Genomic DNA, 57,097 nt, shown 5'->3' with positions numbered 1-57,097 from the left:
CCGGTCCACCTGGGAGGCGTTCGGCGGCACCCGGTACGCGCCGCGTGCCGACCTGGCCACCAAGGACCAGCAGATCGTCGTCGCCGAGCAGGTGCTCGACGGGCAGGGCCCCGGAGCCTGGCCCGTGTGCTCGCAGCGGGCCGGACTGACCCGGGGTGGCGACACACCCGACATCCGGCCGGCCGGGGGAGCGGGACGCGAGAAGACGCGCGAGAAGTCCACCGACAAGCCTGCTGACGGGCCCGCACGCGAGTCCGCGCAGCAGTCCGGCTCGGTGAAGGACGTCCAGCCCCAGACCACACCGCAGTCCCGGGCGGGCAGGGCCCGGATGTACACGGTGGTCACCGGCGACACACTCTCCGGCATCGCCGACGCCCACCGGGTCCGTGGCGGCTGGCAGCGCCTGTACGAGGCCAACCGCGGCGCGATCGGCTCCGACCCCGACCTGATCCTGCCCGGCCAGCACCTGGCTATGCGCGGCGAGGGAGCCACCACGGCGTCCGGCACCGGGTCGAGCACGACCCAGCCGCGGCAGGAGCGACAGAAACAGGACACCCGGCAGAAGGAACCCGAGCAGCACAAGAAGCCGGAGCAGCACAAGAAGCCCGAGCAGCACAAGGAGCAGGAGCGGCAGCACGAGGAGCAGGAGCGGCAGAAGGCGCCGAAGAAGTCGTCCCCCGACAGCGGCAGGGCCAAGGCCGGTGCCAAGTCCGGCAAGGCGACCACCCGCCAAGCCGTCGTGGCCCCCGTCGACGCCGGGACCGGCACGCCGTACCACCAGGCGGGCTCCTCCTGGTCGAAGGGCTACCACACCGGTGTCGACTTCCCCGTCCCCACCGGCACCTCCGTCAAGTCCGTCTCGGCCGGCCGGGTCGTCAGCGCGGGCTGGGGCGGCTCGTACGGCTACCAGGTGGTGGTCCGGCACGGCGACGGCCGCTACTCCCAGTACGCGCACCTCTCGGCGATCTCCGTCAAGGCCGGCCAGCAAGTGGGTGTCGGTCAGCGCCTCGGCCGCTCCGGCTCCACGGGCAACGTCACGGGCCCGCATCTGCACTTCGAGGTGCGGACGGGGCCCGGCTTCGGTTCGGACGTCGACCCGGTGGCGTATCTGCGGGCCGGCGGAGTCAGGATCTGATCCGGACCCGTCGACGGCCGAGCATGGGCGGCGGGACGAACGGACCGCCGTAGAAGGGGCCGTAGGAGAGCGTCGTGTCGTCGCTCTCCGCCGGTGTCCGGGCGTCGTACGCCTCCTCGGCCGGGGCGGGGCCCGGAACCGGCGGCGCCACCGGGGAGGGCACGAAGATTCTGCTGCCGGACAGCCGGCGCACCGGAGCCGCCGCGGCGCCGCGCTGCCCCCGTTTCCCCCCGCCCCGGACCAGCGCCTCCCCGGCCGGCAGGGCCACCGGAGCCGCCCCGACGGGCACCAGCCCGGCCGGCGTCGCGACGGCTGCCTCCTCGGCCGCCCCGGCCGCCGGAAGGGCCACGGCGTCCGCCGCGCGAGGCGTGGCCGCGCCGGTGCCCTCCCGCGCGATCCGCTCCGTCGTCAGGAGGATCAGACCGCCGGCGGCCACCACACCGCAGCTCAGCGCGAGCGCGGTGCCGGTCGTGCCGTGGCGGAACGTCTCGCCGAACATCGTGATGCCGACCACGGCGGCCACCACCGGGTTCACGACCGTCAGTGTGGCCAGCGGCGCCGCGAGACCGGCGCCCCGGTAGGAGGCCTGCGACAGCACCATGCCGGCCGTGGCGAGTACGCCGATCACGGCCAGCGACGGCAGGTCGGCGGCGGACACCCCGCCGGTCCAGTCGACCGCCACCGTCTTGGTGAAGACCGAGGACATGCCGAAGGCTATGCCGGACGCGGTCGCCAGCAGGATGCTGCGGACCGCCGGGTGCCGGTGCGCGGCCCGGCCGGCGATCATCAGTCCCACGATCACACCCCCGGTGACCAGCGCCGCCCCGACCCGCTGCGCCGTGTCCAGGGACTGTGCGTCGGACGCGCCGACCAGGGACAGCAGACCGGCGAGACCGACCGTCGCCATCAGCGCGCCCCGCCAGGCCGTGGCACCGGCCTTGCGGCCCACGAAGAACGCCGCCATGGGCAGCGCGAACACGATGGTGAGCGCTCCCAGCGGCTGCACCAGACTCAGCGGACCGAGGGCCAGGGCGACGACGTGCAGCAGACCGCCGAGGCCGTTGAGCCCGACCGCCGCCCACCAGGCGGGCCGGCGCAGCGGAGCGTACTGAACACCCGGGGACGACGACGCGACCTGCTCCTGCACGATCGCTCCGCCCGCGTACGCCACGGCGGAGACGAGCGACAGCAGCACGGACAACGCGAGGGCGCTCATCGGCTGCTCCTCTGCGTGAGGCGGGGGCTGTGGGCCCGGCGCGGCGAACGGTCGTCATCCATGGACAACACGATGCCGTCTCAGGGTCTTCCCGTCGTCGTCCCTGAGCATTCTTCGAGTCCTACTACCGATGGAGTACGACGGCGCCGCCGTCCTCCCCAGGGTGGGCGATTTCCGGCTCCGACCCCTGGCCCGGCCCCTCAGGGGCCTTGATACTACTGCTCTCCGTGGATCTCGACCCCGCCCTCGCCTCGCTCCGCCCGCTCGGCGGCTTCTTCGTCCTGCACGGCGCGCGGCCGTCGCCGCCCCGGTCGCCCGCCGCCTTCGCACCCCTCGCGCACGCCTACGCGTCCCCGTACGCGCACACGGCGCCGGACGTTCAAGTCCCGGCCGGGCAGGACCCGCTGGGCTTCCGCGTCCGGAAGGTCGCCGCCGCGCTCGGTGCCGCCGAGACCCGCGTCGCCGCCTCAGTGGCCCAGCAGGGGCTCGCGGCCCGTCTGTGGTCGGTGACGCTGGCCTGCGCCGCCCTCTACGGCCGTGTCCCCGACCTCGACCCGGGCCTGCTGCGCTGGGACCCCGACGCCACCGCCCCCGACGACCTGTGGCTCGGCGAGGTGCGCACACTGACGGACGACACCGAGACCGCCGCGGACGTCGTGCTCACCGCCCACCTGGCGCCCCTGACCGCGGCCGTGCACACCCGGTACGGCGTCGCGACCGGCCTGCTGTGGGGCAACGCGGCCTCCGCCCTGGCCGGTGCCGGCCGGGAACTGGACCGCTGGGCCCGCCGCGACGGCCGCGAGGAAACCGCCGCCCGCGTCCGGACGCTGACCGCCTCCCTGCTCGCCCACCCGCTGCTGGCCGGCACCGGTGCCCTCGCCGGCACCTCCTTCCGGCGTCGCAGCTGCTGCCTCTACTACCGGGTACCGGGTGGCGGGGTCTGCGGCGACTGCTGCTTCTCCCGGCCGCCGGGGCCCCCGCGCTCTTCCCCAGGCGCCCCGTGTGGGTGACCATGAGAGAACCAGCCACGGAGACGGGAGGTACCGGGTGCGCGTGGGACTGCTGACCCGTGAGTTCCCGCCGGACGTGTACGGCGGGGCCGGTGTGCACGTCGAGTTCCTCGCCCGGGAGCTCGCCCGCCTCGTCGACCTGGACGTGCACTGCTGGGGCGAGGGCCGTGCCGACGGCGTGCTGCGGCACCGCCCCTGGTCCGCGCTCGACGGAGCCAACGACGCGCTGCGCACCTTCTCCGTGGACCTCGCCATGACCGCCGGCCTGGAGGACCGCGAACTGGTCCACTCCCACACCTGGTACGCCAACCTCGGCGGCCATCTCGCCAAGCTCCTGCACGGCGTCCCGCACGTGCTGACCGCCCACTCCCTGGAGCCCCTGCGCCCCTGGAAGGCCGAACAGCTCGGGGGCGGCTACGCGCTGTCGAGCTGGGCCGAGCGCACCGCGGTCGAGGCGGCCGACGCGGTGATCGCCGTGTCCGGCGCCATGCGCGAGGACATCCTCGGCTGCTACCCGGCCATCGAAGCCTCCCGGGTCCACGTCGTGCACAACGGCATCGACACCGGGCTCTACCGGCCCGACCACGGCACCGGGGCGCTGGACCGGATCGGTCTGGACCGCTCCCGCCCGTACGTCCTGTTCGTCGGCCGCATCACCCGTCAGAAGGGCGTGCCTCACCTGCTGCGCGCCGTACGGGACATCGACCCGGCCGCGCAGGTCGTGCTGTGCGCGGGAGCCCCGGACACGCCCGAGATCGACCGGGAGTTCCGCGCCCTCTTCGCCGAGCTGAGCCGCGCCCGTGAGGGAGTGCACTGGATCCCGCGCATGCTGCCGCGCCCGGAGGTGATCCAGCTCCTGACCCACGCCGCCGTCTTCGTCTGCCCCTCCGTGTACGAGCCCCTCGGCATCGTCAACCTGGAGGCGATGGCCTGCGGCACCCCCGTGGTGGCATCCCGGGTCGGCGGCATCCCCGAGGTCGTGGCCGACGGCGAAACGGGGGTACTCGTGACCAGAGACGGTGGAGGCGGTGACGGGGACGACGAGTTCGAGGCGGGCCTGACGCGCGCACTGGACTCCGTTCTCGGCGACCCGCGGGCCGCCCGGCGGATGGGAGAGGCGGGCCGGGAGCGCGCGGTGGAGGAGTTCGGCTGGGACGCGGTCGCGCGCCGCACGGTCCGGCTCTACGAGGAGATCGTCAAGCAGGCCTGAACGCCGCCCCGCACCGGGGCGGCCGAGGACGAGGGTGAGGGGAGCGGCCATGCGTCGTGGAGGTCCTTCGGTGCTCGGCATCGTGCTGGCGGGCGGAGAGGGCAAACGCCTGATGCCCCTGACCGCGGACCGAGCCAAACCCGCGGTCACCTTCGGCGGCACCTACCGGCTCGTCGACTTCGTGCTGTCCAACCTGGTCAACGGCGACATCCTGCGGATCTGCGTCCTCACCCAGTACAAGTCGCACTCCCTGGACCGGCACATCACCACCACCTGGCGGATGTCCAGCCTGCTCGGCAACTACGTCACGCCCGTCCCCGCCCAGCAGCGTCTCGGCCCGCGCTGGTACCTGGGCAGTGCCGACGCGATCCTGCAGTCCCTGAACCTGGTCTACGACGAACAGCCCGAGTACGTAGCGGTCTTCGGCGCCGACCACGTGTACCGGATGGACCCGCGCCAGATGCTCGCCGAGCACGTCGAGTCCGGCGCGGGCGTCACCGTCGCCGGGATACGCGTCCCGCGCGCCGAGTCGCCGTCCTTCGGTGTGATCACGCCGGGCTCGGACGGGCAGACCGTCACCGGCTTCCTGGAGAAGCCCGCCGACCCTCCCGGTCTCGCCGACGACCCCGGATGCGTCTTCGCCTCGATGGGCAACTACGTCTTCACCACCAAGGCTCTCATCGAGGCCCTGCACCGGGACGCCGAGGACGAGGAGTCCGTGCACGACATGGGCGGCTCGATCCTGCCCCAGCTCACCGACCGGGGCGAGGCAGCGCTGTACGACTTCAGTGCCAACCACGTGCCGGGGGAGACCACCCGGGACCAGGGCTACTGGCGGGACGTGGGCACGCTGGACGCCTACTACGAAGCGCACATGGACCTGATCGCCGAGCGGCCCGCCTTCAACCTCTACAACCGGGACTGGCCGATCTACACCCACACCGCCCAGCTCTCACCCGCCCGCTTCAACGCCGGCGGCATCGCCAGCGAGTCGATCATCAGCGCGGGCTGTCTGATCCGGGGGCAGGTCACCCGGTCCGTGCTCTCGCCGGGCGTGGTGGTCGACCCCGGGGCGGTGGTGCAGGGCTCGGTGCTCCACGACAACGTGCGCATCGGCCGGGGCGCGGTGGTGCGCGGGGCGGTACTGGACAAGAACGTGGACGTGCCGCCGGGCGCGACGATCGGCGTCAACCCGCAGCGGGACGCCGAGTTGTACACCGTCTCCAAGGGAGGCGTGATCGCGCTGGGCAAGGGGCAGCGGGTCCCCTGACGGACAGGCGACGGCCCCGGGCCGCGTGAGGTGCGCGTTGCGCCCGGGGCGTTGTCATGTCCCTGGACGTCAAGCGGAATCCGTGTTGTCATGCCTCTGCACATCCGCCGTTACATCGATGTATGACATCGATGTCCTGAGCCATCAGCCACCACCCGTTCCCGAGGAGAGGGTCAGTGCGCACCAAACGACTCAGAGACAGACTCGCGCTGCTGCTCGCCGCCGCACTCGGCGTCGCGGGACTCGCCGCCGTCCCGGCCGCGAACGCGGCCGACGACAACGACAGCGGGGAGATCCACGGCCTGAAGGGCGAGTACTACACCCAGTCCGCCCCCGGCGCCTTCGACTTCCACGAACTCAAGGCGACCGGCTTCGACCCGCAGGTCGACTTCAACACCCTGGAGCCGCGACTCGCCTTCGCCACCGGACAGTCGGACGACGTGAACGTCCGCTGGACCGGCGAGCTGGTACCGGAGAAGACCGGCGCCCACACCTTCTCGGTCATCGGCGACAACGGCTTCCGCCTCTGGGTCGGAGGACAGCTCGCCATCGACCACTGGGTCGACGACTGGGACCGCGAACAGACCGCCCAGCCCGTCGAGCTGACGGCCGGTCAGTCCTACGACATCAAGCTGGAGTACTTCGAGCACTACGGAGGCTCCAACCTCCACCTGCGCTGGACGGAGCCCGGCGGCAGCAAGGAGGCGATCCCGCAGTCGGCCTTCCGTCTGCCCGACGGCTACGACTACGACGGCGCGACGGCGACCACGGTCCAGCCCAGCGGCCGCACCCTCAGGCTCGACTTCGCGAGCCCCCTCGCCGCGGCCCCGGCCGGCCTCACCGACCACCTCGAAGCGGTGATCGGCGGCGCCAAGTGGCCCCTGGGCGAGACCGAGGTCGACCCCGCCGACCCGAGCGCCCTGCTCGTCGCCCTCGACGAACCCGTCGTCGGCAACAAGAACGGCGACGCGCCCGGCACCGCCGACGTCCGCTACGACGGGCAAGGCGGCCTCACCGACGCCGAAGGCAACGTTGTCAACGCCTTCTGGAGCAGCGGCGGCAACGAGTCCACCTACCAGCTGCGCACCGACTGGGCCGACGAGGTGGGCCCGGACAACGCCCTGCCGGAGTACCCGCGCCCGCAGCTGACGCGTGACGACTGGCTGAACCTCAACGGCCGCTGGCAGTTCGCCGCCGCCGAGGCCGGCGAGCAGCCGCCGGTCGGCAGGAACCTGGGGGAGCGCATCCTGGTCCCGTACCCGGTGGAGTCCCAGCTCTCCGGTCTGCAGCGGCACGAGGACCGCATGTGGTACCGCCGTACCTTCACGGTGCCGCGCGACTGGCACATCGGCTCCGGCAGGCGGCTGAAGCTCAACTTCGGCGCCGTCGACTGGCAGTCCGAGGTGTACGTCAACGGCACGAAGGTCGCCGACCACAAGGGCGGTTACGACAAGTTCGGCGCCGACATCACCGACGCCCTCAAGCCGGGCCGCACCCAGGAGCTGATCGTCGGCGTCTACGACCCGACCGACGCGGCGAACGGCGAGAACCCGCCGCTCGGCAAGCAGCGCCTGGACCCGAGCGGCATCTGGTACACGCCCAGCTCCGGCATCTGGCAGACGGTCTGGATGGAGCCGGTCGCCCGGGACCACGCCGACTCCCTCAAGCTCACCCCGCACGTCGACGGGGCGGCGAGCACCCTGACCGTCGAGCCGAAGGGCGTGCGCGACGGTGTACGGATCAGGGCCACGGCGTACGCCGGGCACCGCAAGGTCGCCACGGTGAGTGGACGCACCGGCGAGCCGCTGACCCTGAAGATCCGCGACCCGCACCTGTGGTCGCCGCACGACCCGTTCCTGTACGACCTGAAGGTCACCGTCGGACACGACCGCGTCGAGAGCTACTTCGGGATGCGCTCCATCGCCGTCGAGAAGGTCGACGGCGTGCCGCGCACCATGCTCAACGGTGCGCCCGTCTTCATGATGGCCACCCTCGACCAGGGCTTCTGGCCGGACGGACTGCACACCGCCCCCACCGACGAGGCCCTCGCGTACGACCTCAGGCTGCACAAGCAGCTCGGCTTCAACTCGGTGCGCAAGCACATCAAGGTCGAGCCCGACCGCTGGTTCTACTGGGCCGACAGGCTGGGCCTGATGGTGTGGCAGGACATGCCCGCGATGACCGCCGGGAAGAACCCGTCCACCGCCGCCCGCGCCGAGTACGAGCGCGAGATGAAGGAGATGATCGACGAACACATCAGCCACCCGTCGATCATCATGTGGGTGACCTTCAACGAGGGCTGGGGCCAGTACGACGTCGGCCGCGTCGCCGCGCAGGCCAAGGCCTGGGACCCGAGCCGCCTGGTCAACAACATGTCCGGCCTGAACCTCGGGGCCGACGGCGGCGCCGGCGACATCATGGACGAGCACGGCTATCCGAGCCCCGCCCTGCCGCCCTCCCCGGACGGCGAACGCGCCCTGGTCACCGGCGAGTACGGCGGCCTCGGCCTCGCGGTGCCCGGCCACGCCTGGTCCGTGCAGCAGTCGTACGTCGACGTCGACCCCCAGACGTACACGGACGGCTACCTCACCAAGCTCGACGAGGTGCGCGCCCTGGTCTGCCGGGGCAGCAACGGCGCGGTCTACACCCAGATCTCGGACGTCGAGGGCGAGCTGAACGGCCTGACGACCTACGACCGCAAGGTCCTCAAGCCGGACGCCGGCCGGGTGAAGGCCGCCCAGGAGGCGCTCATCCACGACGCGTCCCAGCCCACCCCGGCGGGATGCACCGGCTGACCACCCGTACGAGGAACCGCACGACACAGCAGACCTTCCGGAGGTCACCGCACATGAGAGGCACCCGGCGTCTGCGCCTGTGCGTGGCCGGGGTGGTGGCAGCGTCCGCGCTGCTCACCGCCCCGGCGGCGCAGGCCGCCCCGACGACCGCCCAGCACCTGACCGGCTTCGTGAACCCCTTCATCGGGACGGAGAACGAGGGCAACACCTACCCCGGCGCGGCCGTGCCCTTCGGCATGGTGCAGTTCTCGCCGGACACCGGCCACAACACCGGCTACGACCACTCCGACACCCACATCCGCGGCTTCTCCCTGGTCCACCTCTCCGGGGTCGGCTGCGGCCTCGGCGGCGACCTGCCGGTGCTGCCGACCACTGGCGACGTCACCGAGACGGACTACGCGAAGTACGCCGCCTCCTTCAGCCACGACGACGAGGAGGCGAGCCCCGGCTACTACCGGGTCGGCCTCGGCTCCGGCATCGACGCGGAACTGACCGCCACCGCACGCACCGGAGTGCAGCGCTACACCTTCCCGGCCACCGACAAGGCCAACGTCCTGCTCAACGCGGGCCAGTCGCTGCACCGCGGCCTCGGCACCCAGGTCGAGGTCCTCGACAGCCGCACCGTGCGCACCGCGATCACCGGCAGCGGCTTCTGCCAGGACACCGAGCCCTACACCGTCTACACGATCACCCGCTTCGACCGGCCCTTCGCCTCCTACGGCACCTGGGACGACGGCACGGTGACCGCGGGCGCGAAGACCGGCGGCGACGGCGCCTACGTCCGCTTCGACACCACCGAGGACCGCACCGTCGAGGCCACCACCGCCCTGTCCTACGTGGACGCGCGCGGCGCCGCGCTCAACCTCCGCGCAGAGGGCGGGCACTCCTTCGACTCCGTGCGCCACGGCGCACAGCGCACCTGGGAGCGGCGGCTGGACGACATCCGGGTCCGGGGCGGCGACGACACCCTGCGCCGGACCTTCTACTCGTCCCTGTACCGGTCGTTCCTCGCGCCCAACGTCGGCAGCGACGTCGACGGCCGCTACACCGGCTGGGACCAGGAGGTCCACCGGGCCAAGGGCTTCACGTACTACCAGAACTGGTCCCTGTGGGACACCTACCGCACCCAGTCCCAGCTCCTCGCCCTGCTCGCGCCCCGCGAGGCCCGCGACATGGCGATCTCCGTCATCAAGATCGACGAGGAGAGCGGCTGGCTGCCCAAGTGGGGCTACGGCACCGTCGAGACCAACATCATGACGGGTGACCCCGTGACGCCCTTCCTCACCAACGCCTACCAGCAGGGCCTGCTGCACGGCTGGGAGGAGCGGGCCTACCGGGCGCTGCGGAAGAACGCCGACGGGGTTCCGCCCGCCGACTCGCCGGCCGTCGGCCGGGAGGCCAACCGCGAGTACCTCGCCGACGGCTTCGCCCCCTACGTCAAGGGCCGCCCGCACGCCAAGCCCGGCGACTCCGACTACGACCACGGCGCCTCCGCCACCCTGGAGTACGCCCTGTCCGACGCCATGCTCTCCCGCATGGCCCGCGACCTCGGCCACGACCGGGACGCGAAACGGTACGCCGAACGCGCCCAGAGCTACCGCAACGTCTTCGACCCCTCGACCGGCTTCTTCCGCGCCCGCGACGCGGAGGGCGCTTTCACCGGACCGGCCGACCCGGCGCAGAGCGAGGGCTTCCACGAGGGCACGTCCTGGCAGTACCAGTGGCTGGTGCCGCAGGACCTGCCCGGCATGATCGACCTCATCGGCGGCACCGGGGCCGCGAACGACCGGCTGGACTCCTTCTTCGCCTACGACCAGCTCCTGGAGGACCCGGCGAAGACGGCCCGCGAGGTATGGGTGAACGGCCCGTACGACTACTACAACGCCGACAAGTACAACCCGCAGAACGAACCCGACCTCATCGCCCCGTACACCTACCTGTCGACCGGGCAGCCCTGGAAGACGACCGACGTGGTGCACGCGGCGCTCACCCTGTTCACGGACACGCCGACCGGCATGACCGGCAACGACGACCTCGGGACCATGTCCGCCTGGAACGTGCTGTCCTCGATCGGGATCTTCCCGATCCAGCCGGGACACGACACCTGGGGCCTGTCCACGCCGGTCTTCGACCGCGTCGACCTCACCCTCGACCGCCGCTACTACCCGCGCGGCGCACTCACGGTCTCGGCGCCGGGCACCACGGACACCGACCGGTACATCCAGTCGGCCCGTACCGACGGCTCGGCCTACGCCCGCACCTGGCTGACGACCGACGCCCTGCGTTCCGTCCGGTCGCTCACGTTCACGGTCGGCCCGCAGCCGTCCGGGTGGGGTACCGCGGCAGAGGCGGTACCGCCGCCGCTGACGTGAGCTGACGTGAGCACAGACGCCCCATGAGCGACAGCAGTCCCGCCCCTACCGAAAGGGGCGGGACTTCGATCTCTTGTTAACTGTGCGTAGCCTGATCATACTTGACCGTAATCGGCGGAAGGCGATTGACTGCTTGTCCATCCGTCGCCCACGCGTCGTCCCTGCGTCGTCCTTGCGAGGCAAGCCCGTGACTCCCGATCCGCTCGCTCCCCTCGACCTGGCGTTCTGGAACATCGAGTCCCCCGAGCACCCCATGCACCTGGGCGCGCTCGGTGTGTTCGAGGCCGGCTCGCCCACCGCGGGTGCCCACGCGGCGGACCTCCTCGCGGCCCGTGCCCCCGCGGTGCCCGGACTGCGGATGCGGATCCGGGACACCTGGCAGCCGCCGCTGGCCCTGCGCCGGCCGTTCGCGTTCGGGGGCGCCACCCGCGAGCCCGACCCCCGCTTCGACCCGCTCGACCACGTGCGGCTGCACGCCCCGACCACGGACTTCCACGCCCGGGCCGGACGCCTCATGGAACGCCCCCTCGATCGCGGGCGGCCGCCGTGGGAGGCGCACGTGCTGCCGGGCGCGGACGGCGGGTCCTTCGCCGTGCTGTTCAAGTTCCACCACGCCCTGGCCGACGGCCTGCGCGCCCTGACCCTCGCCGCCGGGATCCTCGACCCGATGGACCTGCCCGCGCCCCGGCCCCGCCCCGAGCAGCCGCCACGCGGACTCCTGCCGGACGTACGCACCCTGCCGGACAGGCTGCGCGGTGCCCTCTCCGACGCGGGCCGCGCCCTGGACATCGGGGCCGCCGCGGCGCTGTCCACCCTCGACGTGCGCTCCTCGGCCGCGCTCACCGCCCGGTCCTCCGGGACCCGCCGGATCGCGGGCGTGGCCGTCGACCTCGACGACGTGCACCACGTCCGCAAGACCACCGGCGGCACCGTCAACGACGTACTCATCGCGGTCGTCGCCGGCGCCCTGCGCCGCTGGCTGGACGAGCGCGGCGACGGCAGCGAGGGCGTCGCGCCCCGGGCGCTGATCCCCGTCTCCAAGCGCCGCCCGCGCACCGCCCAGCCACCGGGCAACCGGCTCTCCGGGTACCTGATGAGGCTTCCGGTCGGCGATCCCGACCCGCTCTCCCGCCTCGGCGCCGTCCGCTGCGCCATGGACCGCAACAAGGACGCCGGGCCCGGCCGCGGCGCCGGTGCCGTGGCGCTGCTCGCCGACCACGTGCCGGCGCTGGGCCACCGGCTCGGCGGGCCGCTGGTCTCCGGGGCCGCCCGGCTCTGGTTCGACATCCTGGTCACCAGCGTCCCCCTGCCGAGCCTCGGGCTGCGGCTCGGCGGACACCCGCTCACCCAGGTCTATCCGCTGGCGCCGCTGGCCCGCGGCCACTCCCTGGCGGTGGCCGTCTCGACGTACCGCGGACAGGTCCACTACGGCCTGGTCGCCGACGCGAAGGCGGTGCCGGACCTTGATCGGCTCGCCCTGGCCCTGTCCGACGAGGTGGAGACATTGCTCACCGCCTGCCGTCCCTGAGGCGGACGGGTTTGGCTCCGTGCCCCGGCGCTGAATAAAATCCGCTGTTCGAAAGCGGACGCGTCTCGGAGCGCCGCGACGGTGACCAGGGAACGGCAGCGGCGATGACGGTGACACAGGACGGCTCGGCGACCAGGGACGAGGCGCCCACACGGGAGGCGCCCGCGGACGACGCGCCCGCACCCGGGGCGCCCGCGGACGAGGCGCCCGCACCCGACGCGCCCACACCCGAGGCGCCCACACCCAGGGCGCCCGCGGACGACGCGCTCACACCCGAGGCGCCCACACCCGAGGCGCCCGCGGACGAGGCGCCCGCCTCCGAGTACGGCCGGGGCGTCGACCCGGAGCGGCTCGCGGTCTGCCTGAGCGTGCTGCGGGAGCTCGACGGAATCGACCTCGACCACCCGGACGCGATCCGGGTCCGCCGGGCCACCTCGCACATCTACCGCATGGTCAAGCAGCGCCGCCGCCAGGAGCGCCGGGCCGCGAAGACGGCCCACGACAAGGCGGTCACCGAGGCCACCGCCACCGGGTCGGCCGAACGCATCGACGACGAGACCGAGGGGCTGCTGCCGTCCTCCCGCACCGAGGAGGGCGCGATCGCGGGGATACTCCAGCGCCCCCGCTCCTGCTACATCTGCAAGCAGCGCTACATCGAGGTCGACTACTTCTACCACCAGCTCTGCCAGGACTGCGCCGCCGAGAACCGCGCCCGCCGCGACGCCCGTGCCGACCTCGCGGGCAAGCGCGCGCTGCTCACCGGCGGCCGCGCCAAGATCGGCATGTACATCGCGCTCAGGCTGCTGCGCGACGGCGCGCACACCACGATCACGACCCGCTTCCCCAAGGACGCCGTCCGCCGCTTCAAGGCCATGGACGACTCCGCGGACTGGATCCACCGCCTCGAGGTCGTCGGCATCGACCTGCGCGACCCCGCCCAGGCCGTGGCCCTGGCCGAGCAGGTCACCGAGCGGGGCCCGCTGGACATCCTGATCAACAACGCCACCCAGACCGTGCGGCGCCTGCCCTCCGCGTACGCCGCGCTCGTCGAGGGCGAGAGCGCCCCGCTGCCCGCCGGGGAACTGCCCGCCCACCAGGTCATCGGGGCCTTCGGCTCGGGCGCGGTGGACGGACTGGCCGCGCTGCCGCCGGGCACCTCGGGGCTCGACGCGCAGAAGCTGGCCGACCTCGCTCTGGTCGCCGGCAACGCCAGCGTGGTCCGGCACCGGGAGGGCACCGCCATCGACGCGGGCGGACTGGTCCCCGACATCGTCGACTCCAACACCTGGGTGCAGACCATCGAGCAGATCTCCCCGGTGGAACTGCTCGAGACCCAGCTGTGCAACTACACGTCGCCGTTCATCCTCATCAGCGCGCTGCGGTCGTCGATGGCCGAGGCCGCGCGCAGGGCGCGCGCGGGGCGCGCCTACGTCGTCAACGTCTCGGCGATGGAGGGCGTGTTCGCCCGCGGCTACAAGGGCGCGGGTCACCCGAACACCAACGCGGCCAAGGCCGCCATGAACATGGTGACCCGGACCAGCGCCCAGGAGATGTTCGACACCGACGGAATCCTGATGACGTCCGTCGACACCGGCTGGATCACCGACGAGCGCCCGCACTACGACAAGCTGCGCCTGGCGGAGGCCGGCTTCCACGCCCCGCTCGACCTGATCGACGGCGCGGCCCGGGTCTACGACCCCATCGTGCGCGGCGAGGCGGGCGAGGACCTGTACGGCGTCTTCCTCAAGGACTACGCCCCCGGCAAGTGGTGACGGGCGGGCGCGCCGAGGGCGGGCCACGGCGGCGCCGACGACGGTGATCCGTGGGCCGTTCGGCGGGCGCCGCCCCGCCGAGGCCCCTGCGGCGCCTCAGTCGACGGCGCCCAGCCGCGAGTTGCGTGCCCCCGTCAGCTCCAGCACCGTGCGCCAGTCCTCCAGGACCCCGGCGTCGAAGACGGCGGTACGGGCCCCCTCGTCCGCCTCGCACAGGCTGACCACGTCGTCGTCGTGAACCCAGGCCCCGGGGCGGGCCCGCCGGCGCAGCAGGCGGGCGACGCGCGCGCCGAGCAGCGGGCGCACCGCGTCGGCGGTCCGGCCGGCCGGGTCGCCGGGCCACAGCAGCGGGCCCACGGGCGACACCAGACCGGCGACCTGGAGCTCCTTGTCGGCCGGGCGGCGCCGGCGCAGCAGCGCGGCCGTCCGCAGCGCCCGCCCGTGCGGATCCCCGAGCCCCTCGCCGTGCCCCGCGGCGGACCGCTCGCCCCGGCAGGCGTACAGCAGGTCCATCAGCTCCTCGACGCTGCGCGGTTCCAAGCCTCGGTCCTCCCGCGGAACAGCCGTTGCCGACGGGCAGCAGACCATGGCGAGCTTGCGACGCGGCCAACGGCGACTCAACTGCGCGATCCGTCACCGCGGGCATGCGAAGAAGTGGCCGCCGATGTGGGCCGAACGGGTGAGTCGCGCGCGGTGCGCAAGTGGGCAGAGCGGGGCAGACTGTGGCCAACTGTGCGCGGAACGAAGGGCAATGGTTCTCCCATCTTTTGAGCCCCATAGAGCGCGCCCCCGCTCATTTGGTTAATCTGGTGCGGACGGACGACAGCACAGGGCACTACCCACACCCAAGGTCCGTCATGGGACAAGCCGGTTCACAACGGCCTGCTCTCGCACCGACCACCGGCGCCACCGCGTCCGAACTGCATTCGACTCACACCCGAGCGGGCGCCGGGTGCCGGACGGGAGACTGGCCGACAGGCCCCGAGGGTGACCCGACACATAAGGAGTGCGCGGTGACACCGGAGACGACGACGAACCCAGAGCAACCCACCGAGGAACGCCTCGGGCGGGCAGGCCGCAGGCCCGGAGAGCTCGGCAGCCTCGACGTGTGGGCGCGGTCCGCCCCGATCCGCCTCGCGGGATACGAGGAGGACCTCGCCGAGCCCCACATCCTGCCCAGCGTGGACTGACCCGCGGCGCCACCCGCGAAAGCCGCCGGGCGCATGGGCGTGCCAGACTCACGCCCATGCTGATCAGGGAAGCCACGGCCGGCGACTGGCCGCACATCTGGCCCTTCTGGCACCGCATCGTCGCGGCCGGCGAGACCTACGCCTGGGACCCGGACACCTCGGAGCAGGACGCCCGGGCCCTGTGGATGAACCCCGCCAAACGCGTCTACGCCGCCGAGGACGAGACCGGTGCCGTCGTCGCCTCCGCCTACGTCACCCCCAACTACGGCGGGCCCGCCGCCCGCATCGCCAACGCCGGCTTCATGGTCGACCCCGACCGGGCCGGCCGCGGCACCGGGCGGGCCCTCGCCGAGTACGTCCTGGCAGCCGCCGAGGCAGACGGATACCGGGGCATGGTCTTCAACGCGGTCGTCGAGACCAACCCCGCGGTACGGCTGTGGACATCCCTCGGCTTCACGGTCCTGGGCACGGTGCCGGACGCCTTCGACCACCCGCGGCACGGACGGGTCGGCCTGCACGTCATGCACCGCGCCCTGTAGCAGCCTCAGTCCAGGGGCGCCGTGCGCCGCCAGGGCCGCGACGCCTCGATCCGTTCCGCCAGCTCCAGCAGCGCGGCCTCCGACCCCGGGCGCCCCACCAGCTGTACGGCACAGGGCGCGCCCGAGGGCAGTGTGCCGAACGGCACCGACATCGCGGGCCAGCCGGTCAGGTTCCACGGCGGTGTGAACGGCGAGTACGCCGAGTTCGCCACCACGTTGCGCAGCCAGCCCCGTTCGTGCCAGGGCCCCGCCTCGGGGGAGCGGCGGGCCAGCGCCGGGGTGAGCAGCACGTCGTACTCGGCGAAGAACGGCTCCAGGCGCCCACGCAGCCGCTCCCGGCCCTCGCCGCCCGCCACCGAACCTACGAAGCGCCGCCCCAGGGCCGCGTGCACCCGCGTGCGCCTGGTCAGCAGCCGCCTGTCCAGGCCCCGCGCGTCCACCGACGTACCGGCCGTCCAGTGGGTCAGGGCGGTCAGGCCCAGGGACGCAGGGTAGGGCGGGTCCGCCCGCCGCACCTGGTGCCCAGCCCTCATCAGCACCCCGGCCGCCTCGCGTACGGCGTGCGCGTAGGGCCGGGCGACGGGGACGCCGGCCAGCGGGCTGCGCAGCGAGGCGGCGACCCGCAGGGCACCGGAGTCCTCGCGGTCCGGCAGCGCCTCGTCCGCGAGGACCGAGAGCACCAGGCGGGCGTCCGCGACCGTCGTGGCCAGCGGCCCGTTCTCGGACATGCCGAACCAGTCGCCCTCGCCGATACCGGCCGGCACGACGCCGTGGCCCGGCTTGAGGGTGACCAGACCGCAGTTGGCCGCCGGAATGCGCAGCGAGCCCATGCCGTCGTTGCCGAGCGCGACCGGCACCATCCCCGCGGCGACCGCGGCCGCGCTGCCGCCCGACGAACCGCCCGCCGAGCGGGCCGGGTCCCACGGGTTGCGAGCCGTGCCGAGCACCCCCTCGGTGGTGCCGAACACGCACAGTTCCGGCACGTTCGTCAGCCCCACCACCACGGCGCCGGCCGCGCGCAGCCGGGCCACGGTGACATGGTCGGCGTCCGCGGGCGTGTGCGGCGTAGCGGCCGAGCCGACCCGCACGGACTCGCCGCGCACCGCGAGATTGTCCTTGACCGCCACCGGCACTCCGGCCAGCGGCATCTCGCCCAGGTCCGCCCGGGCGCCCACCTCGTCGGCCTCGGCGAGGGCGGCCTCGGCCCGCACCGTGCGGAAGGCGCCGACGCGGCCGTCGAGCCGCTCGATCCGGGCCAGATGCTCCGCCACCACCTCGCGGGGCGTGGCCCGTTCCTCCCGCACGGCGGCGGCGATCTCGGTGGCGGTCCGGCCGGCCCAGTCGGTCACGGAGGGCTCCTTGAGGGGTGCGGTGACGGGATTCGGACTACTGGCGAGTACGCAGGACATCACTCTGCCCGCCCGAGGCGCGCACGTCGAGAGCGCGGCCCGCCGGACCGGCCGCCGGACTCCCCGCTGCCCGGCGGCGGACCCGCTCCCTCGCACCGCGCCGGGCGCGAACACGGCGGGCGCGCGGCGCCGACGGCCGGAGCCGACCCTCCCCCGTCGCGGCCGGAGGGCGGGGCACGCCGGCCCGGGACCCCGTCAGACCGGCCGGGCCGCCCCCGTGCTGTCCCGCTCGATCAGCCGCGGTACCGGCACCCGCACCGTCCGTGCCGGACCGCCGTCGAGCAGGGCGGTCAGCTCCGTCGCGGCCGTGCGGCCGAACTCCACGCTGTCCCGGGACAGGGCGGACAGCCACGGCTTGACCATGCGGCACAGGGCCGAGTCCTCCCAGGCCACCACGGACACGTCCGCCGGCACCGAGAAACCGAGTTCGGCCGCGGCGGCCACCCCGGCGACGGCCATCACGTCGTTGTCGTAGATCAGGGCGGTCGGGGGAGCGGGCGCCTCCAGTACCCGGCGGGTGACGGCCGCGCCCTCCGCGTCCGAGTAGTCCGTGGTCACCGACTCGGCCTCGCCGAGACCGCGCCGCCCGGCCTCGGCGCGCAGGGCGCGGATACGGCGCTCGGTGTGGGCGAGGTCCGGCAGCCCGGCGATGTGCACGATCCGCCGGTGTCCGAGCGCGTGCAGCCCGTCCACCAGCGCGGCCATCGCACCCGCGTCGTCCGCCCACACCGTGGACAGTCCCGGATGGCGCTCGTCCGGCGCGCCGCCGATCACCACGGCGGGCAGGCCGAGTTCGTCGAGCAGGTCGGGGCGCGGATCGTCGGTGCGCGGGTCCACCACCAGGACGCCGTCCACCCGGTGTTCGGCCCACCAGCGCCGGTAGACCGCGCACTCGTCGTCGATGTCCCGCGCCACCTGGAACAGCAGCCCCAGATGGCGCCCCGCCAGCACCTCCTGGATGCCCGAGACCAGCTGCAGGAAGAAGGAGTCCACGCCGAGGGTGTGCGCGGGCCGCGCGAGCACGAGACCGACCGTCGCCGCGCCCTCACCGGACAGCGCGCGCGCCGCCGTACTGGGCCGCCAGCCGAGCTGTTCGGCCACCCGGCGCACCCGGTCCCGGGTGATCTCGGAGACCCCCGGCCGGTCGTTCAGCGCGAACGAGACCGCGCTCTCGGAGACCCCGGCCCGCCGCGCGATGTCCTTCATCGTCGGCCGGCGCGCGGCGGGCCGCTTGGCCGGCATGCGCGCTCCTTTCTTCGCTACGGGATGGAAGGTAAAGCGCTTGAGTGGAAAGATCCTAAAGCGCATTAGTAGATCCTGGCAAGTGTCCGCTCATGCCGCTTTGACCTGCACTAATGGCGTGCTTTCTTCTTTAGTTGGCGTGAATCCATTGACTTTCCGCGAACCCGCCGTGCATGGTCGCTGGCATCCCACCGCCGAAGTCCTCCAGGGAGACGTGTCACCGTGCCCACCTCGCGCAGAACATTCGCCGTCGCCGCCGTAGCCGCCCTCGTCCTGCCGCTCAGCGCCTGCGGCTCCGGAGGTGACGGCGGTGGCTCGACCGACGCCTCCGGCAAGGTCGAGGGCGACATCACCTTCCAGACCTGGAACCTGCGGGCCAGCTTCAAGGACTACTTCGAGGGCCTGATCGCCGACTTCGAGAAGAAGTACCCCGACACCCACGTCAAGTGGGTCGACCAGCCCGGCGAGGGCTACGCCGACAAGATCAGCGCCGACGCCGCCGGCGGCACCCTGCCCGACGTCGTCAACGTCTCCCCGGACCTCGTCGCACCGCTGGCCAAGGCCGGTCTCGCTCTCGACCTGGACAAGGCCGCGGGGCAGTACGAGAAGGAGTATCTGGAGGGCGCCTGGGCCAGCCACCGGATACCGGGCATGGAAGGCACCTACGCCTTCCCCTGGTACCTCAACACCGGCCCGCTCTTCTACAACAAGTCCCTCTTCGAGAAGGCCGGGCTAAACCCCGAGCATCCGCCGAAGACGTACGACGAGGTCTTCGACGCCGCCCTGAAGATCGCCGACAGGACCGACGGCGAGGTCGCCACGCTCGCCAACGTGCCCACCATCGAGGACTTCGGCCGCTACGGCGTCCCGCTCATGAACGAGGAGGGCACCGCCTTCGCGTTCGACGACGCCAAGGGCGTCGAACTCCTGACCCACTACAAGGAGCTCTACGACGCCAAGGCCCTCGACCCGCAGGCGCTGACGGCCACCCCCGAGTCCTCCGGGAAGAAGTTCCTCACCGGTGCCGTCGCCATGAACCCAGGCAGCGCCCTCGACCTCGCCAACTTCAAGAAGCAGGCGCCGAACCTGTACGAGAACATCGGCATCACCGACCAGATCACCAGCACCGGCCACGTCAACATGTACGTGATGGGCCTGATGGTGAACTCGCGCAGCGAGCGCAAGCCCGCCGCGGTCGCCTTCGCGCACCACGTCACCGACGCCGCGCACCAGATGTCGTTCGCCAAGCAGGTCGCCATCTTCCCGAGCACCGCCGGTTCGCTGGACGACCCGTACTTCACCAAGGAGGGCGGGACCGACGAGACCCGTGTCCGGGTCGCCGCCGCCAAGTCGCTGAAGACGGCCGTCAACTACACGCCCGTCCTGTTCAGCGAGCAGATGAAGACCGAACTGCGCAACGAGGTCGCCAAGGCGCTCCAGGGCAAGCAGAGCCCCGAGGAAGCCCTCGACAACGCTGTCGAGGCGTGTGACCGGCTCCTTCAGCAGCAGGGCTGAGACGTCATGGCGAGTCCCACCGTCACCGGCCCCCGGCAGGTCACCCGGGGCGCGATCAGGCGCGTACGACACCAACTGCCCGCCAGCCCCTGGCTGTTCGCCGCACCCGGGCTGCTGGTCACCGGCGCGTTCATCCTGTACCCGTTCGTCTCCACGCTCGTCAACTCCTTCACCGACCGCCGCACCCTGGTCCCGGGCGGGTTCGTGGGCCTCGCCAACTTCCGCGAGCTGCTCCACGACGACATGTTCTGGACCGGCCTGCGCAACAGCACCCTGTACGTCCTGGGGGTCGTCCCCGCGCTCGTCCTGCTGCCGCTGCTGCTCGCCCTGCTGGTGCAGAGGAACATCCCCGGCATCACCTTCTTCCGCTCGGCCTTCTACACCCCGGTCGTCGCCTCGATCGTCGTCGTCGGGCTGATCTGGGTCTGGCTGCTCGACGAGCGCGGCCTGGTCAACTCACTGCTGGAGACGCTCGGCGCCAGTCCGGTCGGCTTCCTCAGCGACCAGTGGCTGATCCTGCTCAGCGCGATGGCCGTCACCGTCTGGAAGGGCCTCGGCTACTACATGATCATCTACCTGGCGGCGCTCGCCAACGTGCCCCGCGAACTGCACGAGGCCGCCGCCGTGGACGGCGCGGGCACGGTCCGCCGCTTCCTGACCGTCACGGTGCCCGCCGTCCGCTCCACCATGGTCCTGGTCGCGGCCCTGTCCTCGGTCGCCGCCTTCAAGGTGTTCTCCGAGGTGTACCTGATGGCCGGCCCCAGCGGCGGCCCGGCCGGCGAGGACACCACCCTCGTCATGCTCGTCCAGCGCACCGGCACCGGCCTGACCGGCCGGGTCGGCTACGCCTCCGCCCTCTCCGTCGTCGTCTTCGCCGTCACCGTCGCCCTGATGCTGCTCGTCCTGCGCGCCGACCGGAAGGAGGAGGCGTGAGCGTCGCCGAGAGGACCCGGCCCGCCGGGAGGGACCGGACCACCGCCCGGGAACGGGGACGGGGACGGGAGCCCCGCGTCACCGACGAGCACGGCCGCCGCGTACGCGTCTGGGAACTGGCCCTGCGCTACGTGCTCCTGCTCGGTGTCCTCGCCCTGACCATCGGCCCGTTCCTGTGGCAGCTGTCGACCTCGCTGAAGGGCCCCACCGAGGACATCTTCAGCTCCCCGCCGAAGTTCCTGCCCTCGGATCCCACCCTGCACAACTACGAGCGGGTCGCCGAGACCATCCCCGTATGGGACTACGCCCTGAACTCGCTCAAGGTCGCCGCGGCCAACGTCGTCACCAACTGCGTCGGCGCCGCACTGGCCGGCTACGCCCTGGCCCGGCTGCGCTACCGCGGCCGGGGCGTGGCCACCCTGGTGTTCGTCCTGGCCATGCTCGTGCCCGTGGAGGGCATCATCATCGCCCAGTTCACCACCATGCGGGAGCTGGGCCTCAACAACACCCTGGTCGGCGTGGTCCTGCCCGGCTGCGTCAGCGCCCTGAACGTGCTGCTGATGCGCAACGCCTTCCTCAATCTCCCCCACGAGATCGAGGAGGCCGCCTTCGTCGACGGCGCCAACGTCTGGCAGCGGTTCTTCCGGATCGCGCTGCCCGCGGTGAAAGGCACCCTCGCGGTCGTCGCGATCTTCGCCTTCATGGGCGCCTGGGACGACTTCCTGTGGCCGCTGATCGTGCTGAGCGACCCCTCCAAGTTCACCCTGACCATCGGCCTCAACTACCTGCACGGCACCTTCGCCAACGACGAGCGCCTCGTCGCCGCGGGCACGATCATCGCCGTGGCGCCGCTCATCGCCCTCTTCGCCTGCCTCCAGCGGTACTTCTTCCGCGGGGTGGGCGAGGGCGCCGTCAAGGGCTGACCGCCGCCGCCAGGGGCCGGGCCCCGCAGTGAAGGGCCGCCCCCGCAGTGAAGGGCCGACCCCCGAACTTCCCCGTAGCTAGGACACCGCATGCCCTCTGCCGTGCGCTTCGGCGTCAACTACACCCCGAGCGAAGGATGGTTCCACCACTGGCTCGACTTCGACCTCGACTCCGTACGCGCCGACCTGGACTCCGTCGCCGCACTGGACGTGGACCACGTCCGCGTCTTCCCGCTGTGGCCCTACTTCCAGCCCAACCGCGCCCTGATCCGCGCCCGCGCGGTGGAGGACCTGGTGGCGCTGGTCGACGCGGCCGGCGAACGCGGCCTCGACGTCAACGTGGACGGCCTCCAGGGCCACCTGAGCAGCTTCGACTTCGTGCCGGCCTGGACCCGCACCTGGCACCGCCGCAACCTGTTCACCGACCCCGGGGCCATCGACGGCCAGGCCACCTACCTGCGCACCCTCGCCGCCGCCCTGGCCGGCCGGTCCAACTTCCTCGGCATGACCCTCGGCAACGAGGTCAACCAGTTCTCCGCCGGACCCCACCCCGACCCCGACCGCGCCACCAGCGCCCAGATCGACGCCTGGCTGGAACGGATGCTCGCCGCCTGTGGACAGGGCGCCCCGGGCCGGATGCACCTGCACGCCGAGTACGACGCCACCTGGTACCAGGACGACCAGCCCTTCACCCCCGCCCAGGCGGCACGGCAGGGCGCCGTCACGGCCGTGCACTCCTGGGTCTTCAACGGCACCGCCCAGCGCCACGGCCGCACCTCCGTGCCCAGCGAGCACCACGCCGCCTACCTGATCGAGCTGAGCAAGGCCTGGGCCGAGGACCCGCACCGCCCGGTGTGGCTCCAGGAGGTCGGCGCCCCCGCCCCCCTCGTCCCCGCCGAGCACGCCGCCGCCTTCACCGAGGCGACCGTCGAGAACGCCCTGGACTGCCCGGACCTGTGGGGCGTCACCTGGTGGTGCTCCCACGACGTGTCCCGGACGCTGGCCGACTTCCCGGAGCTGGAGTACGGACTCGGACTCCTGACCAACGACCGCCGTCCCAAGGACACGGCACGGGTCCTGGCCCGCGCGGCCCGCTCCGTACGCGAGGGGACCCGTGCCACCCCCGCCCCGCGCACCACCGCGCTGGCCGTCCCGGCCGACCCGGCGGCGCGCTCGGCCTGCGCTCCCGGCGGTGCCGTCTTCGACGCCTTCTTCCGGCTGGTCGCCGACGGCGCCCGCCCCACCACCGTCCTCGACACGCACGCCGCCGACCCCGGGCACCTCGCGGCCCGCGGCATCACCGAAGTCGTCACACCCGGCGAGGTATGTCCCACGCCACAGGAAATCCCGCACGGACCCGACGTCCGCCGAGGAGGCACCCACTCGTGAGCCCCACCCGACGCACCTTCCTGCTGGCCGGCGCCGCCGCCACGCTGTGGCCGGCCCTGCCCGCCGCCAAAGCGGCGGCCGCCGCCGCGCCCGGAGCCGACGCGGCCCTCCAGCCGTACGCCTCCTACTGGTTCCCGGACTCGCTGCCCCCAGGCACCCCGGGCGAGGGCATCACCTGGCGCAGCCTCAGGGCGTGGCGGGCGGCCGACGACCCCGACCTCGCCTTCAACGCGGCCTCCGTACCGCTCGCCGACCGTTTCGTCCCGACGCCCGCCAACACCACGGCCCGTGCCGGACAGGCCCGTATCCAGTCCCTGGTCTCCTTCGGCCCCACCGCGGGCAACCCCTCCCAGGGCTCCGCCACCGCCGACTACTACGCCCTCACCCACTGGGCGTACGTCGACGAACTCGTCTTCTGGGGCGGCTCGTCGGGAGAGGGACTGATCCTCGCCCCGAACGCGCCGATCGTCGACGCCGCGCACCGGCACGGTGTGCCCGTCCTCGGCAACGTCTTCCTGCCGCCCGCCGCCTACGGCGGACAGCTCCGATGGACCCGCGACCTGGTGCGCAGGGACGCCGCAGGACGCTTCCCGCTCGCCGCGCGACTGGTCGAGGTCGCCGACGCGTACGGCTTCGACGGCTGGTTCCTGAACGCCGAGACCGGGGGAGGGGACGCCGCGCTCGGCGCGGACATGCTCGGCTTCGTGCGCGAGCTGAAGTCCCTCGCCGGGGCCAGGGGGCAGCGGGTGACCTGGTACGACTCGATGACCGTGGACGGGTCGGTCAACTGGCAGGGGGCGCTGAACGACCGGAACCAGGCCCTCTTCGAGGCTGCCGACGACATGTTCGTCGACTTCCGCTGGACCGCCGGCCGTCTCGCCGCCTCCGGGCAGCGGGCCGAGGCGCTGGGCCGCGACCGGTACGAGCTGTGGGCGGGCGTGGACGTGGAGTCGGGAGGCTGGAACACGTCCGGGAACTGGGACGCCGTCGTGCCGCGGGACCGCGCGCACGTCACCTCGGTCGGTCTCTACCGGCCCGAGTGGACCCGCAACCACCTGCCCGCCAACCGGCGCGCACCGGGCGACTTCCACGCCGCCGACGACCGCTTCTGGACCGGGGTGTCGCTCGACCCCGCACGGCCCGACGGCACGGACCCCTGGCGGGCACCCGCCGTGTCGGTCGCAGACCGGTCCACGGTGACGTCGGTGCCCTTCGGCACCACGTTCAACACCGGGCACGGCCTGCGCTGGTACGAGGAGGGCGCCGTCACCTCGGACACGCCGTGGAACCACCTCGGGCTCCAGGACCGGCTGCCGTCGCGGCGCTGGGTGGTGCGGACCGAGGGCGCGCGCCCCGCGGTCACCTTCGACTTCGCGGACGCGTGGCGCGGCGGCAGCAGCGTGCTGGTCGAGGGTGAACTCGACCGGCCCGCGGTGCTGGACCTCTACGCGACACGGCTGCCGCTGGGCGTTGACACGGTCGTCGAGCTGACGCACCGCGCGGACGCCGGGGCCGTGGGCATCGAACTCGCCGTCGCCACCGCCGAGGCGGGCGAACCGGGCGCGGCACCGCCGTACCGCCTGTTTCCCGTGCCGGCCGCGCGGGCTGTGAAGCCGGTCAACGGCTGGCAGACGGTCACCGTGCCACTCACCGGGCTGTCCGGCACGCTGTACGCGATCGGCGTGCGGCTGACGGCGTCCGACGGTCCCGTGCGGTGGCGGGTGGGCGGCCTCGCCGTCCGCGCCGGCGCGGCGACGCCTCCCGCCGCCCCCAGGGCCGCGCGCGTCACCGCGGCGAACGACGGCGACCTGCGCCTCGCCTGGAACCACGCTCGCCCCCACTCCCACCTCCGCCCCCACCCGCACCCGCACGGCGACGACGTACGCCAATACGTCCTCCACCGGGTCCTTCCCGACGGCACCCGACGCTTCCTCGGCGGTACCTGCCAGCGCGCCTGGTTCGCCGCCGGCCTGCGCCCCGAACAGAACGAGAGCGCCGCACGCTTCGAAGTGCGTGCCGTGGGGGAGCTGTACCTGACGTCGGCCCCCGCCACCGTGACCCACCCCTGGTGACCACCCGCCCCCCAACCCCGGAGCACCCGCATGCATGACGACCGCAACCTGGTCGAAGCCCGCCTCAAGCGCGTCCTCGACGAGCGCGTCCGCCCCGCCCTCTACCCCGAGTCCGTGCCGCTGGACGTCGCGGTCTGGAACGCGCCCGGCGAGCCCGTGCCGGTCGAGGAGGGACTCGCGGCCGACCCGGAGCCCATCGAGGTGGGCACCCGCTGGGGCGCGCCCTGGGGCACCAGCTGGTTCCGCGTCACGGGCACCGTGCCCGAGGAGTGGGCGGGGAAGACCGTCGAGGCGATCCTCGACCTCGGCTTCGACGAGAACATGCCCGGCTTCCAGTGCGAGGGCCTGGTCTACCGCCCCGACGGCACCCCGGTGAAGGGCCTGAATCCCCGCAACCAGTGGGTGCGGATCGGCGCCCCCGCCGAGGGCGGCGAGGAGGTCCGCCTGCACGTCGAGGCCGCCTCCAACCCCGTCATCCTCGACTACCACCCCTTCGTGCCCACGCACCTCGGCGACCAGGACACCGCGGGCAGCGAACCGCAGTACACGCTCACCCGCATGGACCTGGCCGTCCTCGACGAGACGGTGTGGAACCTGGTGCTCGACCTGGAGGTCCTCGGCGAGCTGATGGCCGAGCTGCCCGTGGAGTCACCGCGCCGCTGGGAGATCCTGCGCGCGGTCGACAGGGCCCTGGACGCCATCGACCTCCAGGACGTGGGCGGCACGGCCGAGAAGGCCCGTTCCCGCCTCACCGAGGTGCTGTCCGCCCCCGCCGTCCCCTCCGCGCACCGCATCAGCGCCGTCGGCCACGCGCACATCGACTCGGCGTGGCTGTGGCCGCTGCGCGAGACCGTGCGCAAGGTGGCCCGCACCACCTCCAACATGACCGCCCTCCTGGAGGACGAGCCCGACTTCGTCTTCGCCATGTCGCAGGCCCAGCAGTGGGCGTGGGTGCGCGACCACCGGCCCGAGGTGTGGGCGCGGGTCAAGAAGGCGGTGGCCGACGGGCGGTTCGTGCCGGCCGGCGGCATGTGGGTGGAGTCGGACACCAACATGCCCGGCTCGGAGGCCATGGCCCGGCAGTTCGTACACGGCAAACGGTTCTTCCTCGACGAGTTCGGCGTCGAGAACGACGAAGCATGGCTGCCGGACACCTTCGGCTTCGCGGCGGGCCTCCCGCAGATCATCGGGGCGGCCGGCGCCAAGTACCTGCTGACCCAGAAGATCTCCTGGTCGCAGACGAACAAGTTCCCGCACCACACCTTCCGCTGGGAGGGCATCGACGGCACCCGGATCTTCACGCACTTCCCGCCCGTCGACACCTACAACTGCTCCGTGAAGGGCAGCGAGATCGCCCACGCGGCGAGGAACTTCAAGGACAAGGGAGTCGCCCGGCACTCCCTCGCCCCCACCGGCTGGGGCGACGGAGGCGGCGGCACCACCCGCGAGATGGTCGCCAAGGCCGCCCGGCTGCGCGACCTCGAAGGCTCGGCGACGGTCGAGTGGGAGACCCCGCACGCCTTCTTCGAGAAGGCCGAGGCCGAGAACCCGCAGCCGCCCGTCTGGGTCGGCGAGCTGTACCTCGAACTGCACCGTGCCACCCTCACCAGCCAGGCCAGGACCAAGCAGGGCAACCGCCGCAGCGAACACCTCCTGCGCGAGGCCGAGCTGTGGGCGGCCACGGCCGCCGTACGCGCCGGGCAACCCTACCCGTACGACGACCTGGACCGCATCTGGAAGACCGTCCTGCTGCACCAGTTCCACGACATCCTGCCCGGCTCCTCCATCGCCTGGGTGCACCGCGAGGCACGTGCGACCTACGACCGTGTCGCCGGCGAGCTGAACGCCGTCATCGACGCCGCCCAGCGCGCCCTGGCCGGCGAGGGCGACACCCCGCTGGTCTTCAACTCCGCCCCGCACGCGCGGGCCGGTGTGGCGGCGGGCGCCGCGGCCGCCGCCGCCACCGTGGGCCGCACCGGCCTCACCGCCCGCCCCGGCGGCGGCCATGTCCTGGACAACGGCCTGCTGCGCGTCGAGGTCGACGGCCGTGGCCTGGTGGTGTCGGCGTACGACATCGCCGCCGACCGCGAGACCATCGCGCCGGGCGGTGCGGGCAACCTGCTCCAGCTCCACCCCGACTTCCCGAACATGTGGGACGCCTGGGACGTCGACGCCTTCTACCGGAACACGGTCACCGACCTCACCGACGCCGAGGAGGTGGTCCCCGGCGACGACGGCGCCTCGGTGCGGATCACCCGCTCCTTCGGCTCCTCCCGCGTCACCCAGGTGCTGACGCTGGCGCCGGGGGAGCGGCGGCTGGACGTGGACACCGAAGTCGACTGGCACGAGACGGAGAAGTTCCTCAAGCTCGCCTTCCCGTTCGACGTGCACGCCGAACGGTACGCGTCGGAGACCCAGTTCGGGCACTTCCACCGGCCCACCCACACCAACACCAGCTGGGAGGCGGCCAAGTTCGAGGCCTGCAACCACCGCTTCGTCCACCTGGAGGAACCCGGCTGGGGCGTCGCCGTCGTCAACGACTCGACGTACGGCCACGACGTCACGCGTACCGTCCGCACCGAAGGCGACGCCGGGACGACCACCACCGTCCGCGTGTCCCTGCTGCGTGCCCCACGCTTCCCCGACCCCGAGACCGACCAGGGCGTGCACCGGTTCCGGCACGCACTGGTGCCGGGCGCGGACATCGGCGACGCCGTGCGCGAGGGCTGGCGGATCAACCTGCCCGAGCGGCGGGTCACGGGCGCCGGGGAGGTCGCGCCGCTGGTCACGGCGGACCGGGACGCGGTCGTCGTCACCGCAGTCAAGCTCGCCGACGACGGCAGCGGTGACGTCGTGGTCCGCTTCCACGAGGCCCACGGCGGCCGGGCCCGCGCCACGCTCACCACCGGGTTCGCGGCCACGGACGTGCAGGTGACCGACCTGCTGGAACGCCCGCTGGACGACGCGGAGGCCCTCCGGCTGGACGGCGACCGGATCGCCGTACGGCTGCGTCCGTTCCAGCTGATGACGCTGCGGCTGAAGCGCGCGTAGCGCGCCGGCGCGGGCCCGGCCCACCCGTTGCGGTGAGCCGGGCCCGCGTGGGCCGCTACCGCTGCGGCATCCGGGTCAGCCGCGTCGGCGGCAGGTATTCCCGCACATACGTCCGCTCCCACCACGCGCCCGTCTCCCGCAGCTCCCGCCACGTCGTGTACCGGTAGCGGAACAGCCGGGCGCGCACGAAGCGCGGCGGGGCGTCGGGCGGGAACGGGGAACGGCGCAGCAGTCTCAGCGTGGCGCGGTCGTTCTCCAGCAGCCGTTCCACGAAGGTGCCGAACCACGGCCCGGCGTACGAGGGGGACAGCGCGGCGAACCACATCAGCCAGTCGAGGCGCAGATGGTACGGCGCGAACTGGCGCGGCCGGCGTCGTGGATCACCGGGTTTGCCCTTGAACTCGTACTCCCGCCAGTCCCCGTCCTCCCGGGCCGCCTCGTCGGCCGTGCCCTCGATCACCACCTCGTACCGGATCCGGCTGACGGAGCCGAAGGCACCGTAGGTGTTGACCAGGTGGAGCGAGTCGAAGGAGCGGTTCATCACCTGGCGGCGGGAGACCATGTTGCGCACCGGCCGGTGGCTCAGGAACACCAGCAGCACCGCCACCGCCAGGACCACGGCCTCGTACCAGAGCGGCGCGTCGGCCACGGACGGCGCGTCGGCCGGGAACCGGACCACCGACAGGGCCAGCACGATGGTGATCCAGTTGAGCCAGGAGAAGTTGCCCGAGAGCACCAGCCACAGCTGGGTGGCGATCATCAGCGCGGCGGCGGCCGTCGCGACGGGCTGCGGGGCGAAGAGCAGGAAGGGCACCACGAGCTGCGTGACGTGGTTCGCGGCCACCTCGACACGGTGCAGGGGCCTGGGGAGGTGGTGGAAGAACCAGCTCAGCGGGCCCGGTATCGGCTGGGTCTCGTGGTGGTGGTCCAGGCAGGTCAGCTTCCGCCAGCACTCGTCGCCGCGCATCTTGATCAGCCCCGCCCCGAACTCCACCCGGAAGAGCAGCCAGCGCAGGAGGAACAGGACGACGACCGGCGGCGCCACCTCGTCGTTGCCGAGGAACACCGCGACGAAGCCGGTCTCCAGCAGCAGCGACTCCCAGCCGAACGCGTACCAGGTCTGTCCGACGTTGACGATCGAGAGATACAGCGCCCACGGCACCAGCCACAGCAGCATCGCGCCCCACAACGGCAGCAGCGAGTCCAGCCCCGCCACCAGCGCCGCCGCCACCGCGCAGCCCGTCCACGCGCAGCCCGCGAGAAGACGGTCCGAGCAGCGCCACTGGAACAGGCTCGGCGCCCGCCTGAACGGCACCCGCTCGACGAAGCGGGACACCGGCGTCAGACCGCGCTCGCCCAACAGCGCCCGGAACTGCAGCACCGCCGTCAGGAACGCGACCAGGTACACGACGGCCAGCGCCCGCTGGAAGACCAGCCGGCTCAGCCAGTAGTCGGGTGCGGTGAACCACTCCACGGTCGTGCTCCTCTCGTACCCGCTTCGTGTACCCCGCCCGGTCCCCGGGGCCCGTCTGCCCGGTCCCCGCCCCCCGGAGCCCGTCCGGCCGGTCCCGGAGTCGAAGAATCCGACAAATCCTGGCAAGGTGGGGACCATGGCTGATCGGGGAGCGAGCGCCCTGTCACTCCCGGACGACTGGCCCGCCCATCCGGACCCGATCCTGGCGCTCAACCGCATGGGCAGCTTCGACTGGGACCTGGACACGGGACTGTTCCACATGGACCCCCAGGCCTACGAGGTCTTCGACCTGCGCCCGGACGAGTACGACGGGCGCCCCGAGTCGCTGTCGGCGCGCGTCCCCATGGCGGAGAGCCGCCGGATGGACGCCATCGTCGCGCAGGCCATGAAGGACGGCAGCGAGAACTACGGCACCTACTTCCGTCTGCGCCGCCGCGACGGCACCCTGCGGTGGACCCGTACCCAGGGCTACATCCGCCGCGACGAGACCGGCCGGCCCCGCCGGATCATCGGCATCGTCCGCGACGCCACCCAGGAGATCGACGACATCGCGGCCGGCCGCGAGCAGGCCGCACTGGACGAGGCCCGCCGCCGGCTCACCAACGTCGTCCAGCTCGCCACGGCCGCCCTCGCGCACGCCCGCACGGTGGACGACGTCATCGAGGTGCTGCGGGACACCCACGGCCTCACCCGGCTGGGCGCCACCAGCCTGGTGATGGGCCTGGTCGAGGCCGGCCGCATCCGGCTGGTCGCCGACGGCCCCGAGAACAGCTTCGTCCCCGGCACCCGCGTCACCCGGATCGACGAGCCCTACCCCATGAGCGAGGCCGTACGGACCCTCAGCCCCCGCTTCATCGAGTCGCCGGAGGACTTCGCCGAGCGCTACCCCGGGCTGTGGCAGAGCATCACCCACCTGAACATCACCGCGGCCGCCTATCTGCCCCTGATCGCCCAGGCCCGGCCGATCGGTGCCATCGGGCTGCTCTACAGCGACCGGCACGGCTTCTCCCCGGAGGACCGCAACGTCCTGGTCGCGCTGGGCAGCGGCATCGCGCAGAGCCTCCAGCGGGCCATGCTCTACGAGCAGGAGATGGACCTCGCCGAGGGCCTCCAGCAGGCCATGCTCCCGCGCACGATCCCGAGCGTCCCGGGCTGCGACGTCGCCGTCCGTTACCGCGCGGCCTCCATCGGGGGCGCCCTCGGCCGCGACATCGGCGGCGACTGGTACGACCTGATCCCGCTGCCCGGCGGGCGCGTCGGCGCCGTCATCGGAGACGTCCAGGGCCACGACACGCACGCCGCGGCCGTCATGGGCCAGCTGCGCATCGTGCTGCGCGCCTACGCCGCCGAGGGCCACCCGCCGGCCACGGTGATGGCGCGGGCCTCCGTCTTCCTGCACGAGCTCGACACCGACCGCTTCGCGACCTGCCTGTACGCGGAGGCCGACCTGGGCACCGGCGTGGTCCAGGTGGTCCGCGCCGGGCACATCGACCCCCTGCTGCGCTCCGGCAACGGCACCTGCCGCCACGTCCACGTCGAGGGCGGGCTGCCGCTCGGCCTGTCCGCCGAGTTCGGGCGCCTCGCCTATCCGGTCGCCACCCTCGAACTGGACCCGGGCAACACCCTGCTGCTGTGCACCGACGGTCTGGTCGAGCAGCCCGGCGCCGACCTGGACGAGGGCATGGCCGTCCTCACGGCGCTGATCAGCTCCGGGCCGCAGGACGTACGGGACCTGGCCGACCGGCTGATCGACGTGGCCGACGAGCGCCGCGGCGACGACGACGTCGCGCTGCTCCTGCTGCGCCGGCACGGCCTGGGCACCCCCCGGACCTTCGGCCGGGTCCAGCAGCACCTGTCACCGGGGGACCCGGAGGGCCTCACCGAGGCCCGGCACATGATCCGCGCCGCGGTCAGGTCCTGGGGGGCCAGGGGGCAGAGCGACGAGATCGAGCTGGTCGCCGACGAGCTGATGACCAACGCCCTCATGCACACCGAGGGCTCCGCGATCGTCACCCTGCGGCTGCTCACCGGCACCGACCGGCGGCTGCGGGTCGAGGTCGAGGACTCCTCCAGCGCCCTGCCGCGCCGCCGCGAGGCCGGGGACGACGGGGTCTCCGGGCGGGGGCTGCTGCTGGTGGAGACGCTCGCCGACGAGTGGGGCGTGGAGGCCCGCGGCGGCGGCAAGGTCGTGTGGGCGGAGTTCGTGGCGGCGCACGGCGCGAGCTGACCCCACTGGCACCGCCGGCGGCCGGTGGCACTCTGGACGTATGCCAGAACTGCCCGAGGTCGAAGCGCTCCGCGACTTCCTGACCGAACACCTCACCGGCCGCGAGCTGGTCCGGGTCCTGCCCGTGGCGATCAGCGTCCTGAAGACGTACGACCCGCCGCTCACGGCGCTGGAGGGCCGCCAGGTGGCCGGTGTGCACCGCTACGGCAAGTTCCTCGACGTCGAGGCGGCCGGCGGCCCGCATCTGGTGACCCATCTGGCCCGGGCCGGCTGGCTGCACTGGAAGGACAGCCTCCCCAGCGGCCTGCCCAAGCCCGGCAAGGGCCCGCTGGCGCTGCGTGTCGCCCTGGAGACCGGCGCGGGCTTCGACCTCACGGAGGCGGGCACACAGAAGCGGCTCGCGGTGTACGTCGTCGCCGACCCGCGGCAGGTACCGGGCGTGGCCCGGCTCGGGCCCGACCCGCTCGCCGACGACTTCGACGAGGCGCGCTTCGCCGCCCTGCTCGACGGCGAGCGGCGGCAGCTCAAGGGCGCCCTGCGCGACCAGAGCCTGATCGCGGGCGTGGGGAACGCGTACAGCGACGAGATCCTGCACGCCGCGAAGATGTCCCCGTTCAGACTGGCCGCCTCGCTCACCGACGAGGAGACCGCCCGGCTGTACGCGGCCCTGCGCGGCACGCTCACCGAGGCCGTCGAACGCTCCCGGGGCATCGCCGCCGGACGGCTGAAGGCCGAGAAGAAGAGCGGGCTGCGGGTCCACGGCCGCACCGGCGAGCTCTGCCCGGTGTGCGGCGACACCATCCGCGAGGTCTCCTTCAGCGACTCCTCGCTCCAGTACTGCCCGACCTGCCAGACCGGCGGCAAGCCGCTGGCGGACCGGAGGATGTCCCGGGTGCTGAAGTGACGGCGTCGCCGAGCGACGGCGGTCGCCGGGGCGGCGGTCAGCCGGCCGGCAGCGTCACCAGGTGCTCCCCGGTCTCGGTCCGCACCTCGTAGCGGGCGATCTGGTCGGGATGCAGAGCGGCGCCGCCGCGCATGGTGTGCGGCCGGGCGTCGTGCCCGGGGACCTTCCAGCTGGTGATCGTCTGCTCGGACCCGTCGCGGCCCACGGCGACGAGCCGGCACGAGCGCGGGCCCGCCCCGTCCTTCACCTCGAGTCGGACGTCCGTGCCCCAGGTCTCGGCCTCGGCCGTGATCCGCGCCCACACCCCGGACCGGGCGTCGCTCGCGGTGACCGGCGCCGCCGGGCCGCCCTGGCTCGCGTACAGCACGGCGCCGGGTCCCGCCACGGCGCACACGACGGCGGCGGCCACGGCATACAGCACCCGCCTGCGGCCGGCCCGGTGGCGTGCGGCCACCTCGGACAGCAGCCGGTCGAGCAGTCGCGGGCCGGGCCCGGTCAGAGGGTGGACGATACGGGGCGTCGCCTGCCGGTACAGCATCAACTGGCGGGCGGCGGGACCGAACTCGGTCACCTGGGCCGCGCACCGGGGGCAGTCCATGAGGTGGTCCTCGAAGCGGAACGCTTCCGCCTCGTCCAGCACGCCGAGCGCGTAGGCGCCGACGTCACGATGCCTTTCCAGGGACCTCATGCCGAATCCTCGTACCGTTGGGTGCGGGTGGGGTTACTCCTTGCTCCCACCCGTACGCACCGGACCGCCGAATCACTCAAGCCACCGCGGAATCGCAATCAAGGTGTTCGGAGCGGTCCGAGGCGTGGATTGGTCCGTCCCGGAAGAACCTCCGCGAGCCGGCCGGGAGGGCTAGAACAGATGGATGGCGAGGTGCCCGAGCGGCAGTCCCAACTGCCAGGCCGGTGTCCACACCTTCGGTCCCTCGTCCTCCCCGGTGACCGGTGCTCCGCCGGGGACCGCGTTCAGGTCCGGGGCGAGCAGTTCGGTCTCCTGGAGCCAGCGCCAGGCCTCCCGGGCCAGCTCCAGGTCCGGCGAGTGGCGCCGGGCGGCGACCGCGTCGGCCGTGATCTCGGCCAGCCGCCCGTGCACCCACTCGTGCCACGGCTGGTCGTAGGCCGTCAGGGACAGCCAGGTCTCCAGGTGGGTGACGACCCGGATGCCGCTCAGCTCTTTCTCCGTGTCGGACAGGAAGACGGTGAGCGCCAGCGCGTCGCGCCCGGCTCGGAACTCGAAGGACGTCGGCGGCATCAGGTCGCCGGTCCGCAGCAGCTCGTCGGCGATGTACTCGGCGTACAACCACGCCATGGGAACGCTCAGTTCGCCCCCACCGGTGCCGTCCGTGCTCTCTTGCCCTCTGTGCGGCATCCCTTCCTGCCTTCCTCCGGTCCGTGCGCGTCGCCCGACCCGGGTCATGGGCCCCGTCCGGAACACGGATGAGGACAGCCGATTACCCAACCGGGGCCCAGGGCAAGGCGCTTTACAGAGGCTTGACCATATGGTCGGTTTCACCGCAGGTCGGCGGAGTATCCCGGTAGCACCCTGCGCAGAGCGCGCAGCGCGTAGTACGCGCGGGACTTCACGGTACCGGGCGGGACGCCCAGGGCGGCCGCGGCTTCCGCCACACTCGCCCCCTGGAAGTACACCAGCACCAGGACTTCACGGTGCTCCGGAGTGAGTGTCTTCACAGCCTCGCGCACATCGAGGGCCGCGGCGGCCCGTTCGGCATGATCCGCGCAGACCCGCGCGTTCTCCAGCACGGCGTCGCCGACCTCCGGGGGGCGCGCCTGACGGGCGCGGCGCGCGTCGATCGCGAGGCGCCGCGCCACGGTGAGCAGCCAGGGCCGTACGGAGTCGAAGTCGTCCGCGCGCAGGGCCTCGGGATGCTGCCAGGCGCGGACCAGGGTCTCCTGCACGAGGTCCTCGGCGCGTTGCCGGTCGCCGTCGCTGAGCCGCAGCAGCAGCGCGAAGAGCGGCCGGCCGTGCTCGCGCTGCAGTGCGGCGAGCTCGTGCTCGGCGGTCGTCCCGTTCGCTGTGTCCGTCAGGGTGATTCCGGCCGTCATGGCCGTATGCCACCGCAGGGGGCCGCCCGGGGACAGGGCGCGCGCACGGGCGTGCGGCGGACGGTCGATCGCGTCGACGAACGGTTCGACGAACGGTCGGCGCACCCCGTTCGCGCACGCCGGACGGGCTAATGGGCGTGTCGGAGCCGCCTGTGACGAGGCGCGCCTCTTTACCTGTTTGTAAGTAAATGTGACTTTTCATCGGTGTGTGCGACCCAGCGGGGTGAACGGATGATCACACGCAGCCGGCAGGTGGCCCTGGCCCTGACCGCCCTCCTCACCGCGGGCGCGGCCTGCCAGGCCCGCGACCACGAACCGCCGAAGCGGCCGGCGCCGGCCCCGTCCGCCGCGGACGCCGGTGTCTTCACCCTGGTGGCCTCCGGGGACGTGCTCCCGCACGACTCGATCATCGAGCGGGCCCGCTTCGACGCCGGCGGCACCGGTTACGACTTCGGTCCCATGCTCGCCGGAGCCCGGCCCGTCGTCTCGCGCGCCGGTCTCGCCCTGTGCCACATGGAGACCGTCTACGGCGCCAACGGCGACTACAGCGGCTACCCCCTCTTCAGGTCCCCGCCCGAGGTGGCGAAGGCGCTGGCCGCCACCGGCTACGACGGCTGCTCCACCGCCTCCAACCACAGTGTCGACGACGGCGCCGACGGCATCCGCCGCACTCTGGACGCCCTCGACCGGGCCGGCGTACGGCACGCCGGGACGGCGCGCACCGAGGCCGAGGCGGGCACCGCGACGGTCCTGCGCGCGGGGCGGGCCGAGGTGGCCCACCTCGCCTACACCCTGCACACCAACGGCCGTCCGCTGCCCGCGGGACAGCCCTGGGCGGTCGGCCTGATCGACGAGGCGCGCATCGTCGAGGATGCGCGGGCGGCCCGCAGGGCCGGCGCGGACGTCGTCGTCGCGTCGCTGCACTGGGGCACCGAGTGGCAGGACGAGCCCGACCGGGACCAGTTGGCCCTGGCCCGGAGCCTGACCGCCGCGCGCACCGGCGACCGCCCCGACATCGACCTGATCCTCGGCACCCACGCCCACGTCCCGCAGGCCTACGAGAAGATCAACGGCACCTGGGTGGTCTACGGCATGGGGGACCAGATCGCGGGCGAGATGGTCAACGACGAGGGCGCCCGTGATCCACGCGGCAACCAGTCGACCATCGGCCGCTTCACCTTCGCCCCGCCCGAACGGCCCGGCGAACGCTGGAAGGTGACCAGGGCCGAGTTCGTCCCGCAGTTGTTCGACGTCGACGCCGGCCGGGTGGTGAACCTCAACCGGGCGCTCGACGAGGGTGCCGACGTACGCGCCGTGCGCGACCGCGTCCGCGACGTCGTCCTCGGCCGGGGCGCGGCCGAGGACGGCCTGGTGATGGGAAAGTAGGTCAGGAGTCGTCCACGTGGTCCAGGGCCGTCAGCATGGCCCCGAGCACCCGCAGACAGGCGGCCACGTCGGCGTCCGTGAGGTCCGGGCCGACCTCGCGCAGCAGCCGGTGCTCCCGGTCGAGAACGCCCCCGATCGTGTCCCGGCCCCGGGCGGTGAGCCGGATCAGCGATGACCGGCGGTGCGCCGGGTTCGGGATGCTCTCCACCAGGTCCCGGGCCGCGGCGTCGTTGACCATCCGCTGGACGAACTGGCGGCTGATCGCCTGGGCCCGGCCCATCTGCGGCACGGTCATCGGCCCCCCGCGCCGCAGCATCGTCAGCACGGCGCGGACGCCCACGGACAGCCCGTCGGCGGCCAGGCCCTGCTCGACGCCGCGCTGTGCGCGCCGGTAGAGGGGGCCGACCAGGTCGTATACCTCGGTGAGGCGTCGCGCGAGCGCGTCCGGGGGGAGGGGGGCGTCGATGTCGTTCACCCTGCCATCATGACACCTTGGTTGCCAGAATCAGGTCTCACATGACACCTTGGTTGTCATGAATACCGTTTCGGACCTCCGCTTCTTCACCTCCGCCGACGGCGACCTCGCCTACCGCGACACCGGCACCGGTGACCCGGTCGTCCTGCTGCACTCCGGGTTCACCGACCACCGTGTGTTCGACGCGCAGATCCCGGGCCTCGCCCGGCGGTACCGCGTGATCGCACCCGACGTCCGCGGACACGGCGCCTCCGCCAACGCGACCCGGCCGTTCCGCTGGGCGGACGACCTCGCCGCCCTGCTGCGCCACCTCGACGCCGGCCCGGCGGTGCTCGTCGGGGCGTCCATGGGGGGAGCCATCGCCATCGACACGGTCCTTGAGTACCCGGAGCTGGTCCGTGCGGTGGCCGCCTGCGGGGCGTCCACCAGCGAGTTCGAGTACACCGACCCGTGGGTGCGCGGGGTGCGGGCAGAGCAGGCCCGCGCACTGGGCGCGGGGGACGTCGAGGGCTGGCTCACGGCGTTCCTGCGCTTCGTGCCGGGGGAGCACCGGAGCCTCGACGACGTCGACCCGGACGTGCTGCGCCGGGTGCGCGAGATGGCCCTCGGCACCCTCTCCAAGCACACTCCGGACGAGGAGAACCACCACGTGCCCCTGACCGGCACCTGGGCCCGCGTCCCGGAGATCGGCGTCCCGGTCCTCACCGTCAACGGCGCCCTGGACGCGCCCGAGCTGATCGCGGAGGCCGAACGGCTCGCCCGCACGGTCCCGGACGGCCGTTCCGTCACCGTCGAAGGCGTCGCGCACTACCCGAACATGGAACGGCCCGAGGTCTTCGAGGAGATCGTCACCGGATTCCTGCGCACCCTCTAACGGCGGGCCAGCTCCGACTTCCGGTACGAGTACGCGAAGTAGATCACCAGGCCGATCACGAACCACACGGCGAACCGGACCCAGGTCTGCCACTGGAGGAACGTGATCAGCCAGATCGAGAAGACGATGCCCAGCGCCGGCACGAACGGCATCCACGGCGTGCGGAAGGTACGCGGCAGGTCCGGCTGCCGGTAGCGCAGCACGATCACCGCCGCGCACACCACGACGAACGCCAGCAGGATGCCGATGTTGGTCAGTTCCGCCGCCTCGCCGATGGGCAGGAACCCGGCGATCACGGCCGACGCGAACCCGACGATCCAGGTGACCCGGGTCGGCACGTGCCGCGTCGGATGCGTCTTGGCGAACCACTTGGGCAGCAGCCCGTCGCGCGACATGGAGAACCACACGCGGGTCACACCCAGCATGAACGTGAACATCACGGTCAGGATGCCGATGATGGCGCCCACCGCGATGATGTCCGCGAGGGAGCTCAGCCCCACCGACTTGAACGCCGTCGAGAAGCCGCTCTCCGGGTCGATGCTCTGGTAGTTCTGCATACCGGTCAGCACCAGACAGGCCGCCACGTACAGCACCATCGAGATGATCAGCGAGTAGATGATGGCCTTCGGCATGTGCCGCTGGGCGTCCTTCGACTCCTCGGCGGCCGTCGACATGGCGTCGTAGCCGAAGACCGCGAAGAAGACCGTCGCCGCACCGGTGAACGCCCCGCCGACCCCGAACGGGAAGAACGGGTGGTAGTTCGAGGTGTTGATGTGGAAGACGCCGACCCCGATCACCAGCAGCACCACCAGCACCTTCAGCACGACCACGACCATCTCGAAGCGGGCGGCGTTCCTGATGCCCAGCGTCAGCAGATACGCGATCAGCAGGCACAGCACGGACGCGAACAGGTCGACCCGGTGCCCGTCCCCGGTGCCGGGCGCCCCCAGCATCCAGTGCGGCAGGTCGGCGCCCATCTCACCGACCAGGAAGCTGAAGTAGCCCGAGATGCCGATCGCGACCACCGCCACGATCGCCGTGTACTCGAGGAGCAGGTCCCAGCCGATGAACCAGCCCACCAGCTCGCCCAGGACCGCGTAGCCGTAGGTGTACGCGGAGCCCGCCTTCGGGATCAGCCCGGCGAACTCGGCGTACGACAGGGCGGCCGCCGCGCTCGCGACGCCCGCGATGAGGAAGGAGACGAGGACCGCGGGGCCCGCCGTGCCGTTGGCGACCGTGCCGGCCAGCGTGAAGATACCGGCCCCGATGATGCCGCCGACGCCGATCGCGGTCAGCTGCCACAGTCCCAGCGAGCGGACCAGGCCCCCGTCGCTGCCCGCCTCCTCGATGTGCTCGATGGGTTTGCGGCGGAGCACACCCTCACCCATGCGGAACCCGGCCATGCGCCTCACCTCTTCGTGAACGGCAAACGGCTGACGGTGGATCATGATGACGCACACCCGCCCGCGACGGAAGCCACGACGCACGGAGGACCCGGGAGGCCCACAGCGCCCCGCCAGGGCTACGGCACCACCGTCACCGGCCAGCGGCCCGCCTTCACCAGCCGCACGGCGACCGAGCCGACGAACCGGTGACCGGCCTGTTCGGAGGCGCCCACGACCACCGCGTCCGCCTTCAACCGGTCGGCCGTCGTCACCAGGCCGCCGTACGGGTCGCCGCGGGACGTGTGGAACTCCCAGCGGATGTCGAATATCCCCTTCACCCGCTCGGTCGCCTCCCGGATCTGCGCCACCAGCTCCTCGGCGATCTCGTCGGTCGTCTCCGCCACCGGCGCCCCAAGCGCCGCGCCCCCCGCCAGGACCGGCTGCACGTACACCACGGCCAGCAGGGCGCCCTGCCGCCTGGCCAGCCCGCCGGCGTAGGCCGCGGCCCGCAGCGAGGAGTCGGAGCCGTCCACACCGACGACGATGACCTTCGGCCCGTCCGTGCCGCGTTCGAACCGATGGGAGTGCTGTTCCGTCACGCGGCGAGGCTATCGGAGTCTTCCGTGACCTTGGGCCGGGCGGGTGGTTCCCTGCCGCCGCCCCGGTGTTGCACTGGTGCGGCGCACCGCGACCGGGCGACTGATGAGTCATGGAGAAGGATCAGTTGCCCACGCGCCGCACCCTGCTCACCGGCGTCGCGGCTCTGGGAGCGGCCGGCGCAGGCGGCGCACTCGCGGCCGGCCTGGGAACCGAACCGGCGCGGCCGCCCGCCCCCGCCCCCGGCCCACCGCAGCGCAGCCCGCTCAAGCCCTCCGAATACCGCCTGCGGCCCCTGGCCGGACACGGCGCGGCACACGCCACGCCCCGGCGGCCCCCGGTGCGCAGCGAACCGATCCTGCGCGTGACGGGCCGGGGCCGCACCATGCTGCTCACCTTCGACGACGGACCCCACCCCGAATACACCCCGCAGATCCTGGACACCCTCGCGAAGTACGAGGTGCGCGCGACGTTCTTCGTGTGCGGGGAGATGGCGGACTACAACCGGGACCTGCTCTCCCGGATGTCCGACGAGGGGCACGTGGTCGGCAACCACACCTGGTCCCATCCGCTGCTGACCAGCCTCACCCGGCGCCGCATCCGCTCCGAGATGGAGCGTACGAGCGAGGTCGTCGAGCAGGCCTACGGTGAGGCGCCCCGCTGGTTCCGGGCCCCGTACGGGGCGTGGAACCGCGCCGCCTTCCAGCTCGGCGCGGAACTCGGCATGGAACCCCTCGCCTGGACCGTGGACACCCTCGACTGGACGACGCCCGGCACCGGCACCATCGTCGACCGGGTCGAGGACGGCGCCGCCCCCGGCGTCGTGGTGCTCTCGCACGACGCCGGGGGCGACCGTTCACAGAGTGTCCGCGCGCTGCGGCGCTATCTGCCCGTACTGCTCGACTCCGGCTACCACCTCACCGTCCCCCGGCGGCGCCTGCTCTGATCCCACCGCGCCCGCCCGGCCGGGGCCGCTCAGCGGACCTCGGCCAGGCGGGCGAAGACGACGACGTTCCCTTCGTAGCCGTTCTGCTTGGAGAATCCGCCGCCGCAGGTGATGACCCGCAATTCGGGGCCGCCTTTCGAGGCGTAGACCCGGTCGCCGGGGAAGTTGTTCTTCTCGAACACCTCGATGCCGTAGATCTCGAAGACCGCCGTCTTTCCGTCCTGGCGGTGCACCTCCACCTTGTTTCCCTTCTTCAGGGCGCCGAGCCCGTAGAAGACGGCGGGACCCTGCTGGTTGTCGACATGGCCGACGACCACCGCGGTGCCCTTCTCGCCGGGGGCGACCGCGCCGGTGAACCAGCCCGCCAGGTTCGGGTCCTCGGGCGGCGGCGCGTCGACCCAGCCGTCCACGTCGAGACCGACCCCCATGACCGGCGCGTCGACCTGGATCGCGGGGATGGAGACCCGGTCGGGCACCGAGTACGGCAGCGGCGTGACACCGGTGGCGGCGGCGTCACCGGCCGCCACGCGGGTGTCCGAGGCGGCGGCCGACGCCGGCTGCGGCGGGCCCACGTCGAATTCCCCGGAGCCGTTGCGGATGAGCGCGAGACCGGTCAGCAGAACAAGCGCTATCACGCCCCAGGGAGCGCGCTTCCTCCGCCGCTCCTCCTCTTCGGCCAACTCGGAGTCGTACATTCGCCATCCCCTCTCGACCCGGCCGTCGCCGGATCATCCGCGCATACGAGCACGCTAAGCGCCGTCCGTCCGACCGGCGACGGGGCGGCGGCGAACGGGTGGCGGGCGCGTCCTGCCGTGCGCCATCCGGGATGTGTCGGGCGGAGATCTTCTGACGGTGCGTGACCTGCGGTGATCCCCACTCGCGCCGTCCTGGCCCGGTTCGGCCCTCACCAGGACGGACCATTCCCGAAGTGCGGCCTCGGGCACGGCAACTGAGGGTCTGTCTGGGAGGCGCTTTCTCGCCGATCGACCGGGGACGGGTCCCGGGGCGTCTTCCGCGGAGGATCACATGCGCAACACTCGTGCCCTCGCGGCAGCCGGCGCCGCGGTCGCTGTCCTCGGACTGGCCGCCCCCGCGGCCACCGCCGGCGGCGATCACAACCAGCCGAGCAACATCGTCGCCCTGCCGAGCGTCATCGCCCGGGGCGGCCAGATGACCGTCACGGTCGACGGCTGCCCCCAGGGCGGCACGATGACCTCGGACGCCTTCCGGACCACCCACCTGACCCCGGTCAGGGGAGCCAACGAGACCTCCAGGGGCACCGCCACCATCAAGGAGAACGCCCGGCCCGGCTCGTACGACATCACCGTCAACTGCTCCGGCCGCAGGCTGACCCGGCCGGCGGCCTTCACCGTCATCGGTGGTGTCCGCGGCGGTCTCGGCGGCAGCAACTCCAGCGGGGCGACCTCGACCGACATCGCGATCGGTGGCGGGCTCGTCGCCGCGGCCGTCGCCGGTGGCGGGCTGTTCTGGATGCGCCGCAGGTCCGAGCGGCGGATCTGACCCGTTCCCGGGCGCACCGTACGGGTCCCGTCTTCGGGGGCGGGCCCGTCCGGACCCTCCGGCCCCCCCGGGTACCGCGCTCCGGCCCCGCACGGCCGGAGCGCGCCCGCACCGCGACAGGGCTTCGCCCCGGACCCGGCAAGGGTCCGGGGCGAAGCCCTGTCGCGGTGCGGTGGGATCAGGCGCCGCCGTCCTCGCCGGAACGGCGGCGCGAGAGGTGGTACGCCGCGCCCACCGAGCCCGCGACGAGCGCCGCACCGAGCCCGGTCCGCGTCAGGTCGAACCCGGCGATGCTGCCGCCCTCGCCGGCGTGCACGCCCTTGGGGTGACGGGTCTCGGGGTCCGGGTGGTGCGAGCCGCCGCCCGCGATGGTCAGGCTCACCGTGCCGGACCGCTCCCCGCACGCGAACGCCACCAGGTAGACCGCCCCGCGCCGGGCGTCCCGGTGCACGCGCACCGTCGCCGACGACTCGTGCCGGGGGATGGTGACCGTGTCGAACACCGGTGACGTGACGGTGACCCGGCCCCGGCAGCCCGCGCCGGTGCGGCCCACCCCCAGCGTCACCTCGCCGCCCGGCGCCACGCTGGCGGGGTGGACGGTGAAGCCGAACGTGTCCGAGCCCACGGCTCCGGCCGGTACGCAGGCGGAGAGGGCGGCGACGCCCAGCAGTGCGACCGAGGCGACGGGTATCGCGCGCATGGTGAATCCTCCGGATCCCCGAGGAGCGGCGGCGGACCTGTTCCGCTCGCGCCGGAAAGGCACCTCGATGTCCGAAACGCTAGGAAGCCGTGCGCGTGGGCGCGATCGCAGTCGCGCGAATGGGGCACGAGCTTGGGCCGCTCAGGGGGTGGCCGTTCGGATCGCGGCGGCTCCGGGCAACGGTGCCGGGCGGGACCCGAACGTCACCCCCGAGGGACGGTGACGGCCTGCCGGCCGTCGTCCGGCTCCGGGTCAGTCCCCGGCACCGGGGAAGAGGCTCAGGAACGGGTCGGTCGAGGCCGACACACCCCGGCTGAAGGGCGCGTCGAAGTCCCAGATCAGGAAGAGCAGGAAGGCGATCAGCGCGGAGAACAGCCCCGCCAGGACCAGTTCGCGGGGCGTACGCCGGATCTGCAGGGCGAAGACCATGCCGATCGTGACGACGGCCCCGGCGATGAGCCCGAACCACACCACTCCCGGCATGGTCGCCCCGGTCGACTGGGCCCGGGCGCTGCGGGCCTGGTCCGCGACGGCCACCTGGTCGACGAGGGGCTGGTACGCCTGGGCCTCGAAGTCCGACCTCGGCTCGTAGTCGGTGACGTCCGCGCGCACCCGGTCGAGCAGTTCGGTGCCGCGGTCGGTCACCTCACCGTGGTCGGCCATGGCCTTCCACTCGGTGGTCACGACGTGTCCGACATAGGCGTTGACATCCGCCCGGATGCGATCGCGGACCTCGGGCGGATACACCCGGACGCGCTCCGAGATCTCGTGCAGCGCGACTGCCTCCGTCTGCACGTAGTCCTGGGCGGCGCTGCGCGCCTCCCAGACACCGGCGATGGCCAGCCCCAGGACGATGGCGTACACCACTCCGATCCACATCGTCATGTACTCGATGACGTCCGGGGTCTCATTGATGTCCTCGTCGTCGGACGCGGTGCGGTGCCGTAGAAGGGTGACGATGACCACCACGACACAGGCGGCCAGCATCGCGAGGGTGAGAACAAGCCATTCCGGCAAGGGAGGCCTCCAGGAATCAGCGCGCACGGAGCGCGGCCACGGCCACCACCGCGGGCACCGTGATGAGCAGGACGAAGACGAGCGGAGAAGTGGCCCCGCGCGAGGACCGCCGCGGCGGCCGGGCGGTGCGGTGACGCGGATAGTGCACCGGGCTGAGCGACGGCCGGGGCGTCGGTGTGACCGACGGAGCGGGCGCGGGCGCCGCGGGACGGGCCGGCGGCGGGGTGGGAGCGGGCGTCGGGGCGGGCGCCGGAGCGGGCGGGGGCGGCGCCGGCCGCGGCGCGGGAGGCGGAGGCGGTGGTTCGGGTTTCGGGGCCGCAGGCGTCGGCGGGGGCGGTTTCGGCGCCGGGGGCGGTGGGGGAGGGGGCTTCGGCGGTGGAGGCGTGGGCGTGGGCGTGGGTGTCGGTGTCGGTGTCGGAGTGGGCCTGGGACAGGGCGGGAAGGTCGGCCAGGAAGCGCTCCCGGCGACCGCCACCGCGTCGGTACCGCCCGGACCGGTCGACGCGTACGCACAGGCGTCGGCCTGCGCCGGGCCGACCGGTATGCCGACGAGAGTGAACGTCAGCGTCACCAGGGCCAACACCCGCCCGGCAAAGGCGGATCGGGTCGGTTCGGGTCCATGCACGACGCAGATCATGAGGCCTGGTGCACCGGGCCACGCCCGAGTGCGCGGCGATTGCCCCGAAGGAGGGACAACCCCCCGCCAGCGGTTTGACACGGCGGACCCGCGCGCGCCGGTGCCCCGCACGTGCGTACGAGGCCGTCGCGCGCCGGAGCCGGCGACCCGCACGCCCCCCGGCTGCTCGCCGCCGCGGGGAGGCGGCCACGCGGTCGGGTCCGGAAAGAAACCGGCGTCCGCGTTGAACACAACCGGCTCCCGCGTGCGTACCCAGTGTCGTGGGGCGGCCGGCAGGGCGCCCCGACACCTTCGTGACGATCGGGGATTGACGATGAAGACCTCCTGGCGGAGCGCCTCACTCGTGGTGGGCGCCGCGGCGGTGCTGGCGCTGACGACGGCATGCGGCCAGGACGGCGGCGGCGCCACCGGCAGTCAGAACGTGGGCGCGACGGCCGCGCCCGGCGACGTCGGCGACCTCGGGGCGGGAGCCGGAGACGGACTCGCCACCGGCGCGGGCGCCGGGCAGGCGCCGGCGAGCGCGCCGGAACCCGCGGGCAAGCTGTCCGTCTCCGCGAACGCGGAGATCGGCGAGCTGGTGACGGACGGAGCGGGCCGCACCCTCTACCGCTTCGACGCCGATACGGCCGAGCCACCCAAGACGACGTGCGAGAACGACTGCGCCACCGCCTGGCCGCCGGTGGCCGCCGACGACGCCCTCGCCGGCGAGGGCGTCGACAAGGCCGTGCTCGGCGAGGTCACCCGCCCCGACGGCACCAAGCAGCTGACGATCGGCGGCTGGCCCGCGTACCGCTACGCCAAGGACACCGCCGCGGGCGACGTCAAGGGCCAGGGCGTCGGCAAGAAGTGGTACGCGCTGGCCGCCGACGGCAAGAAGGCCAAGGCCGAGCCGGCCGCCGGGCTCTCCACCCGCGAGGACCCGAAGCTCGGCGAGATCGTCGTCGACAAGAACGGCATGACCGTCTACCGCTTCATGAAGGACGAGGCCTGGCCGAAGCCGGTGTCGGCCTGCACGGGTGCCTGCGTGGAGAAGTGGCCGGTCGTGGCGCCCGTCGAGGCCAACGACACCAAGGACGTGGAGAAGAAGGGGCTGATGAGCTTCACCCGGCCCGACGGTGCCGCGCAGCAGACGATCGACTGCTGGCCGATCTACACCTTCGGCGGCGACAAGGAGGCCGGTGACACCAACGGCCAGGGCGTCGGCGGCACCTGGTACGCCGTCGCACCCGACGGAAAGCCGGTCGGCGCGCCGAAGAAGTAGCGCCCTCCCGCCCGCCACCCTTCGGCGCACGACCCGCGGGCCGTCCCCTCCGTACCCGGACGGAGGGGACGGCCCCGTTCGTGCGCTTTGGCGTGCCTTCGCCCACGGCACGTGCCCGAGGCAGTGACCGGGAACGGACGGTCAATTTCCGTTTGGGCTCGCCCCTTTGGCGGGCGATCAGTAGCCTCGGCTCGAACACCGGACCGCCTATGCCTTGGAGAGCTAGATGGAGCGTCCCGCCTGGGCCCCTCGCAGCATCGACATCTCGGTGCCCAGCGTGTCCCGGATCTACGACTTCTACCTGGGCGGTTCGCACAACTTCGAGGTCGACCGGGAAGCAGCCCGCAGGGCCATGGAGTTCATGCCGGGACTCCCCAAGATCATGCAGGCGAACCGGGCGTTCATGCGCCGGGCGGTGCGCTTCGCGGCCGGCGAGGGCGTCGACCAGTTCCTGGACATCGGCTCCGGCATCCCCACCTTCGGCAACGTGCACGAGGTGGCCGGACGCAGCCGCCCCGGCGCCCGCGTGGTGTACGTGGACCACGACCCGGTGGCGGTCGCGCACAGCCAGGCCGTCCTGGCCGGCCACGACGACGCGGACGTCGTGGCCGGCGACCTCCTCAAGCCCGGGGAGATCCTGGCCAGCCCCCAGGTGGAGCGGCTGATCGACCTGAATCGACCGGTCGCCCTGCTGCTGGTTGCCATACTGCACTTCGTGGAAGACGAGGACGACCCGTACGCCGCCGTGGCCGAGCTGAGCGACGCGCTCGCGCCCGGCAGCCTGCTCGTCCTCACGCACGCCTCGTACGAGGGAATGCCGCTGCCCGCCGAGCGGGCCGGGGGCGCGGTGGACGTGTACAAGGACATCCGCAATCCGCTGATCATGCGTTCGCGCGAGGACGTCGCGCGGTTCTTCGAGGGGTACGACATGGTGGAGCCCGGACTTGTTCCGATGCCGCGCTGGCGGCCGGAGGGGGAGCCGGAGGAAGAGGACCCTTACGCGTTCTCCGGGTTCGCCGGCGTGGGGCGTAGGGCGTGAGCGCGGAGCCGGACGGGCCGGAGGACAGACTGCGCCGGTTCGCGACGATCTGGAGCCGGGCGGTGTTCCCGGTGACCTCGACCTCGTCCACCCGGCTCGAGTTCGAGGCGGAGCTGCTGCCGCTGGCCCGCAGGCTGAGCGAGGCGCTGCGCGCGCGGAGCCTCGACGCCGAAGAGGCCAGGGCGATCGGCGCCGTGCTCGTCGACGCCCACTGCACCGACCCCGAGGCGCTCTCCCGGACCCTGGACTGCGTCGACGCCTACCTGGTGCTCTACTGCGGCGAGGACGGCGACCCGGAGGGCCTGCGCGCCCGCTCGGCACGGCTCCAGCACGCGATGGCGGCCGGGTTCGCCGCGGCGTTGCGCGCCCGCACCCTCACCGAACAGGAGGCCATCGCGCAGGCCGCCCTGAAGGCCCAGGGCGTGGTGGCCCAGGCACTGCACGCCAGCGAGGCCCGCTTCCGCGCGGTCTTCGAGGGCGCCGCCATAGGCATCGGCATCGCCGACCTGGACGGCAACGTCCTCCAGGTCAACGAGGCGTTGATGCGCATGTTCGGCATCGCCGACCCGACGCTCGGCGGCCGCCGGGCCACGGAGTGGACGCATCCCGACGACGCGCCGCAGACCTGGCGGCTCTACGACGAACTGGTGCGCGGCGAGCGCGAGCACTACCACGTGGAGAAGGCCTTCTACCGGCCCGACGGCACGGTCCTGTGGACCAACCTCACCGTCTCCCTGCTGCGGGACGCCGACGGCACCCCGCAGTACCAGCTCGCGCTGATGGAGGACACCACCGAGCGGCGGCTGCTCCACCTGCGGCTGCGCTACGAGGCCACGCACGACGCGCTCACCGGCCTGCCCAACCGCAGTTTCTTCTTCGAACGCCTGGAAAAGGCCCTGAACGCGGGCCCCGGCCAGCGCTTCGGCCTGTGCTACCTGGACCTCGACGGCTTCAAGGCCGTCAACGACAGCCTCGGCCACGCGGCCGGCGACCGGCTGCTCGTGGAGGTCGCCGACCGCCTGCAGGCCTGCGCCACCGCGCCCGGCGAGATGGTCGCCCGGCTGGGCGGCGACGAGTTCGTCGCGCTGACCACCGGCCCGGACACCCGGCGCGAGGTCGACGAGCTGGCCGGGCGCATCATGAACGCGCTGCTCGCCCCGGTCAGCGTCGACGGCCGCGAGCTGACCGTGCGCGGCAGCATCGGCATCGTCGAGGGCCCGGCGGGGGAGCGCAGCCCGGCGGAGGTGCTGCGCAGCGCCGACATCACCATGTACCGGGCCAAGTCGGCGGGCGGCAACCGCTTCGAGCTGGCCGACCCGGAGGCCGACGCCCGCGTCATCACCCGGCACGGGCTGACCACCGCGCTGCCCGCGGCCCTGGAGCGCGGCGAGTTCTTCATCGAGTACCAGCCGCTGGTCCACCTCGGCGACGGCAGTGTGCGCGGCGCCGAGGCGCTGGTGCGCTGGCTGCACCCGCAGCACGGCGTACTCGGCCCCGACCGGTTCATCCCGCTCGCCGAGCACACCGGACTGATCGTGCCCCTGGGCCGCTGGGTGCTCGAGCAGTCCGTGCGGCAGGCCCGCGCCTGGCGGGAGCGGTACGGCGGGAGCGGCGCCGCGGGCCCGCTGCGCATCAACGTCAACCTCTCGCCCTGCCAGCTCGCCCACCCCGGTCTGGTCCAGGACACCGTCGAGATCCTGGAGCGGACCGGTGTCGCGCCGGACGCGCTGTGCCTGGAGGTGACGGAGTCGGCGCTGATCGGCGCGGACGACGACCTGCTGAAGCCGCTGCGACGGCTGGCCGAGATGGGCGTGGACATCGCCCTGGACGACTTCGGTACCGGGTACTCCAACCTCGCCAACCTGCGCAGACTGCCGGTGAGCGTCCTCAAGCTGGACCGCTCGTTCACCCAGAGCATGCAGCAGTTCCCGGCGGACCCCGTCGACCTGAAGATCGTCGAGGGGATCGTCGCCCTGGCCCACAGCCTGGACCTCGCGGTCACCGTGGAGGGCGTGGAGACCGGCGCCCAGGCCGAGCAGCTGCGCATACTGGGCTGCGACACGGCCCAGGGCTGGTACTACGCCCGTCCGGGCCCTCCGGAGCGGCTGCACCAGCTGGCACTGGTGGACGCCACGGGCTGACACCGGGCCGGTCTGCTCACGTCCCGGCGCGGGCGGCCTCGGCGACCGCCGTCGCCGTGCGGACGAGGGCCGCGGTCGCCGTCGAGCGGGACTGCCGGGGCCAGGCGACGGAGAGGACGACCGCGGGCGCGTCCAGGACCGGGCGATAGGCGACGCCCGGGCGCGGATAGCGGGCGGTGACCGAGGCGGGCAGCAGGGTGACGACCTCCCCGAGGGAGACGGCCGTGAGCACCTGGGCCAGGTCGCCGTGGCCGGGCCGGGCCGCGTCGACGTGCCGTTCCACGGTGTCGGGGCTCAGCCCGAGGTCGGCCAGTTCCAGCCGGTCGCGGGCGGCGAGCGGGTGGTCCGAGGGGAGGACGGCGAGACGCGGTTCGACGGCCAGCGTCTCGGTGTCGAGTCCGGTCCCGTCGAACGGCCCGAGGGCTGGCCGACACGGCCTCCGCGATGGACGGCCAGGGCTTCTACGGCTCGGCCGAGCCCAGCACGCCGGAGACGGCGCCCACGAGCTTCCGCCGCTGGTGCGAGGAGACCCTCAGGCCGGCCACGCTCGCCTGACGGCGGGGCCGTCACCGCTCCAGCAGCATCCGCTGGAGCTCCCGCGCCGCCCTCGGCGGAGCCACGTCGCTGCGATGGGCCAGGGCGATGGTCCGGTGCAGTCCTGGCCGGGCCAGCGGGGTCACCCGCAGCCCGCGCCCGGAGCGCGCGGCCACCATCCGGGGGACGACCGCCAGGCCCAGCCCGGCCCGCACGAAGCCCAGCACCGCGTCCATCTCCCCGCCCTCCACCGCGAAGTCCGGCTCGAAGCCCTCCGCGCGGCACGCGGCCACGGTCAGCTCCCGCAGGTCGTAGCCGTGCCGGAACATCACAAGACGCTCGCCCTCCAGGTCGGCGATGCGCACGGCGCGGCGCCCGCCGCCCGGCGGAGGCGACTCCGGGGACGACACCACCACCAGGTCCTCCCTCAGCAGCTCCACCGTGGTCAGCGACGGTGACGCGGTGGGCAGCGGCAGCACGACCAGGGCCAGGTCGAGCGCACCGCGCGCCAGCTCCCGCACCAGATCGTGCGAGCCGCCCTCCTCGATCAGCAGCCGGACGCCGGGGTAGCGGTCGTGGAAGGCGCGCAGCACATCGGGGAGCAGGCCGGTGCACAGGCTCGGGGTGGCACCGAGGCGGACCCGGCCACGGCGCAGTTGCGCCAGCTCCAGCACCTCGTGCCGGGCGGTGTCCGCGTCGGCCAGGATGCGCCGGGCCAGCGGCAGCAGTGCCTCCCCGGCGTCGGTGAGGGTGATGTTCCCGCGCGCCCGCAGGAACAGGTCCGCGCCCAGCTCCCGCTCCAGCGCCCTGATCTGCTGCGACAGCGACGGCTGCGCCACGTGGACCACCTCGGCGGCCCGGGTGAAGTGCCGGGTCTCGGCGACCGCCACGAAGTACTGGAGCTGTTGCAACTGCATACCGCGAGCATACGTCTGCGATAGATGAAGCCTATGGAAACGAGGCGTTCCATGTCTTGGACCGATGGGGCTCAGCCCGCGTAGCGTCCTGTGCCATGGCTCTGGCAACGCGGACGGACCGACGGCCGTCCATGGCGCGCACCGTGTGGGACTCGACCGTCGGCAAGAAGACAGTGATGGCGGTCAGCGGTCTCGTCATGCTGCTCTACCTGGTCGCCCACATGATCGGGAACCTCAAGATCTACTTCGGGGCCGGGGAGTTCAACCACTACGCCCACTGGCTGCGCACGGTCGGTGAGCCGTTCATGCACTACGAGTGGACGCTGTGGCTGATCCGTGTCGTGCTGGTCGTCGCCGTCGCCGCCCACGCCGTCTCCGCGTACCAGCTCAGCCGCCGCGACATCGGGGCGCGGCCCAGCGGGTACGTCCACAAGAAGCCGCGCGCGAGCTACGCCACGCGCACCATGCGCTGGGGCGGGATCATCCTCGGCCTGTTCATCGTGTGGCACATCCTGGACCTGACCACCGGCACCGTGCACTCCGGCGGCTTCGAGACCGGCAAGCCCTACCAGAACGTCGTGGACACCTTCTCCACCTGGTACGGCAACGCCGTCTACATCGTCGCGATGCTCGCCCTCGGCCTGCACATCCGGCACGGCTTCTGGAGCGCCGCCCAGACCCTCGGCGCCGGCAGCCGTACCCGCGACCGTGCCCTGAGGACGACCGCGAACATCCTCGCGCTGGTGCTCACGATCGGCTTCGTCGCCGTACCCGTGGGCGTCATGACCGGAGTGGTGAGCTGACATGACAACCTACGCCGACTACACGACCGGCGAGCCGGTCGCCGACACCAAGGCCCCCGCCGGCCCGGTCAACGAGCGCTGGGACAGGCGCCGTTTCGAGGCGAAGCTGGTCAACCCCGCCAACCGGCGGGGGAAGACCGTCATCGTCGTCGGCACCGGCCTCGCGGGCGGCTCCGCCGGCGCCACCCTCGCCGAGCAGGGCTACCACGTGGTCCAGTTCTGCTACCAGGACTCCCCGCGCCGTGCCCACTCCATCGCCGCCCAGGGCGGCATCAACGCCGCGAAGAACTACCGCAACGACGGCGATTCCGTCCACCGCCTGTTCTACGACACCGTCAAGGGCGGCGACTTCCGCTCCCGCGAGTCCAACGTGCACCGGCTCGCGCAGGTCTCCGTGGAGATCATCGACCAGTGCGTGGCGCAGGGCGTGCCCTTCGCCCGCGAGTACGGAGGGCTGCTCGACACCCGCTCCTTCGGCGGCGTCCAGGTCTCCCGCACCTTCTACGCCCGCGGCCAGACGGGGCAGCAGTTGCTGCTCGGCGCCTACCAGGCGCTCAGCAGGCAGATCGCGGCCGGCAACATCGAGATGCACCCGCGCACCGAGATGCTCGACCTGATCGTCGTGGACGGCCGGGCCCGCGGCATCGTCGCCCGGGACCTGGTCACCGGGAAGATCGACACCTACTTCGCGGACGCCGTCGTCCTCGCCAGCGGCGGCTACGGCAACGTCTTCTACCTGTCGACCAACGCCATGAACTCCAACGCGACCGCCGTCTGGCGGGCGCACCGGCGCGGCGCCTACTTCGCCAATCCCTGCTTCACGCAGATCCACCCGACCTGCATCCCGCGCACCGGCGACCACCAGTCGAAGCTGACGCTGATGAGCGAGTCGCTGCGCAACGACGGCCGGATCTGGGTGCCGAAGGCCAAGGGCGACGACCGTCCCGCGAACGAGATACCCGAGGACGAGCGCGACTACTACCTGGAGCGCGTCTACCCGGCCTTCGGCAACCTCGTGCCCCGCGACATCGCCTCCCGCGCCGCGAAGAACGTCTGCGACGAGGGCAGGGGAGTGGGCCCCGGCGGCCGGAACCAGAGGGGCGGAGCCGGAGCCTCCTCGGTCGAGGGCGGTGGTGGGAGACGGGAGGGCGTGTACCTGGACTTCGCCGACGCGATCAGGCGCATGGGCCGCAAGGCGGTCGAGGCCAAGTACGGCAACCTCTTCGACATGTACCAGCGGATCACCGACGAGGACCCGTACCAGGTGCCGATGAGGATCTATCCCGCCGTCCACTACACGATGGGCGGACTGTGGGTCGACTACGACCTCCAGACCACCGTCCCCGGCCTGTTCGCGATCGGCGAGGCCAACTTCTCCGACCACGGCGCCAACCGGCTCGGCGCCTCCGCGCTGATGCAGGGACTGGCCGACGGCTACTTCGTGCTGCCGGCCACCATCAACGACTACCTCGCCCGCAACCCCCACGAGGACACCGTCGACGCCGGCCACCCGGTGGTGCAGGAGCTACTGGCCGAGACCGAGGACAGGCTCCATCTCCTCCTGTCCGTCGACGGCGACCGCACCCCGGACTCCTTCCACCGTGAACTGGGCGAACTGATGTGGGAGTTCTGCGGCATGGCCCGTACCGACTCCGGCCTGCGCAAGGCCCTGGAGCGCATCCCGCAGATCCGCGAGGAGTTCTGGCGGCGCATCAAGGTCCCCGGCACCGGTGAGGAGTTCAACCAGTCCCTGGAGAAGGCCAACCGCATCGTCGACTACCTGGAGCTCGCCGAGCTGATGTGCCTCGACGCGCTGCACCGGGCCGAGTCCTGCGGCGGCCACTTCCGTGAGGAGTTCCAGACCCCCGACGGCGAGGCGGCCCGCCGGGACGAGGAGTTCGGGTACGCCGCCGCCTGGGAGTTCACCGGCACCGGCGAGGCCCCCGCCCTGCACAAGGAAGACCTGGTCTTCGAGTACGTCCACCCCACCCAGCGGAGCTACGCATGAAGCTCACCCTGCGCGTCTGGCGGCAGAAGAACGCCGACGCCGACGGCGCGATGTCCACGTACGAGGTGGACGGAATCTCCAGCGACATGTCCTTCCTGGAGATGCTCGACACCCTCAACGAGAAGCTCATCCTCAAGGGCGAGGACCCGGTCGCCTTCGACCACGACTGCCGCGAGGGCATCTGCGGCGCCTGCTCGCTGGTCATCAACGGCGATGCCCACGGCCCCGAGCGCACCACCACCTGCCAGTTGCACATGCGGGCCTTCCGGGACGGCGACACCATCGACATCGAGCCGTGGCGAGCCGCCGCCTTCCCGGTCGTCAAGGACCTGGTCGTCGACCGTTCGGCCTTCGACCGGATCATCCAGGCCGGCGGCTACGTCACCGCGCCCACCGGTGCCGCGCCGGAGGCGCACGCCACGCCGGTGCCGAAGCCGGACGCCGACCTCGCCTTCGAACACGCCGAGTGCATCGGCTGCGGCGCGTGCGTCGCCGCGTGCCCCAACGGAGCGGCGATGCTGTTCACGTCCGCGAAGGTGAACCACCTGAACGTCCTGCCGCAGGGCGCCCCCGAGCGGGAGACACGGGTCCTCGACATGGTGGCGCAGATGGACGACGAGGGCTTCGGCGGCTGCACGCTCGCCGGTGAGTGTGCGACGGCCTGCCCGAAGGGCATTCCGCTGGTGTCCATCACCGGCATGAACAAGGAGTGGCTGCGGGCCACGCGCAAGGTGGCGAAGAGGTAGCCCCATCGACGTTCGCCGAGAAGCGCGGACGGACGGGGCCGGGAGAGGTGCTCCTCCCGGCCCCGTCTCGCTTGTGCGCGCCCGGCATTCAGGAAGCGCACATCCGCGCTCCCGGCAGTCGTCACGCGCAGTACAGCCGGCGTCGGAAGAACTGTGGCGGAGCCGTTCCCACGACCAGGAGCCAGGAGAGCACCCCCATGACCGGTGTACTGACCGCAGACCGCCCCCCGCGCCCCGCCGCGCCCCGCCGCTACACGGTCGCCCTCGCCCGCGACGAGGACGACGTGCGGGCCGCGCAGCGGCTGCGCCACGACGTCTTCGCCGGGGAGATGGGCGCCCTGCTGGCGAGCCCGCTGCCCGGGTACGACGTCGACCCGTTCGACGCGTACTGCGACCACCTGCTCGTGCGCGAGGAGACGACCGGGCAGGCCGTCGGGACCTACCGGCTGCTGCCGCCGGAGCGCGCGGCGGCCGCCGGGCGGCTGTACGCGGAGAACGAGTTCGACGTCGCCGCACTGGACGCGATCCGGCCCTCCCTGGTCGAGGTCGGCCGTTCCTGCGTGCACCCCGACCACCGCGACGGCGCCGTCATCGGGCTCATCTGGGCCGGCATAGCCCGGTACATGACCGACCGGCGCCACGCGTGGCTGGCGGGCTGCTGCTCGCTCCCGCTCTCCGACGGCGGGGCCCTCGCGGCCGGTACCTGGGACCGGGTGCGGGCCAAGCACCTGGCCCCCGAGGAATACCGGGTACGGCCGCTGCTCCCGTGGACCCCGCGCGCCACGCCGCCCGCCACCCGCACCGAACTGCCGGCGCTGCTGCGCGGCTACCTCAGGCTCGGCGCCTGGGTCTGCGGGGAACCCGCCCACGACGTGGACTTCGGTGTGGCGGACCTGTACGTGCTGCTGCCGATGAGCCGGGTCGACCCGCGCTATCTGCGGCACTTCCTCTCCCTGGCCCCGGGCCGATGAGCGGCTGGCTGCCCGGGGCGTCCTGTACCCCCGGGACGTGCGTGGAGCCGGCCGGGTCCGTGGTGGCGGCACCGCGCGCCGTGCTGCGGCTGACGGCGGTCGCCGTCCTCCTCCTGGCCGGGACCGCGGTCGTGCTCACGCCGCTCGGCCGCAGGTGCGTCCCCGACGCCCTGGTGCGGCGCTGGTCCCGGTGGATCGTACGGGCCGCGGGCGTCCGGGTCCGTCTCACCGGCTCCGCCGCGCCCGAGGGCGGCCTGCTGCTCGTCGCCAACCACGTCTCCTGGCTCGACATCCCGCTGCTCGCCGCCGTACGGCCCGCCAGGATGCTGGCCAAGAGCGAGATCGGGCGCTGGCCGGCGGCGGGCGTGCTGGCCGCCCGCGGCGGGGTGCTGTTCATCGAACGGGACCGGCTGCGGGCCCTGCCGGACACGGTCGCCGTGCTCGCGCGGGCCCTGCGCTCGGGAGCCGCGGTCGCGGCCTTTCCGGAGGGGAGCACGTGGTGCGGCCGCGCCCAGGGCCCCTTCCGCCGTGCCGTGTTCCAGGCCGCGCTGGACGCCCGGGTGCCGGTCCAGCGGGTCCGCATCCGCTACCTGGCCGGTGGGCCGGCGGTGAGCACGACCCCGGCGTTCGTCGGCGCGGACACCCTGCCGGCCTCCCTGTGGCGGGTGGCCTCGGCCCGCGCGCTGACCGCCGAGGTGGAGGTGTGCCCGCCGGTGCCGCCGGACCGCCGTCACGACCGCCGTTCGCTCGCCGAGGCCGTCGGCCACCGTGCGCACGGTCACCAGGGGAAAGCACCTTCGAAAAGTATGTGTGTTTTATGAGATATGTACCGTTTCCGTACCGCTGATACGGACATCCGGAAGGCAGACACTCCGGAAGGAGGGTGATGGCAGATGATCACCCGTGAAGAGATCGCCAACGTCCTGGACCAACCGGTCTATGACGGGGACGGCAACAAGATCGGCGACGCCAAGCATGTCTTCTTCGACGACATGACCGGACGTCCCGAATGGGTGAGCGTCAAGACGGGCATGTTCGGCTCGAACGAGTCCTTCGTGCCCATTCGCGACGCCGCGCTGGTGCAGGACCACCTCGAGGTTCCCTACCGCAAGGACCACATCAAGGGTGCGCCCAATGTCGACGTCGACGCGGGCGGCCATCTGTCGGAGACCGAGGAGCACCGGCTCTACGACTACTACGGCATCAACTGGGACAGCGTGCTGTCCGAGGCCGAGCGCACCGACGACGGCCGCTGGGCCGCGGGACCGGGCACGGCCGGAGCGGCGGGTGCCGCGGGAGTGGCCGGCACGACCGGCGAGGCCCGCGCGACGGGCCCGGACGACACGGCGGCCGGCACGGCGGGCGGCATGACCGGCCGCCAGGACGCCATGGAGCGCGAGGGCATGCGCGGCGACGAGGCGATGACCCGCTCCGAGGAGCAGATGCACGTCGGAGTCGAACGGCACGAGTCGGGCCGGGCCAGGCTGCGCAAGTACGTGGTCACGGAAGAGGTGCAGCAGACCGTCCCGGTGAGCCACGAGGAAGTGCGGGTGGTGCGCGAGCCCATCACGGAGTCCAACCGTGACGAGGCCCTCTCCGGACCCGAGATCAGCGAGGCCGAGCACGAGGTCACCCTGCACGCGGAACGCCCTGTCGTGGAGACCGAGACGGTGCCGGTGGAGCGCGTCCGGATGACCACGGAGGAGCACACCGAGAACGAGACGGTGCGCGGCCGGGTCCGCAAGGAACGCATCGAGGCCGAGACCGAGTCCCTCACCGACGACGAGACCCGGCGGGGCCGCGGGTGACCGCCCCCCACTCCCGGCGCGGGACCGAGCGCCGGTGAACCCGCTTCACCGGCGCGTCCCGCCGTCCAGGGCCCGGGCCAGATAG

Annotated in this window: 47 protein-coding genes and 1 pseudogene (2 of these 48 cut by a window edge); 31 read left to right on the top strand and 17 right to left on the bottom strand. The window is 72.6% G+C overall.

The window, feature by feature from the left end; all coding sequences use genetic code 11:
- A protein-coding gene (locus tag ACGFYH_RS13640; protein ID WP_393803311.1) for a transglycosylase family protein crosses the window boundary here: on the top strand, positions 1-1,135 show its 3' portion. Its footprint begins 221 nt before the window's first position; only the last 1,135 of its 1,356 coding nucleotides appear in the window; the start codon falls outside the window, past its left edge; the stop codon is at positions 1,133-1,135.
- Here the strand turns inward: ACGFYH_RS13640 and ACGFYH_RS13635 are convergent.
- Positions 1,125-2,351: a DMT family transporter gene (locus ACGFYH_RS13635; protein WP_393803310.1), complete on the bottom strand. Its 1,227-nt coding sequence runs from the start codon at positions 2,349-2,351 to the stop codon at positions 1,125-1,127. The two genes, ACGFYH_RS13640 and ACGFYH_RS13635, sit on opposite strands and share 11 nt — an antisense overlap.
- Before the next feature lie 227 nt (positions 2,352-2,578).
- Between ACGFYH_RS13635 and ACGFYH_RS13630 the strand changes: the two genes are divergently transcribed.
- From ACGFYH_RS13630 to ACGFYH_RS13600, 7 genes are all read left to right on the top strand, one after another.
- Positions 2,579-3,361: a (2Fe-2S)-binding protein gene (locus ACGFYH_RS13630; protein WP_393803309.1), complete on the top strand. Its 783-nt coding sequence runs from the start codon at positions 2,579-2,581 to the stop codon at positions 3,359-3,361.
- Between the two features lie 37 nt (positions 3,362-3,398).
- Positions 3,399-4,571 (top strand): glycogen synthase, encoded by a 1,173-nt coding sequence (glgA, locus tag ACGFYH_RS13625; RefSeq protein WP_393803308.1) that lies wholly within the window; start codon positions 3,399-3,401, stop codon positions 4,569-4,571.
- A gap of 49 nt (positions 4,572-4,620) precedes the next feature.
- Positions 4,621-5,841, top strand: a complete 1,221-nt coding sequence (glgC, locus tag ACGFYH_RS13620) for a glucose-1-phosphate adenylyltransferase (RefSeq protein WP_393803307.1) — start codon at positions 4,621-4,623, stop codon at positions 5,839-5,841.
- A gap of 176 nt (positions 5,842-6,017) precedes the next feature.
- The gene (locus ACGFYH_RS13615; RefSeq protein ID WP_393803306.1) at positions 6,018-8,636 is read left to right on the top strand and encodes a PA14 domain-containing protein; all 2,619 of its coding nucleotides are present in this window, start codon (positions 6,018-6,020) and stop codon (positions 8,634-8,636) included.
- A 53-nt stretch (positions 8,637-8,689) separates the two neighbouring features.
- Entirely contained in the window at positions 8,690-11,008 is a 2,319-nt protein-coding gene (locus ACGFYH_RS13610) for a GH92 family glycosyl hydrolase (RefSeq protein ID WP_393803305.1), read from the top strand.
- A 187-nt stretch (positions 11,009-11,195) separates the two neighbouring features.
- Positions 11,196-12,536 (top strand): wax ester/triacylglycerol synthase family O-acyltransferase, encoded by a 1,341-nt coding sequence (locus ACGFYH_RS13605; protein ID WP_393803304.1) that lies wholly within the window; start codon positions 11,196-11,198, stop codon positions 12,534-12,536.
- A 104-nt stretch (positions 12,537-12,640) separates the two neighbouring features.
- Entirely contained in the window at positions 12,641-14,308 is a 1,668-nt protein-coding gene (locus tag ACGFYH_RS13600) for an SDR family NAD(P)-dependent oxidoreductase (protein WP_393803303.1), read from the top strand.
- A gap of 96 nt (positions 14,309-14,404) precedes the next feature.
- Here the strand turns inward: ACGFYH_RS13600 and ACGFYH_RS13595 are convergent, their stop codons facing one another.
- Entirely contained in the window at positions 14,405-14,848 is a 444-nt protein-coding gene (locus ACGFYH_RS13595) for a hypothetical protein (protein ID WP_393803302.1), read from the bottom strand.
- A gap of 473 nt (positions 14,849-15,321) precedes the next feature.
- Between ACGFYH_RS13595 and ACGFYH_RS13590 the strand changes: the two genes are divergently transcribed.
- Both ACGFYH_RS13590 and ACGFYH_RS13585 read left to right on the top strand, forming a co-directional pair.
- The gene (locus ACGFYH_RS13590; RefSeq protein WP_393803301.1) at positions 15,322-15,498 is read left to right on the top strand and encodes a hypothetical protein; all 177 of its coding nucleotides are present in this window, start codon (positions 15,322-15,324) and stop codon (positions 15,496-15,498) included.
- Between the two features lie 56 nt (positions 15,499-15,554).
- Positions 15,555-16,037 carry a GNAT family N-acetyltransferase gene (locus ACGFYH_RS13585; RefSeq protein ID WP_393803300.1) on the top strand — a complete coding sequence of 161 codons (483 nt, stop codon included), beginning with the start codon at positions 15,555-15,557 and terminating at the stop codon, positions 16,035-16,037.
- 5 nt (positions 16,038-16,042) lie between these two features.
- Here ACGFYH_RS13585 and ACGFYH_RS13580 read toward each other — a convergent pair whose 3' ends face one another.
- Together ACGFYH_RS13580 and ACGFYH_RS13575 are read right to left on the bottom strand one after the other, a co-directional pair.
- Positions 16,043-17,386: an amidase gene (locus tag ACGFYH_RS13580; protein ID WP_393803299.1), complete on the bottom strand. Its 1,344-nt coding sequence runs from the start codon at positions 17,384-17,386 to the stop codon at positions 16,043-16,045.
- 255 nt (positions 17,387-17,641) lie between these two features.
- Positions 17,642-18,688 carry a LacI family DNA-binding transcriptional regulator gene (locus ACGFYH_RS13575; protein WP_393803298.1) on the bottom strand — a complete coding sequence of 349 codons (1,047 nt, stop codon included), beginning with the start codon at positions 18,686-18,688 and terminating at the stop codon, positions 17,642-17,644.
- A gap of 222 nt (positions 18,689-18,910) precedes the next feature.
- Here ACGFYH_RS13575 and ACGFYH_RS13570 point away from each other — a divergent pair, with 222 nt between their 5' ends.
- The 6 genes from ACGFYH_RS13570 to ACGFYH_RS13545 all read left to right on the top strand — a co-directional run bounded on the left by ACGFYH_RS13570 (position 18,911) and on the right by ACGFYH_RS13545 (position 28,571).
- On the top strand, positions 18,911-20,203 hold the full coding sequence (locus ACGFYH_RS13570; RefSeq protein WP_393803297.1) for an ABC transporter substrate-binding protein: 1,293 nt from the start codon (positions 18,911-18,913) through the stop codon (positions 20,201-20,203).
- Between the two features lie 6 nt (positions 20,204-20,209).
- Positions 20,210-21,136 (top strand): carbohydrate ABC transporter permease, encoded by a 927-nt coding sequence (locus tag ACGFYH_RS13565; RefSeq protein ID WP_393803296.1) that lies wholly within the window; start codon positions 20,210-20,212, stop codon positions 21,134-21,136.
- The gene (locus tag ACGFYH_RS13560) at positions 21,133-22,059 is read left to right on the top strand and encodes a carbohydrate ABC transporter permease (RefSeq protein ID WP_393803295.1); all 927 of its coding nucleotides are present in this window, start codon (positions 21,133-21,135) and stop codon (positions 22,057-22,059) included. Before ACGFYH_RS13565 ends, ACGFYH_RS13560 begins: the two co-directional genes overlap by 4 nt.
- A 90-nt stretch (positions 22,060-22,149) precedes the next feature.
- Positions 22,150-23,448, top strand: a complete 1,299-nt coding sequence (locus ACGFYH_RS13555) for a glycosyl hydrolase (protein ID WP_393803294.1) — start codon at positions 22,150-22,152, stop codon at positions 23,446-23,448.
- Entirely contained in the window at positions 23,445-25,520 is a 2,076-nt protein-coding gene (locus ACGFYH_RS13550) for an endo-beta-N-acetylglucosaminidase (protein WP_393803293.1), read from the top strand. The genes ACGFYH_RS13555 and ACGFYH_RS13550 overlap by 4 nt, the downstream gene beginning before the upstream one ends.
- 30 nt (positions 25,521-25,550) lie before the next feature.
- Positions 25,551-28,571, top strand: coding sequence for an alpha-mannosidase (locus ACGFYH_RS13545; protein WP_393803292.1), 3,021 nt, complete (start codon positions 25,551-25,553; stop codon positions 28,569-28,571).
- Between the two features lie 55 nt (positions 28,572-28,626).
- Here ACGFYH_RS13545 and ACGFYH_RS13540 read toward each other — a convergent pair whose 3' ends face one another.
- Positions 28,627-30,045 (bottom strand): lipase maturation factor family protein, encoded by a 1,419-nt coding sequence (locus ACGFYH_RS13540; protein WP_393803291.1) that lies wholly within the window; start codon positions 30,043-30,045, stop codon positions 28,627-28,629.
- Between the two features lie 136 nt (positions 30,046-30,181).
- On the opposite strand from ACGFYH_RS13540, the gene ACGFYH_RS13535 reads away from it, so the two are divergent.
- Positions 30,182-32,272 (top strand): SpoIIE family protein phosphatase, encoded by a 2,091-nt coding sequence (locus ACGFYH_RS13535; protein ID WP_393803290.1) that lies wholly within the window; start codon positions 30,182-30,184, stop codon positions 32,270-32,272.
- A gap of 40 nt (positions 32,273-32,312) precedes the next feature.
- Entirely contained in the window at positions 32,313-33,176 is an 864-nt protein-coding gene (locus ACGFYH_RS13530; RefSeq protein ID WP_393803289.1) for an Fpg/Nei family DNA glycosylase, read from the top strand.
- A gap of 37 nt (positions 33,177-33,213) precedes the next feature.
- Here the strand turns inward: ACGFYH_RS13530 and ACGFYH_RS13525 are convergent, their stop codons facing one another.
- From ACGFYH_RS13525 to ACGFYH_RS13515, 3 genes are all read right to left on the bottom strand, one after another.
- Positions 33,214-33,864 carry a zf-HC2 domain-containing protein gene (locus ACGFYH_RS13525; RefSeq protein ID WP_393803288.1) on the bottom strand — a complete coding sequence of 217 codons (651 nt, stop codon included), beginning with the start codon at positions 33,862-33,864 and terminating at the stop codon, positions 33,214-33,216.
- 171 nt (positions 33,865-34,035) lie between these two features.
- Positions 34,036-34,551, bottom strand: a complete 516-nt coding sequence (locus ACGFYH_RS13520; RefSeq protein WP_393803287.1) for a hypothetical protein — start codon at positions 34,549-34,551, stop codon at positions 34,036-34,038.
- A 140-nt stretch (positions 34,552-34,691) separates the two neighbouring features.
- On the bottom strand, positions 34,692-35,246 hold the full coding sequence (locus tag ACGFYH_RS13515) for a sigma-70 family RNA polymerase sigma factor (RefSeq protein ID WP_393803286.1): 555 nt from the start codon (positions 35,244-35,246) through the stop codon (positions 34,692-34,694).
- A 231-nt stretch (positions 35,247-35,477) separates the two neighbouring features.
- Between ACGFYH_RS13515 and ACGFYH_RS13510 the strand changes: the two genes are divergently transcribed.
- Positions 35,478-36,632, top strand: a complete 1,155-nt coding sequence (locus tag ACGFYH_RS13510; RefSeq protein WP_393803285.1) for a CapA family protein — start codon at positions 35,478-35,480, stop codon at positions 36,630-36,632.
- A 1-nt stretch (position 36,633) separates the two neighbouring features.
- Here the strand turns inward: ACGFYH_RS13510 and ACGFYH_RS13505 are convergent, their stop codons facing one another.
- Positions 36,634-37,107: a MarR family winged helix-turn-helix transcriptional regulator gene (locus tag ACGFYH_RS13505; protein ID WP_393803284.1), complete on the bottom strand. Its 474-nt coding sequence runs from the start codon at positions 37,105-37,107 to the stop codon at positions 36,634-36,636.
- Positions 37,108-37,165: 58 nt separating this feature from the next.
- Here ACGFYH_RS13505 and ACGFYH_RS13500 point away from each other — a divergent pair, with 58 nt between their 5' ends.
- Positions 37,166-37,981 (top strand): alpha/beta fold hydrolase, encoded by an 816-nt coding sequence (locus tag ACGFYH_RS13500; RefSeq protein ID WP_393803283.1) that lies wholly within the window; start codon positions 37,166-37,168, stop codon positions 37,979-37,981.
- Here the strand turns inward: ACGFYH_RS13500 and ACGFYH_RS13495 are convergent.
- The gene (locus tag ACGFYH_RS13495; RefSeq protein WP_393803282.1) at positions 37,978-39,384 is read right to left on the bottom strand and encodes an amino acid permease; all 1,407 of its coding nucleotides are present in this window, start codon (positions 39,382-39,384) and stop codon (positions 37,978-37,980) included. The two genes, ACGFYH_RS13500 and ACGFYH_RS13495, sit on opposite strands and share 4 nt — an antisense overlap.
- Positions 39,385-39,503: 119 nt before the next feature.
- Positions 39,504-39,965, bottom strand: coding sequence for a universal stress protein (locus ACGFYH_RS13490; protein WP_393803281.1), 462 nt, complete (start codon positions 39,963-39,965; stop codon positions 39,504-39,506).
- A 110-nt stretch (positions 39,966-40,075) separates the two neighbouring features.
- Here ACGFYH_RS13490 and ACGFYH_RS13485 point away from each other — a divergent pair, with 110 nt between their 5' ends.
- Positions 40,076-40,909 (top strand): polysaccharide deacetylase family protein, encoded by an 834-nt coding sequence (locus ACGFYH_RS13485; protein WP_393803280.1) that lies wholly within the window; start codon positions 40,076-40,078, stop codon positions 40,907-40,909.
- A 29-nt stretch (positions 40,910-40,938) separates the two neighbouring features.
- Here the strand turns inward: ACGFYH_RS13485 and ACGFYH_RS13480 are convergent, their stop codons facing one another.
- On the bottom strand, positions 40,939-41,604 hold the full coding sequence (locus ACGFYH_RS13480) for a class F sortase (protein ID WP_393803279.1): 666 nt from the start codon (positions 41,602-41,604) through the stop codon (positions 40,939-40,941).
- 331 nt (positions 41,605-41,935) lie between these two features.
- On the opposite strand from ACGFYH_RS13480, the gene ACGFYH_RS13475 reads away from it, so the two are divergent.
- Positions 41,936-42,430: a hypothetical protein gene (locus tag ACGFYH_RS13475; protein ID WP_393803278.1), complete on the top strand. Its 495-nt coding sequence runs from the start codon at positions 41,936-41,938 to the stop codon at positions 42,428-42,430.
- 178 nt (positions 42,431-42,608) lie between these two features.
- On the opposite strand, the gene ACGFYH_RS13470 is transcribed toward ACGFYH_RS13475, so the two are convergent.
- Positions 42,609-43,130, bottom strand: a complete 522-nt coding sequence (locus tag ACGFYH_RS13470; RefSeq protein WP_393803277.1) for a hypothetical protein — start codon at positions 43,128-43,130, stop codon at positions 42,609-42,611.
- Positions 43,131-43,382: 252 nt separating this feature from the next.
- Complete coding sequence (locus tag ACGFYH_RS13465) at positions 43,383-44,147, bottom strand: hypothetical protein (protein ID WP_393803276.1); 765 nt, start codon at positions 44,145-44,147, stop codon at positions 43,383-43,385.
- A 950-nt stretch (positions 44,148-45,097) separates the two neighbouring features.
- Between ACGFYH_RS13465 and ACGFYH_RS13460 the strand changes: the two genes are divergently transcribed.
- The 3 genes from ACGFYH_RS13460 to rmdA all read left to right on the top strand — a co-directional run bounded on the left by ACGFYH_RS13460 (position 45,098) and on the right by rmdA (position 49,225).
- A complete protein-coding gene (locus tag ACGFYH_RS13460) occupies positions 45,098-46,045 on the top strand; it encodes an SCO0930 family lipoprotein (protein WP_393803345.1) in 948 nt (315 codons plus the stop codon).
- Between the two features lie 226 nt (positions 46,046-46,271).
- Positions 46,272-47,084, top strand: a complete 813-nt coding sequence (locus ACGFYH_RS13455; RefSeq protein ID WP_393803275.1) for an SAM-dependent methyltransferase — start codon at positions 46,272-46,274, stop codon at positions 47,082-47,084.
- Positions 47,081-49,225 carry a cyclic Di-GMP phosphodiesterase RmdA gene (rmdA, locus tag ACGFYH_RS13450; RefSeq protein ID WP_393803274.1) on the top strand — a complete coding sequence of 715 codons (2,145 nt, stop codon included), beginning with the start codon at positions 47,081-47,083 and terminating at the stop codon, positions 49,223-49,225. The genes ACGFYH_RS13455 and rmdA overlap by 4 nt, the downstream gene beginning before the upstream one ends.
- A gap of 16 nt (positions 49,226-49,241) precedes the next feature.
- On the opposite strand, the pseudogene ACGFYH_RS13445 reads toward rmdA, so the two are convergent.
- Both ACGFYH_RS13445 and ACGFYH_RS13440 read right to left on the bottom strand, forming a co-directional pair.
- Positions 49,242-49,640: pseudogene (locus tag ACGFYH_RS13445) on the bottom strand (LysR substrate-binding domain-containing protein); the annotation flags it as partial.
- Between the two features lie 151 nt (positions 49,641-49,791).
- Positions 49,792-50,676: a LysR family transcriptional regulator gene (locus ACGFYH_RS13440; RefSeq protein ID WP_393803273.1), complete on the bottom strand. Its 885-nt coding sequence runs from the start codon at positions 50,674-50,676 to the stop codon at positions 49,792-49,794.
- A 131-nt stretch (positions 50,677-50,807) separates the two neighbouring features.
- Between ACGFYH_RS13440 and ACGFYH_RS13435 the strand changes: the two genes are divergently transcribed.
- The 6 genes from ACGFYH_RS13435 (at position 50,808) to ACGFYH_RS13410 (ending at position 57,012) form a co-directional block, all read left to right on the top strand.
- Positions 50,808-51,479: a succinate dehydrogenase gene (locus ACGFYH_RS13435; protein ID WP_393803344.1), complete on the top strand. Its 672-nt coding sequence runs from the start codon at positions 50,808-50,810 to the stop codon at positions 51,477-51,479.
- A 1-nt stretch (position 51,480) separates the two neighbouring features.
- Complete coding sequence (locus ACGFYH_RS13430; RefSeq protein ID WP_393803272.1) at positions 51,481-53,487, top strand: fumarate reductase/succinate dehydrogenase flavoprotein subunit; 2,007 nt, start codon at positions 51,481-51,483, stop codon at positions 53,485-53,487.
- A complete protein-coding gene (locus ACGFYH_RS13425) occupies positions 53,484-54,233 on the top strand; it encodes a succinate dehydrogenase/fumarate reductase iron-sulfur subunit (protein WP_393803271.1) in 750 nt (249 codons plus the stop codon). The genes ACGFYH_RS13430 and ACGFYH_RS13425 overlap by 4 nt, the downstream gene beginning before the upstream one ends.
- Positions 54,234-54,430: 197 nt before the next feature.
- Positions 54,431-55,204, top strand: a complete 774-nt coding sequence (locus ACGFYH_RS13420; RefSeq protein ID WP_393803270.1) for a GNAT family N-acetyltransferase — start codon at positions 54,431-54,433, stop codon at positions 55,202-55,204.
- Complete coding sequence (locus tag ACGFYH_RS13415; RefSeq protein WP_393803269.1) at positions 55,201-56,025, top strand: lysophospholipid acyltransferase family protein; 825 nt, start codon at positions 55,201-55,203, stop codon at positions 56,023-56,025. The genes ACGFYH_RS13420 and ACGFYH_RS13415 overlap by 4 nt, the downstream gene beginning before the upstream one ends.
- Positions 56,026-56,097: 72 nt before the next feature.
- Positions 56,098-57,012 carry a DUF2382 domain-containing protein gene (locus ACGFYH_RS13410; protein ID WP_393803268.1) on the top strand — a complete coding sequence of 305 codons (915 nt, stop codon included), beginning with the start codon at positions 56,098-56,100 and terminating at the stop codon, positions 57,010-57,012.
- Between the two features lie 45 nt (positions 57,013-57,057).
- On the opposite strand, the gene ACGFYH_RS13405 is transcribed toward ACGFYH_RS13410, so the two are convergent.
- Positions 57,058-57,097, bottom strand: partial view of an ATP-binding cassette domain-containing protein gene (locus ACGFYH_RS13405; protein WP_393803267.1) — the 3' portion only. 2,306 nt of this gene lie beyond the right edge of the window; 40 of the gene's 2,346 nt are visible here — the last part of the coding sequence; its start codon lies beyond the right edge, outside the window — the gene reads right to left on this strand; its stop codon occupies positions 57,058-57,060.

This window comes from Streptomyces sp. NPDC048392 (assembly GCF_043200575.1).
Classification (GTDB): Bacteria; Actinomycetota; Actinomycetes; order Streptomycetales; family Streptomycetaceae; genus Streptomyces.
Note: the sequence above shows the minus strand (reverse complement) of the source record. Positions and strands in the feature narration are given on the sequence as shown.

What these genes read in the sequence shown, in the direction of transcription:
- ACGFYH_RS13440 (WP_393803273.1), bottom strand. Translation starts at nt 50,676, where the DNA reads ATGCAGTTGCAACAGCTCCAGTACTTCGTGGCGGTCGCCGAGACCCGG.
- ACGFYH_RS13425 (WP_393803271.1), top strand. Translation starts at nt 53,484, where the DNA reads ATGAAGCTCACCCTGCGCGTCTGGCGGCAGAAGAACGCCGACGCCGAC.
- ACGFYH_RS13525 (WP_393803288.1), bottom strand. Translation starts at nt 33,864, where the DNA reads ATGAGGTCCCTGGAAAGGCATCGTGACGTCGGCGCCTACGCGCTCGGC.
- ACGFYH_RS13545 (WP_393803292.1), top strand. Translation starts at nt 25,551, where the DNA reads ATGCATGACGACCGCAACCTGGTCGAAGCCCGCCTCAAGCGCGTCCTC.
- ACGFYH_RS13510 (WP_393803285.1), top strand. Translation starts at nt 35,478, where the DNA reads ATGATCACACGCAGCCGGCAGGTGGCCCTGGCCCTGACCGCCCTCCTC.
- ACGFYH_RS13480 (WP_393803279.1), bottom strand. Translation starts at nt 41,604, where the DNA reads ATGTACGACTCCGAGTTGGCCGAAGAGGAGGAGCGGCGGAGGAAGCGC.
- ACGFYH_RS13460 (WP_393803345.1), top strand. Translation starts at nt 45,098, where the DNA reads ATGAAGACCTCCTGGCGGAGCGCCTCACTCGTGGTGGGCGCCGCGGCG.
- glgC (WP_393803307.1), top strand. Translation starts at nt 4,621, where the DNA reads ATGCGTCGTGGAGGTCCTTCGGTGCTCGGCATCGTGCTGGCGGGCGGA.
- ACGFYH_RS13520 (WP_393803287.1), bottom strand. Translation starts at nt 34,551, where the DNA reads ATGCCGCACAGAGGGCAAGAGAGCACGGACGGCACCGGTGGGGGCGAA.
- ACGFYH_RS13435 (WP_393803344.1), top strand. Translation starts at nt 50,808, where the DNA reads ATGGCGCGCACCGTGTGGGACTCGACCGTCGGCAAGAAGACAGTGATG.
- ACGFYH_RS13515 (WP_393803286.1), bottom strand. Translation starts at nt 35,246, where the DNA reads ATGACGGCCGGAATCACCCTGACGGACACAGCGAACGGGACGACCGCC.
- ACGFYH_RS13475 (WP_393803278.1), top strand. Translation starts at nt 41,936, where the DNA reads ATGCGCAACACTCGTGCCCTCGCGGCAGCCGGCGCCGCGGTCGCTGTC.
- ACGFYH_RS13565 (WP_393803296.1), top strand. Translation starts at nt 20,210, where the DNA reads ATGGCGAGTCCCACCGTCACCGGCCCCCGGCAGGTCACCCGGGGCGCG.
- ACGFYH_RS13500 (WP_393803283.1), top strand. Translation starts at nt 37,166, where the DNA reads ATGAATACCGTTTCGGACCTCCGCTTCTTCACCTCCGCCGACGGCGAC.
- ACGFYH_RS13610 (WP_393803305.1), top strand. Translation starts at nt 8,690, where the DNA reads ATGAGAGGCACCCGGCGTCTGCGCCTGTGCGTGGCCGGGGTGGTGGCA.
- ACGFYH_RS13430 (WP_393803272.1), top strand. Translation starts at nt 51,481, where the DNA reads ATGACAACCTACGCCGACTACACGACCGGCGAGCCGGTCGCCGACACC.
- ACGFYH_RS13410 (WP_393803268.1), top strand. Translation starts at nt 56,098, where the DNA reads ATGATCACCCGTGAAGAGATCGCCAACGTCCTGGACCAACCGGTCTAT.
- ACGFYH_RS13495 (WP_393803282.1), bottom strand. Translation starts at nt 39,384, where the DNA reads ATGGCCGGGTTCCGCATGGGTGAGGGTGTGCTCCGCCGCAAACCCATC.
- ACGFYH_RS13535 (WP_393803290.1), top strand. Translation starts at nt 30,182, where the DNA reads ATGGCTGATCGGGGAGCGAGCGCCCTGTCACTCCCGGACGACTGGCCC.
- ACGFYH_RS13555 (WP_393803294.1), top strand. Translation starts at nt 22,150, where the DNA reads ATGCCCTCTGCCGTGCGCTTCGGCGTCAACTACACCCCGAGCGAAGGA.
- ACGFYH_RS13585 (WP_393803300.1), top strand. Translation starts at nt 15,555, where the DNA reads ATGCTGATCAGGGAAGCCACGGCCGGCGACTGGCCGCACATCTGGCCC.
- ACGFYH_RS13635 (WP_393803310.1), bottom strand. Translation starts at nt 2,351, where the DNA reads ATGAGCGCCCTCGCGTTGTCCGTGCTGCTGTCGCTCGTCTCCGCCGTG.
- ACGFYH_RS13420 (WP_393803270.1), top strand. Translation starts at nt 54,431, where the DNA reads ATGACCGGTGTACTGACCGCAGACCGCCCCCCGCGCCCCGCCGCGCCC.
- ACGFYH_RS13575 (WP_393803298.1), bottom strand. Translation starts at nt 18,688, where the DNA reads ATGCCGGCCAAGCGGCCCGCCGCGCGCCGGCCGACGATGAAGGACATC.
- ACGFYH_RS13530 (WP_393803289.1), top strand. Translation starts at nt 32,313, where the DNA reads ATGCCAGAACTGCCCGAGGTCGAAGCGCTCCGCGACTTCCTGACCGAA.
- ACGFYH_RS13415 (WP_393803269.1), top strand. Translation starts at nt 55,201, where the DNA reads ATGAGCGGCTGGCTGCCCGGGGCGTCCTGTACCCCCGGGACGTGCGTG.
- ACGFYH_RS13470 (WP_393803277.1), bottom strand. Translation starts at nt 43,130, where the DNA reads ATGCGCGCGATACCCGTCGCCTCGGTCGCACTGCTGGGCGTCGCCGCC.
- ACGFYH_RS13600 (WP_393803303.1), top strand. Translation starts at nt 12,641, where the DNA reads ATGACGGTGACACAGGACGGCTCGGCGACCAGGGACGAGGCGCCCACA.
- ACGFYH_RS13455 (WP_393803275.1), top strand. Translation starts at nt 46,272, where the DNA reads ATGGAGCGTCCCGCCTGGGCCCCTCGCAGCATCGACATCTCGGTGCCC.
- ACGFYH_RS13485 (WP_393803280.1), top strand. Translation starts at nt 40,076, where the DNA reads ATGGAGAAGGATCAGTTGCCCACGCGCCGCACCCTGCTCACCGGCGTC.